Source organism: Streptococcus sp. V919 (assembly GCF_054353475.1).
Genome location: NZ_JBTHHY010000003.1, coordinates 57672 through 113542, shown reverse-complemented (window position 1 = coordinate 113542; position 55871 = coordinate 57672). Strand labels below are relative to the sequence as shown.

Sequence of the window (55871 nt, the reverse complement as noted above, 5' to 3'; positions counted from 1 at the left end):
TTCTAATAGTTCATGAAGGCAAATCATTCCTTCTTGATCCCAATCTTCTCTTTCCCATAGATGTAAATAGTATTCTTTTCGACACTTATGCACGATAGCTTTGACTTCTTCATAATTTTTTTCTATCATCTTTACCCTCCTTTTCTGCATTCAGTATACCAGAGATAGGTTTTATAAAAGCTGTTATTTTTTCTTTTGTCTGTAATCTTGCCTAAGCTTATTCCTCGGATGCCATTCCATATCTTTCAGGTATTTTTTCTGTTACTTCAGGAAACAAAAAATGACAAGAATAGTTCTTGTCATTTAAAAATTATTGGAACAAATCTACTATTGTATCCCAAATTGTTTTTGCTTTTTCTTTAATTTTAGCATCTGAAATTGCTCGTTCTGCTTCATCGATAAGATTCTGAGCTCGTCCTCTAATATCGGTTATAGTATCACTTGATTGCGTTCCACCACTGTCAGTAACATGATTTTGAGCATTTTTAGGTGCTATACCGTTTAGTTCATAAGCATTCTTAACTGTAAAAGTACTTCCCGGCGTATAAGGAAGGATTGTTTCAGCCATGCTTCTAAAAATATGAGCTGCGCCATTTGAAGTCGAGCCTGATAGATAATGATTTTCGTCCGTAGTCGGGAAACCAAGCCAGTGACTGATTACCACATCAGGTGTATAGCCAATAACCCACTGGTCACTTGTATATACTGGGTTAAATGCCGCTTCAGTTGTACCAGTTTTTCCAGCTAAAACATAGCCATTAGGTGAGGAACTTATTCCTGTACCATTTGTAAAGGTTCCAAGCATCATACTTGTCATTTTATCAGCTACCGATTTGTCAACCACTCGTTTTTGAGTGTTTTTGTGAGTAGCAATGACTTCTCCACTTGCATTTTCAATTCGTGTAATAAAATGTGCTTCAGGCATTAAACCTTCATTTGCAAATGCTGCATAAGCCTGGGCCATTTGTAGTGGGTTAGTTTCCACGCCACCACCTAGAGCTACACCTAACACACGATCAACATTCGTTAAATCAAGTCCGAATCTTTCGCCTGATTCAAAAGCTTTATCGATACCAAGCTGTTTGACTGTCGCTACGGCAGGTAGATTTAGAGATTCAGCTAAAGCTTGATACATTGGAACTTCTGGCGACGTTTTGATTCCAGCGTAGTTATCGACCTTGTAGTCTCCATATTCCATAGTATGATTATCCAACTCTTTATTTAGAGCCCATCCTGCTTCGACTGCCGGTGTATAGACTACTAATGGTTTAATCGTTGAACCTGGACTTCTTTTTGATTGGGTTGCATAGTTGAAATTTCGGAAACCTGCTTTATCATCTCCAGCCACACGTCCGACAACTCCACGAACTCCTCCCGTTTTTGGTTCTAAAGCAACACTACCCGACTCAGCATGCGTTCCATCTTCTGCTGTTGGAAAGAGAGCTGTATTTTCATAGATGACCTGCATATTAGCTTGATAATTCTGGTCTAACTCTGTATAGATACGATAGCCGTTGTTCACGATTTCTTCTTCAGTTAGATTATACTTTTCAATCGCTTCATTAACAACTGCATCAAAGTAAGAAGGATAACGGTAGTCTGAAATTTTCCCCTCGTAAGTATCCTGAAGCCGAGAGGCCATATCAACGCTTGCAGCTTCCGCTTCTTTATTTTTATCAATATAACCAGCAGCTACCATATTCTGCAAGACGGTGTCCCTACGATTTGTAGAATCCTCAATCGAATTTAAAGGGTTGTATAATTCTGGTCCCTTCAGCATTCCTGCTAAAGTCGCAGCTTCATCAAGTGTCAATTGAGAGGCTGAAACTCCAAAGTATTTTTTACTCGCATCCTCAACACCCCAAACTCCACTACCGAAATAGGCATTGTTCAAGTACATGGTTAGGATTTCCTTCTTGCTATATTTTTTGGTCAATTCCAAAGCTAAGAAGAATTCTTTGGCTTTTCTCTGCACAGTTTGGTCTTGCGAAAGATAAGCGTTTTTCGCTAACTGTTGGGTAATTGTAGAACCACCACCCGAACGACCAGCTGTTAGGATAGCCAGGAAAAAGCGTCCATAGTTAATTCCACTATTTTTATAGAAACTTCTATCTTCTGTCGCAATAACAGCATTCTGCAAATCTTCACTAATATCCGAAAGTTCGACATAGGTCCCTTTTTGGCCTGATAGAGCACCTGCTTCTTTTTCTTCTCTGTCAAAAATCAGAGTACGTGTTTTTAAAGCGTTTTGTAAGTCTGTAACATTCGTCGATTTTGCTAGCGCAAATAGATAGACCCCAACAAAAAGGCTGGCACTTAGTCCTATAATCAGAAAGATCTTTGTCAGATGATAACGGCGCCAGAATTTTCGAATAGGACCAACTGCCCCAGATTTTTTTCGCCCAGCTCTTGAACGGTGTAAATTACTAGACTCGTTACCTTCATGTTCAACTTCGTTAGTCTCTGTTTCTTCAATTTCAGATTCTTCTTTCTTAAATAAAGAAAGAAATTTTTCAAATAATGTATCTAATTTCATGCGTTTATTTTATCATCTTCCCCATAGGAAGACAAGAATTTAGCTAGTTCCCCTGTCCAAATAAACTAATTTTTGTTACAATATCTGTATGAAATTTACCTTTACTATCCCTGAGTCTCTACCTGAAATGACAGTTAAACTTTTCCTGGAAGAGCAACTGTTAATCCCTAGAAAAATACGTCATTTCTTGAGAGTTAAGAAACATATCCTTATCAACAAAAGAGAAGTTCATTGGCACCAGGCTATCAAAGCAGGAGACGAATGCCAATTAATTTTCGATGAGGAAGATTATCCTACAAAAGAAATTGCTTTTGGAAACCCCAAACTTGTAAAAGAAATCTATCAAGACCAACATTTAATTATCGTCAATAAACCCGAGGGCATGAAAACACATGGGAATCAGCCCGATGAGATTGCTCTTCTCAATCATGTTAGTGCCTATGTTGGTCAAACTTGCTATGTTGTCCATAGACTAGATAAAGAAACTAGTGGTCTCGTACTATTTGCTAAAAATCCGTTTATATTACCTATTCTAAATCGACTATTAGAAAACAAAGAAATTTCCCGAGAATATTGGGCTCTAGTTGACAGAAAAATCGAGGCTAAAGAACTTGTCTTCCGAGATAAAATCGGTCGCAATCGACACGACCGTAGGAAACGGGTAGTGGATCCAAAAAATGGTCAATACGCCGAAACCCAAGTAACTCGTTTGAAACAATTTCAAAACAAAACCAGTCTCGTTCAGTGTAGATTGAAAACAGGACGTACTCATCAGATTCGAGTTCATCTAGCTCACCACGGACATCCAATTCTTGGAGACCCTCTCTATAACCCACATTCAAAAGTTAGCAGACTGATGCTACACGCATTCAAACTATCCTTCGTCCACCCTCTAACTTTAAACAAGTTAAGTTTTACTGCGCTATCAGATACATTTGAAAGAGAATTAAAACAAAATGGATGATAAAACCATCCATTTTTATTATAAGCAAAAAAGCAAGACCAGTTGGTCTTGCTTTTATCGACTCAAAAATTATTTAGCGATTTTAGCGAAGTATTCAAGAGTACGTACAAGTTGTGCAGTGTATGACATTTCATTGTCGTACCATGAAACAACTTTAACCAATTGTTTACCGTCAACATCAAGAACTTTAGTTTGAGTTGCGTCAAACAATGAACCGTAAGACATACCTACGATATCTGAAGATACGATTGGATCTTCTGTGTAACCGTATGATTCGTTTGAAGCTGCTTTCATAGCTGCGTTCACTTCATCAACAGTAACATTCTTTTCAAGAACAGCTACCAATTCAGTAACTGATCCAGTTGGAGTTGGAACGCGTTGTGCAGATCCGTCAAGTTTACCGTTCAATTCTGGGATTACAAGACCGATAGCTTTAGCAGCACCAGTTGAGTTAGGAACGATGTTAGCTGCACCAGCACGAGCACGACGAAGGTCACCACCACGGTGTGGTCCGTCAAGGATCATTTGGTCACCAGTGTAAGCGTGGATAGTAGTCATCAATCCTTCTACAACACCAAAGTTGTCTTGAAGAGCTTTAGCCATAGGAGCCAAACAGTTTGTAGTACATGAAGCACCTGAGATAACTGTTTCAGTACCGTCAAGAACGTCGTGGTTAGTGTTGAATACAACTGTTTTAACGTCGTTTCCACCAGGAGCAGTGATAACAACTTTCTTAGCTCCACCTGGGTGCAAGTGTTTTTCAGCAGCTTCTTTCTTAGCAAAGAAACCAGTTGCTTCAAGAACGATTTCTACACCGTCGTTAGCCCAGTCGATTTGTTCTGGATCACGTTCAGCAGAAACTTTAACGAATTTACCGTTAACTTCGAATCCGCCTTCTTTAACTTCCACAGTTCCGTCGAAACGACCTTGAGTTGTGTCGTATTTCAACAAGTGTGCAAGCATAACTGGATCTGTAAGGTCGTTGATACGAGTAACTTCAACCCCTTCTACGTTTTGGATACGACGGAAAGCAAGACGACCGATACGTCCGAAACCGTTAATACCAACTTTAACTACCATTAGTGATTTCCTCCTTATGAAAATCATGAAAATTTTATTGTGAAAAGAGTAACTTGAATCACTACAAATCACCTTTCAACGTTATTATTATATAACTATTTAAGCTAAATTGCAAGTACTGGCCTTGATTTTCAAACTACTTTCTTTTTAATACCGTGCTCCCCCTATTCATAGCGTAAAGATTCCACTGGATCCATTTTGCTAATCTTACGTGCTGGGAAGAAGGCTGAACCATAGCCAAGAAAGAAAGCAAAAACCAAAGTCCCTAAAATAGAGAGAAGATTTAATTCAAAAACTTTAGAGATTGATGGATAGAAATGGTGAACAATAACATTCGCTAGACTGCCTATCCCTTGAGCAATGATGAAAGCTATAAACAAGGCGATTCCTACAATCCAAAGAGCTTCGTAGATAAAAATTCCTTTCACATCTCCATTTTGATAGCCAACGGCCTTCATGACACCGATTTCCTTAGAACGTTGCATGATATTGATATAAATGATGATGCCTATCATAACTGCTGCCACCACAATCGCTTGTGAAGAAAGCACAATCAGTAATCCCTGGATAACACGAATAAAGGTAATCACAATATCAAGAACAGCCTGTTGAGAAAGAACTGTATACTTCTTATTTTTCTGCAATTCTTCTGTTATTATTTTCGTACGTGATGGGTCTTTAAGTTCTAAAATAAAATAGGATACGGCCTTTGTGAATTCAGCTTCTTTTAAAATCGTTTCCATCTGCTTGGAAGCCATAAAACTATTACTATCTTCTGCATCATCTTCATCATTGATTACACGCACAATATGAGTTTGAAAACCTGCCAATTTGCTACCTTCAGCAGCATTTTCTACAATGGTTGCCGATACTGGTTTTCCAATAACATCACTAGCTGTCAGATTGTTCCCTGTTTGTTCATTCCAATTTTTGAGCAAACTCATCGGAATCGTTAATCCCTGTTCGTTAACATCCGTATAAAGAGAGCCTGCTAGCACTTTTTCTTTTTCATTGCTAGTAACAGAAATACTTGTATCTTCATACAAACTCACGACCTGAGCATAAGAAGGCAGGGCTTGGCTAAAATCCACTTCGTGTCCGTCTATGCTCATCTTTGACATGGTCATACCAAAAGGACTCTCTAGATATTTAATATTTTCTTTCCCAATCGTATCTGTGATATAGTTCTTATCTTCTTGGTTTAGAAAACCTCTTCCAGCAACGCTTGAATTCAGTGCAATCTGAACTTGGGAAGGGAGCTTACCTCCGTTGGTATTTTCATCAATCATCGAAATCAAGGCATTCCCAAGACCAAAAGAAATCAACACGCCTACAAAACCAATCGAGGTCGCTACTGCAATCAACAAGTTACGCCACTTTCTTTCCATAAAATTACTTAAAGAAAGTTTGAATTTATTTTTAAAGGATAATCCTTTATTTTTTGACTTCTTCAACGACTTCACCATCCTTCATTTTGATAATTACATCTGCATATTCAGCTACTTCTGGGTTATGAGTCACAATCAGTACTGTTTTCCCAGATTTGGCCAAACTTTTAAATACTTCTAATACCATTTCTTGAGATTGAGAATCCAGCGATCCTGTTGGTTCATCAGCTACAATCATATCTGGTTGATTTACCAAAGCACGTGCAATTGCTACACGTTGCTTTTGCCCACCAGAAAGCTGTTTAACATTTTTAGCCATAAAAGGTTCCATTCCTAAACTGACTAGTTGCTCTTGAGCTATCCTTGTCATTTCTTTATCGGATAAATCTTTGACATAGAGAGGCAACTTAACATTGTCCAAAACAGACTGGTGAGGAATGAGATTGAAGTTTTGAAATACAAATCCAATATTATCTTTACGGAATTGAGTCAATTCAATCTCTGATAAATCCCTGAGAGGTTCTCCTTTAAAAGCTAAAACTCCCTCATACTCTCTATCAAGACCACTGATAATATTTAATAGACTGGTTTTGCCGCAGCCTGACGGACCATAAATCGCTGTAATTTTCCCATCAGCAATCTGCAGGTTAATATTTCTTAGAGCCTGCTCTTTATGTTTGCCGTCCAAAGCGTAAAATTTTGAAATATTTTTCATGGATAAAATGGACATTATAATCTCCTTTAATCACTTGTGTTATCGTGTATCGATACAAACTATATTTATCTATCAGATTCAAAAGGAATCAAAGAATTCCTCTCTCTTTTTTACGAATTCATTGTAACAAAAAAATGACATTTCCCCAATGACAGAAATGTCACTCCTATAAACCATTTAACGATATCTTTCTAGGTCCTCGGCCCATTCATTATCTAAACTAACGAGTAACTGCTCATTACCAAACATCCTTGCCATCATTTTTGCTTCTTCATACTTTTGTTTGGCTGTATCATAATCCGTCTGAATATAATATTTCCACTCCACCATCAAGACAATCGGTTGTTTTTGAAAATCTCGTGTTTTTTGCCCTATTTTATTTAACGTTTCAACTGCCCTCTTAAAATAATGAAACAGTCCCATAATTTCTATACAAGCTAAAGAAGCTAACAAGGAATCTCTAAGCAAGTCCAAACAATCGAACTCTATCTTATCAACCTGAGAACTTAGTTTGTCATAAAAACAAAGAATGGTTTCATGCTCAGATTCTTTTATCTCACCCACATTTAAACCATCCATTAACTGACAGTTGAAATACAGTCTCAATTTCAAAAGGTCCTCAACTTTATATACATCTCTGGATAGTAAGTCTTGAAGACCGCCCTCAATCACACTGCTTCCGTATAAGGAATTACTAGTCGCTCTCACTTCATCTATAGCTTGAAGACAATCCACTAGTACTTTCTCATCACTTGGCAAATCATCATAAAAACATTCAAAAATCTCATCAAAATATTCTTCCTTCTGTTCCTGTAACTCTTTGTCTCCATAGTCAGGATGATGAAGAAGAAAGTATTTTAATTCTTGGTAACGCTTGGGTAATTCCTTATAGTCTGGCATCAAGACATAAGATGGAATGCCTAGCCTATCCGCAATGTATTCTAGTGTTTTTATCGTAGGACGAAATTCTCCTTTTTCGATGCGGACCAACTGACGAACTGACAGTTCTGACTCATCTCCACAAAAAACTGGACGACTAAGTCCTTTCCCCTCTCTAAGAAGTCTTACCTTTTCCCCTAAATCATTCATCTCTTACATTTCTCTCTCAGCTCGATACAAAAACTTTGATAGTCAAACAAATATATACGCTTATTATAACATTTTTCAATAAAATGTACAAAAAAAGAGACAGGATTACTCCTGTCTCTAGGCTGATAATCTATTATTTACGACGTCCTGGACGTTCTGCATAACCATAGTAAGCATCTGCCATGATTTCTTCCATGTCAGCTACCATTGGTAAGCGTGGGTTTGCAGGTGAACATTGGTCTTCATATGCAAGCAAAGCAATTTCATGCAAGCTATCTTTCCAAGTTTTTTCATCAATTCCTTGATCCTTGAAGTTCATCTTAATACCTACTGCAACACCAAGATCGTAAACTGCTTTGGCATAAGCTTCAACTGCTTCTTCTGGAGTTGAGTGAGGCAAGCCAAGCATTCTAGCAATATCTTGGAATTTTTCGTCAGCTTTCCAGTAGTTGTATTTAGGCCATGTAGTAGTCTTAGATGGGCGAGTACCGTTGTAGCGGATAACGTATGGAAGCAAGATTGCATTTGTACGTCCGTGAACAGTATGGTGAACAGCACCAATCTTGTGGGCCATTGAGTGACTCATACCAAGGAAGGCATTAGCGAAGGCCATACCAGCCATTGTAGATGCATTGTGCATTTTTTCGCGAGCTTCTGGGTCAGCTGTCTTAACTGATTTTTCTAACCATTCAAAGACAAGCTTGATTGTTTGAAGCGCGATACCATCTGTATAATCGTTAGCGAAGTTTGAGGTGTAAGCTTCAGTAGCATGAGTCAACACGTCCATACCTGTATCAGCAGCGATGAAGTCAGGAACTGATTCAACCAAAGCAGGGTCAACAATCGCAATCGTTGGTGTCAATGAGTAGTCAGCCAATGGATATTTACGGTTGTTTTTCTTATCAGAGATAACGGCAAATGGTGTTACTTCTGAACCTGTACCTGAAGTTGTTGGGATACCGATGTACTTCGCTTTCTTACCAAGTGATGGGAAGCGGAAGGCACGTTTACGGATATCCATGAATTTTTGAACCAAGTCACGGAAGTCGATTTGTGGTTGTTCGTAGAAGAGCCACATTACTTTAGCAGCATCCATCGGTGAACCACCACCAAGAGCGATGATTGTGTCTGGTTCAAATGCTCTCATCACTTCAGTACCACGTTCTACAGTTGTGATATCTGGATCTGGTTCAACATCTGAGAAGACTTGGACAGTTACACGGTTGCTACGTTTGTTCAATTGGTCGATAATACGTTGAACGAAACCGAGTTTTTCTATAGATTTGTCTGTAACAATCATAACGCGTTCAATATCTTCACATGTTTGAAGGTATTGGATAGAATTGCGTTCGAAGTAAATTTTTGAAGGAACTTTAAACCATTGCATATTATTTCTACGTTTCCCTACTTTCTTGATGTTTAGAAGGTTGATTGCACTCACGTTATCACCGACTGAGTTGTGTCCATAAGAACCACATCCAAGTGTCAATGATGGAATGAAGGCATTATATACGTCACCGATACCACCGAAAGTAGATGGAGAGTTCCAGATAATACGCATTGCTTTGATTTCTGTACCAAAGCGTTTAGCAAGAGCTTCATCTTTTGTATGGATAGCTGCTGAGTGACCAAGCCCATTGAACTCAACCATTTGACGAGCTTTTTTAAGTCCATCTTCAGTATCTTCAGCTTTCAATACTGCAATGACTGGTGAAAGTTTTTCACGAGTCAAAGGCTCATTTTCTCCAACTTCTGCACATTCTGCAGCAAGGATATTAGTTTCTGCTGGCACTTTGAAACCTGCTTGTTCTGCAATCCATGTTGCTGGTTTACCAACGATGTTTGCGTTTAGTTTAGCACCCGCACAGTTTTTGCTGTTAGCTTTCACACCGAAACAGAATTCTTCAAGAAGAGCTTTTTCTTTCTTGTTTACAAAGTAAGTGTGGTAAGATTTGAATTCTGCAACAAATTCATCATAAACTTCTTTATCAATGATAACTGCTTGCTCAGACGCACAAACCATACCATTGTCAAATGATTTAGACATAACGATGTCATGAGCTGCTTGACGGAGGTCAGCTGATTTTTCGATATAGGCAGGAACGTTTCCAGCACCTACTCCAAGAGCTGGTTTACCACATGAGTAAGCAGCCTTAACCATGGCATTACCACCAGTAGCAAGAATAGTTGCAATACCATCATGATTCATAAGAGCAGCTGTTGCTTCCATAGATGGTTCTGTAATCCATTGTACACAGTTTTCAGGAGCTCCAGCAGCAATCGCAGCATCACGAACAATTTGAGCAGCGTGTGCAGAAGATTCTTGAGCAGATGGGTGGAAAGCAAAGACGATAGGATTACGTGTCTTTAATGAGATCAATGCTTTAAAGATTGCTGTAGAAGTTGGGTTTGTTGTAGGTGTAACTCCACAGATAACCCCAACTGGTTCTGCAATTTTAGTCAAGCCAGTAATTGGATCATCTTCGATAACTCCAACAGTTTTAACACCGCGCATGTTGTTTACAACGTGTTCACAGGCAAACAAGTTCTTTGTAGCTTTATCTTCAAATACACCACGTTCTGTTTCTTCGATTGCATGTTGAGCAAGAATTCCGTGTGCATCAAGTGCTGCAACAGATGCTTTTGCCACGATATAGTCAACTTGTTCTTGGTTCAACTTACGCATTTCTTCAAGTGCAACTAAACCTTTTTGTACCAAACCATCTACGTGCTTCTCTGCAGCAAGTTGTCTTTGTTCAGGTGTTACAGTTTTTTTATCAGCCATATTTTCCTCCATAGCCATCAAGGGTTAAAATCCTTTGTTAAATTTTTCACAAGTTTATTATAACTCTTTTTTTATACTTTGTAAACAGTTTCATAGATATTTCACAAAGAATTTTCATTTTATTGTGAATTTTTTATCAAACTATTGTTTTTATGCACTCTTTTATCAAACTTTGTGAAAATATTATTGAAATTATTTTATTTCACAAACTTTTTTATGGTATTTTAACACAAAAATCAAGGAAGCGCTTTCCTTTCATCCTGATAAAAAACCTCCTTATCAGGAGGTTATTGTGCTTGTTGGAAGAGCCCTTGTTTAAAGTCGCCTTCATAGACAACTTCTTGCTCTGTAGTCAGTTTTCCTTTTCCTTCAGCTTGGCCGTTAACAAAATCACCTTCATAAACCCAGCCATCCTTTGCTTGGTAGGTACCTTTACCGTTAAATGCTCCATTTTTAAATTCACCAGTATAAGTGTCGCCATTTGAGAAGGTCATTGTGCCTTGACCATTCATCTTTCCACGGACGATGCTCCCATCGTATACAATTGAGTCACCATCTAGCTTTAGGACCCCTTGCTTGGGCATATTCCCTACAAATACAAAAATTGCACAAAGAACTATGACTACTACCGTCGCAATTTCTAAACGAGGACGCGTTATATAGACACTGTATTTATCATAGAGTTTTTTTAAATTATCCATTTTTTGCCTCATTTTCTAAACGTGATAGCCATGCTTGGCAACCAGCTAAAACTCGATCATAAGTTTCATTGAAATCACCTGTATACCATGGATCTGGAACACTTTCAGAAGCGAACGCTTCTATCTTGTGCTGTTGTTTTTGAGGACACATTCGAGTCAAGTCAAGGAGATTCGATTCGTCCATACCAATGATATAATCAAAATATTCAAAATCATCCTTAGAGATTTGTTGTGATGTTTTTGATGAATCATAAGGAATACCGTGAGTTTTAAAGATTTTCTGAGTTCCTTTGTGAATTGGGTTGCCGTGTTCCCAAGAAGAAGTTGCTCTACTCTCAATCTCATATTCATCGGTTAAAGATTTCATCACAAATTCTGCCATAGGACTCCGGCAAATATTACCAAGGCAAACAAAAACAACTTTTTTCATCATTGTCCCTCATCTTCATAGAAAAAGGGGTATAAGATCAACCCCGTTTTATTCTTCAATCGCACTTTCACCGTCGATGACTGTACCTTCTGATGTAACAGCTTCTTTCAATGGCAAGACTGATTTGATTGCTCCGAGTTCAAAAGTCAAGTAAACTCCGTCTACATCAAGTACGATCGTTCTGTTTTCGGTATCAACTTCATCTACTGTACCGTATAAACCACCGATAGTAATGACTTCATAACCTTTTTGAAGTTTATTGAGACTCTCCATGCGTTTTTCAGCTTGTTTCTTTTGAGAACGTTGCATGAAGAACATCAAGCCGAACATCAAAACAAGCATAATCAAGAATGTTAAATTCCCACCCATTATTTTTTACTCCTTTGTAATTCAGATAAAACTACTATATCAAATTTCACTTGTTTTTACAAGATTATACCCTGGTTTTGGGACAATAAAAAACCAGAGCAAAGCTCTGATTTTTCTTACTTCAAGTTGTTTACAATTTCAACTAAGTTTTCAACTGTAAATCCATATTCTGCTAAAACTTTTGAAGCTGGAGCAGACGCACCAAAGGTATCAATACCGAGAACCGCTCCATCAAGACCGACGTATTTATACCAGTTTTGGGTTGCTCCCATTTCGACTGCTACACGGCGACGAACTGCATTTGGTAAGATTTCTTCTTTGTAAGCTGCATCTTGTGCATCAAATACATCTGTAGATGGCATGCTGACTACGCGAACTTTTCCACCTTGGCTTGCCAATTCTTTAGCAGCTGCAACAGCTAGATTCACTTCTGAACCTGTTGCAATCAAGATAGTGTCAAAGTCTGCTGCATTTTCATAGACAACGTAAGCACCTTTTGCAACCTTCTCGAAGTCTGTTCCTTCCTCAACAGTCAAGTTTTGGCGAGTCAAGACAAGGGCAGTTGGTGTTTTCTCACTCTTCACTGCGAGATACCAAGCTGCTTGAGTTTCACGCGCATCTGCTGGACGGAAAACGTTGAGGTTTGGAATCGCACGAAGGCCTGCCAAGTGCTCAATCGGTTCATGAGTTGGCCCATCTTCACCAACTGCGATTGAATCGTGAGTAAAGACATAGGTTACAGGAAGACCTTGTAGGGCTGACAAACGAACTGCCGCTTTAAGGTAATCTGAGAATACGAAGAATGTTCCGCCATAAACACGAAGTCCACCATGAAGAGCCATTCCGTTCAAAACAGCTCCCATTGCAAATTCACGAACACCAAATTGGATATTACGGTTCAAGCGATTTGCATCGTCCTGAAGTCCGTCAGTTTTGATGTAAGTCATATTTGAATGAGCAAGGTCAGCTGATCCACCAAGGAAGGTTGGCAATTTAGCAGCTACTACATTCAAGGCATCCTGGCTTGAGTTACGAGTCGCTTGAGAGAAACCATTTTCTAAAGCTGGGAAGTCTTCTGGAGTCAATTCAACTGGATCGAGTCCTTCGATGATGGCTTCCACTTCTGCAGCCAATTCTGGGTGAGCTTCTTTATAGTCTGCAACTAGTTTTGTCCATGCTTCATATGCTGATGCACCACGGTCCGCAACATTTTGTTTGAAATCAGCATAAACTTCTGCTGGAATTTCAAATGGTTCGTAGTTCCAACCAAGTGCTTGGCGAGTTGCTGCAGTTTCATCCGCTCCAAGAGGAGCGCCGTGTACAGCATTAGTCCCTTGTTTGTTTGGAGAACCATAACCAATAACTGTTTTCACTTCGATTAAAGATGGTTTTCCTGAAGCCTTAGCTTCTCCAATAGCAGCATGAATAGCTTCTAAGTCTGTCCCATCTTCTACCAATGCTGTATGCCAACCGTAGGCATTGTAACGGTCACGAACACTTTCTGTGAAGGAATCTTTTGTCTCACCATCCAAGTTGATATCATTTGAGTCATAAAGAACAACCAACTTGTCAAGTTTTTGCAAACCTGCATAAGATGCAGCTTCACTTGAGACACCTTCCATCAAGTCACCATCTCCACAAATAACATATGTGTAGTGGTCAAAGATGTTATAACCTTCGCGGTTGTACTTAGCTGCAAGGAAACGTTCTGCTTGTGCAAAACCTGTCGCAGTCGCAATCCCTTGTCCTAGAGGACCTGTTGTTGCATCAACTCCTGCTGTATGACCAAATTCTGGGTGACCTGGTGTTTTAGAACCCCATTGACGGAAGCTCTTCACTTCATCCATGCTCACATCTTCAAATCCAGAGAGATGAAGAAGGGCGTAGAGGAGCATTGACCCGTGACCAGCTGAAAGAATAAAACGGTCGCGGTTAATCCAGTTTGGTTGAGCTGGATTGATACGAAGTTCTTTAGTGAATAGGCTGTAAGCCATCGGTGCAGCTCCCATAACCACCCCTGGGTGACCTGAGTTCGCCTTATTGATAGCGTCAATACCTAGAAAACGAATCGCATTAACAGATAGATTTGACATAGAATTTCCTTTCTCTTTGAGGTGATAAGTATACCACTTATCCTATTTTACTATTATATGAAAAAATACCTAGAATAGCAATAAAACAATTTACTATAAAATGACTCAGCCGATTAGATTAATTTCTGGTCGCTTGATAGTAAGGCAAGAATTTTTCAAAAGCCCTATCCAGTTCATCTAAAATCTTATCTAGAGTTTCTTCATCAGTCACTGGAACATCAGCTTTTATTAATACTTTGCGAATCTCTTGGTTAGATAACTGTTGTCTCAAAAGTTGTCTATTCTCCTCAGTAGCCTGCACTCTATAACTCTCATCGTTTTTCTGAACCCAATAATAGATTCCCTCAACCACTGGCACATCCAAAACTTTAGCCTGTTTTGATAAGGTAGCTTCATCTTTCTTTCTCTCTATAAAACTAACTTCTAAAGAGATTCCCCAATTATTCTGACTTCCATACAAGCGAAGAGCCATCATAGGTTCCGCAACTGATCCTTCTGCCTGTAAATAAGCCCAAAAATGAGGGCGAAGACGTTGAGCTTGATTCATCCATTGACTGGTTGGGTGTAATTTCCAATCGGAATGCCTAGCTTGAAAACATTCAGCTAGGTGAGTAAATGACTTTCGTGCTCCCTGCCCTTTGCTACGCATTGATAACATTTTATCTCTTTCAACTCCTGCTTTGTCAGGGTTCCGGTACTGTTCTCCTTGATAAGCAAGATAATCTTTGATTTCTTTCATTTGATTCCTTCTTTAGTTAGAAAAAAATCAGGAAAACCTGATTTTTCATTTATCTTATTCAGTATCTACGACAACATAACGATTTGGTTCGTCACCTTCAGAGTAGCTCGTTACACCTTCCATTCGCGAAATGATACGATGGATAATTTTACGCTCGCTACTTGACATTGGATCTGTCATCTGACTACGACCTTCTTCCAAGACACGTGTAGCCAATTTCTGTGCGTAACTCTGCAAAACTTCTGCACGATGTTCCACATAGTCATTCACATTGATCGTGATGTAGAAAGTTTTTGAATAACGATTGTAAAGGTAATTTTGCGCTAGAAGTTGGAGAGATTTCAAAACCTTACCGTGGTAACCGATAATACGACCCGGCTCATTTGTATCGATTTGCATGTTGATAGAACGACGGTTAGAAGTACTAGAAATAGTTCCCTCAACATCCATATCATCAATGATTGCTTGAACATAGTCCGTCACTTCTTCAACAACCTTTTCTGTGTCGTAAGTCGGCTCAACTTTCAAACCAAGGTTTTCTAAATCACTACCTTGCTCTTCGTCACCATTTTCTTGAATTTCTTCAGGTTGCAATTCTTTTAAAACAGCAATGTGCCCTGTTTCCTCTAAAATAGTGCTTGCTTCCTTATCATTTTTCAGAATTTCAGCCTTGACTTCTTCAGAAATTTCTTGGCCTTCTTCTTCAATCTTCTTGATAGCTGCAACTACATGTCCCAAATCGACTGTTGCTTCACTGACTGTTTTAACTGGATCGTTTTGATCATTAATTTCTTTTGGAACACCTTTGATAGCCTGTTGATTTGCTTTTACAACAGTTGTCTCACTAATTGCTTCGATATCAACTTGAGCTGGTTTCTTTCCGAAAAGTCCAAAAAATCCTTTTTTCTCTTTCGAAATAACCTTGATATGAGCTTTCATTCTCGGAATATTTAATTCATTCAATCCTTTTTGGATTGCTTCTTCAACAGTTGAACCTGTAAATAATACCATTATCAGATTTCTCCTTACTTTTTCTTTTTCTGTGCTTTCTTCAGAGCTTTTCTTTTCTTAGCTTCTAGATCTCTCTTAGCCTTCACATCCGCTTCACGCTCTTCAATGATTTTGAAAGGATTGTTCAGTAGGTAAGTTTGCAATACTTGATAAGCGTTTGAAACCGTCCAATAAAGAGCAACACCGCTTGGTGCAGACATTGCAAAAAAGAAGATGATGACAGGCATTCCATACATCATAGCTGTCATTGCACCATTTTTTTCAGGCAAGGCTTTGTTTGAAAGCCAACTACTGAAGAAAGTGAACAGGGCAGCTAAAATTGGCAATACCAAGGTCGTGTCAACTCCACCTAGATTGAACCACAAAAAATGGCCAGTCTTCAAAAAATCAACGTACGATAAGGCTTGGAAAAGAGCCAATAGAATTGGCATTTGAATCAAAAGTGGCCATAATGATGCAGACTGCTTAATCCCTAATTCTTTAAATAATTTACGTGTTTCCTGATCTAGTTTAGTACGACTTTCCATATCGCGACCAGGATAACGTTCGCGCAATTCCTTTATTAGCGGTTGCGCTTCTTGCATTTTTCTGGATGCCACCATTTGCGTTTGAAAGACCGGTAATAAGATTGTTCGAATCAAGACTGTGAAAATAATGATCCCTAAACCAATACTTACATTAAAGGACAAAAAACGAATGGTTTCAGCAAAAAAATAAACAAGTTTACTCCAAACATCTGACGAATCAGCAGAGACTTCACTAGTTGCACAAGCAGTCATTACCAACAAGGACAAACCTAACAAACTAGTCAATTGTAATTTCTTCTTCACTCCTATTTCCTTCCTGGTATATCTTTGCTAATTTCAAAACATGAAGTAAGTTTTTTTCGATTTCTGCATATTCTAAAGTTTCAACGCCTTTTCGAGCAATAACAACAAAGTCTACATTATCAACTATCTGGTTACTATTTTCAATCAAAACATGACGAATTCTTCTCTTGATTTGATTTCTTGTTACAGCATTTCCTAACTTCTTGCTAACTGATAACCCTACTCGAAAATGTTGTTGCTGATTCTCTAACCGATAAATAACAAATTTTCGATTAGCTACACTTTTCCCCTCTTTAAATATGGCGTCAAAATCTTTCTCTTTTTTTACACGAAAGCTTTTTCTCAAAAATCATACTCCATCTAATAAAACTATTACTATTATACCATAAAATTTCAAAAAGCCAATCATGGCAAGGTTTCGGGCTATTTGTGCCATAAAAAATGGCCATTTAAAAAATGAATGACCAGAATTCAGCGAAAATTTACTACTGTTTTCAAAATCAAAAACAAAAGTCACTCTTACGAGTGACTTTTGTCGGAGATTATTATGAAAAAGTTTAGGATTCTATTAAATAAAGTTAGGAGGTCTTTATTTAATGATTGTAGTATATACCGTTTTCCTTAAATTGAACTTAAAGCTTCACTTTTTTCTCTAATTTTTAAAGCTATGGATTGGAGCAGGAATCTGACCCCCACGAGAAATAAAATCAACAGATGATGCTTTGTTTACTTTCATAACTGGAGCAGTTCCTAAAAGACCACCAAACTCGATCATATCCCCTTCTTTACCTTTAGGAATAATGCGAACTGCAGTTGTTTTCATATTGATAACCCCGATAGCAGCTTCATCGGCAATCATAGCCGCAATGGTTTCAGCAGGAGTATCCTCAGGGATAGCAATCATATCTAAACCAACCGAACAAATAGCTGTCATGGCTTCTAATTTTTCAAGATTAAGAGAACCATTTTGCACAGCAGCAATCATACCCTCGTCCTCAGATACTGGGATAAAGGCACCGGATAAGCCACCAACTTGGTTACAAGCCATAACTCCACCCTTTTTAACCTGATCATTCAACAGAGCTAAGGCTGCAGTCGTCCCATGAGTCCCAACAGTTTCCAGCCCCATTTCCTCGAGAACTCGAGCTACAGAATCACCTACTGCTGGAGTTGGCGCCAAGCTTAAATCTACAATTCCGAAGTCAACTCCAAGACGCTCGCTAGCCATTTGTCCAACTAGTTGACCGATACGGGTAATCTTGAAAGCTGTCTTTTTAACAGTTTCAGCAACTACATCAAAACTTTCCCCACGAACCTTTTCCAAGGCACGTTTAACAACACCCGGACCAGAAACACCTACATTGATGATAACATCTGCTTCACCAACACCATGGAAGGCACCCGCCATAAAAGGATTATCTTCGACTGCATTGGCAAAAACTACTAGCTTCGCAGCTCCCATTTCTGAAAGTTCACCTGTTTCCTTGATAATTCGTCCCATATCAGCTACAGCAGTCATGTTAATTCCTGACTTGGTTGAACCGATATTGACAGAGGAGCAGACCTTATCCGTTTCAGCCAAAGCACGAGGGATAGAATTTATGAGAATTTCATCACCTTTTTGGTAACCTTTTTGTACCAAGGCAGAAAATCCCCCAATAAAATCAACACCTATTTTTTTAGCAGCTCTATCCAAAGCTTTTGCTAACACTACATAATCTGTCGCATCTGTTGCTGCTCCAACCAAAGAAATAGGAGTTACCGATACGCGTTTGTTAACGATTGGAATCCCAAGTTCAGCTGCAATTTCATCCCCGACAGCAACTAAATTTGCGGCCTTGCTAGTTATCTTATCATAAATTTTATCTGCAGCCTTATTAATATCTGGATCTATACAATCTAGAAGTGAAATTCCCATGGTAATTGTTCTGATATCAAAATTCTGCTCTTCAATCATTGAGATTGTTTCAGTGACTTGTCTAATATCCATACACGCCTCCTAGATATTATACATAGCATCAAAAATCGCAGCACTCTGAATATTGATTTTGACATTCAAAGTCTGACCAAAAGCCTCAAACTCATTTCTCAAATGAGTAAAATCTTGTTTTTCTTCACTAGATACCACAGCCATCATTGTGAAGAACTCGTCCAAGACAGTTTGTGAAATATCATCAATATTTAATCCTAATTCAGCAATCTTAGTCGCAACACCTGCAACAATCCCACCTTTATCTTTTCCAACTACAGTTATGATAGCTTTCATATCGATCCTCCATTTTTAAACTATAGAAAATCTAATTTTGTGATTTTCTTTTTTCTCAGTATAGCACATTTACAACAAAAAAACTAAAAAACGCCTGCTTACGAAATTGTTCTTAAAAGAAAAACAATTTCGTAAACAAGCGTCTACCGACCATCTTATGATGAGTGTTCCCGCTAGGACAAAAGTCCTAGCGGTAGACCAGAGCTAGACTAAGAGCACAGGGCTCCATCATCATAACACTCAACAAAATTGATGATTTTATACTAATTCAATGATCGCCATTGGCGCTGCATCACCACGACGTGGTTCAGTTTTAAGGATACGAGTGTATCCACCGTTACGGTCTGCGTAACGAGGTGCGATTTCTGAGAACAATTTTTGAAGAGCTGTAGTAGAAGTGTACTTGTCAGTTGCTTCATCATAGTTTTCAGATGCGATTTCATTACGTACGAAAGCAGCAGCTTGACGACGTGCATGCAAATCACCACGTTTACCTAGAGTAATCATTTTTTCAACAGTTTTACGGATTTCTTTAGCACGAGCTTCAGTTGTCACGATTGATTCGTTGATCAAAAGGTCAGTTGTCAAATCGCGAAGCATTGCTTTACGTTGTGAGCTAGTGCGTCCTAGTTTACGGTAAGCCATGTATTCCTCCTTTATTTATCTTTTAATCCAAGACCCAAATCAATGAGTTTGAGTTTCACTTCTTCCAAACTCTTGCGTCCAAGATTTCTTACTTTCATCATCTCTGCTTCAGATTTTTCTGTCAAATCGTGCACAGTATTGATACCAGCACGTTTCAAACAGTTATACGAGCGTACAGACAAGTCAAGTTCCTCAATCGTACGTTCCAAAATACGGTCGTCCGATTCAGTATCAGCTTCTTTCATCACTTCTGCAGATTTAGCAATCTCTGTAAGATTTGTAAACAAATCAAGATGTTCTGTCAAAATGCGTGCTGAAAGCCCTAAAGCATCTTCTGGAATAATAGTTCCATTTGTCAAGATTTCAAGGGTTAATTTGTCGAAACCATCATTGCTTCCTACACGAGCAGGTTCAACTTGATAGTTAACTTTTGTTACTGGTGTATAAATAGAATCTACAGCAAGTGTTCCAACAGGTGCATTATCTTTTTTATTTTCATCTGCAGGTACATATCCACGACCACTGTTTACAGTCATAGTCGCTTTAAATGAAGCACCTTCTCCGATTGTGAAAAGATAATGATCTGGATTTACGATTTCGATATCACTATCAGTCAAAATGTCTCCAGCTGTAACTTCAGCAGGTCCTTCAACATCAAGTTCAATAGTCTTTTCGTCTTTTACATATGATTTAACTGCAATCCCTTTAATGTTCAGAATGATTTGCATCACGTCTTCGCGAACACCTGGAATTGTATCAAACTCATGTAATACTCCATCGATATCGATAGATGTAACAGCTGCTCCTGGAAGAGAAGCAAGAAGTACACGACGAAGAGAGTTACCAAGTGTTGTACCGTATCCACGTTCTAGTGGTTCGATTACAAACTTGCCATAATCTTTATTTTCATCAATTTTTGTTATATTTGGTTTTTCAAACTCGATCATTTAGTTACTCCCTCTTAAACGAAAAGCAGTGTAAAGGTAATGATTATACACGGCGACGTTTTGGAGGACGAGCACCATTGTGTGGCACTGGAGTCACATCACGAATTGCTGTTACTTCAAGACCAGCGGCAGCAAGAGCACGAATAGCTGACTCACGACCAGAACCTGGACCTTTTACAGTAACTTCAACTGATTTAAGACCGTGTTCTTGTGCAGATTTAGCAGCAGCTTCTGAAGCCATTTGAGCAGCAAATGGTGTAGATTTACGAGAACCTTTGAAACCAAGAGCACCAGCTGATGACCAAGCGATTGCATTACCATGCACATCAGTAATCATAACAATAGTGTTATTAAATGTAGCGTGAATATGCGCAATACCAGATTCGATATTCTTTTTCACACGACGTTTACGTGTTGGTTTAGCCAAGACTTTTACCTCCTATATTATTTTTTCTTACCAGCAATCGCAACAGCTTTACCTTTACGAGTGCGAGCGTTGTTTTTAGTGTTTTGTCCACGGACAGGAAGTCCACGACGGTGACGGATACCACGGTATGAACCGATTTCCATCAAACGTTTGATGTTCAAGTTTACTTCACGACGAAGGTCACCTTCAACTTTAATTGCATCAACTTCACGACGGATAGCATCTTCTTGATCAGATGTAAGATCGCGAACACGAATATCTTCTGAAATTCCAGCAGCTGCTAAGATTTTCTTAGATGTTGCAAGTCCGATACCATAGACATAAGTCAATGAGATAACTACACGTTTGTCATTTGGAATGTCAACTCCAGCAATACGAGCCATGTTTTCTCCTTTCTATCTTATCCTTGACGTTGTTTGTGTTTTGGATTTGCTGGGCAAATTACCATAACACGGCCATTACGACGAATTACTTTACAGTATTCGCAAATTGGTTTGACCGATGGTCTTACTTTCATTTCTTATCCCTCCAAGTTTTTCGATTATTTAAAGCGGTAAGTGATACGTCCACGTGTCAAGTCATATGGACTCATTTCAACAGTAACACGATCTCCCGCTAAAATACGAATATAGTTTTTACGAATTTTACCAGAAACTGTTGCTAAAATCTGATGTCCATTTTCAAGTTCAACCGTAAACATTGCATTCGGCATCGTATCGACTACTTTGCCTTCAACTTCAATCACATCGTCTTTTGCCACGCAAAAGTACCTCCCTAAATTTCGATTTGATGCCTCTAGACACAGAGACAACAATTATAAGTCAGACTAACTCAGTATAACATTTGTCAAGACATTTTGCAAGTCTGAAAAACGCTTTTATTTCAAATTTGTCAATACCTTTTCGATATCTTTAAAGACATCATCGATATCTTGGTTACCTTCGATATCATGTACAAGACCTTTAGCGCGATAGTGAGCAATGATTGGTTCACCTTGAGCAATATTAACATCCAAACGACGTTTTACTGTCTCAGGTTTATCATCTTCACGTTGGTAGTAATCTTCCTCTTTGTAATCAACTGGTGGATTGAATACTTTATGGAAAGTCTCTCCAGTTTGACGATGAATGATACGTCCGCTCAAACGCTCTAAAAGACTGTCTGGATTTACTTCGATGTTGATAACACCTTCAAGCTCAATACCAAGTTCAGCCAATGTTTTATCTAAAGCATGCGCTTGTTCAATAGTACGTGGATATCCGTCTAATAAGAAACCAGTTTCTTTAATATCATCTTGAGAAAGACGTTCTTTAACAATTCCATTTGTTACTTCATCTGGAACCAACTCGCCTTTGTCAATATATGATTTAGCTAGCACACCCATTTCAGTTTGGTTAGCCATTGCCGCACGGAACATATCACCTGTTGAGATGTGGGCAACGTGAAATTGTTCAACGATTTTCGCCGCTTGTGTCCCCTTACCTGCACCAGGTAAACCCATAATCAAAAGATTCATGATTCATACTCCTTTTTTATTTTTAAATAGAAGCAAAAATTCATTTCAACTCCTATTTAAAAACAAAATAGAAGAGAGGAGATAAAAATCTGACAATGTCTTTGATTTTTACACTCCACTCTCTGAGCAATAGTGAATTTTATTTTCTATTACAATTATTCTGTTGTATCTAAGAAACCAACATATTTACGTTTCAATAGATATCCTTCCAATTGTTTAATTCCTTCAATGCCTGTAGAGATAATGATTAGCAAACTTGTTCCCCCGAAAGCAACAACTTCTGAAAGACCAAATAAATCTTTAGCTACGATAGGTAAGATAGAAATAACACCTAGGAAGAGAGATCCGACAGTAGCGAGACGACGAAGAAGTTTTGACATGTACTCTTCTGTCCCTTTACCTGGACGGACACCATGGATATAAGCTCCACTCTTTTGTAAATTCTCTGCAGCTTTCTCTGGATTAATCTGTACAAATGTATAGAAGAATGTAAAGAGAATAATCAACAGAGCATACAAAGCAACACCTGAAGGAGTTGATGTAGATACCAACTCTTGAGCTGTTTTTACCCACTCCCAGTTAAGACCAGATGCACTTACGAATTGTAAGATTGCTGCCGGCGCTGCTGTAATTGAGCTGGCAAAGATAACAGGGATAACCCCAGCAGGGTTAATCTTCAAAGGAAGATAGGAACTTGATGGTGCACCTTGAGCTACCTTTGTATACTGAATTGGTATCTTGTACTTAGCTTGTTCAACGTAAGTTGTAAAGTAAACAATCAACAAAACAGCAACGATTAAGATGGCAACGAAAATAAGAGACGATGTCAAACGACTGCTTGGTACATTGACAAAGTAATCCACATAGATGCCTTTAATCATATCAGGAATTGAAGCAACAATCCCTGCAAAGATGATCATTGAAACACCATTCCCATATCCTTTATCTGTAATTTGTTCTCCCAACCAGGTTACAATCATACTTCCCGCTGTTAAGATGACTCCAATCACAAGGAAAATCTGTGGCGTAAGTGGTACAGTTAAAAGTTTAGCTCCAGATAGAGCATTAAAACCAGCAGTAATCCCGACTGATTGGACAAATGCAAGCACTAGTGCAATGTATCGAGTCGCTTGGTTTAACTTTCTACGACCAACTTCCCCTTGTTTCCCCCACTCTACAAACTTGGGTAATAAATCCATTTGCAAGAGTTGGACGACGATTGAGGCTGTAATGTAAGGACTAACTCCAAGAGCAAAAACTGAAAAGTTTTTCATGGCATTTCCTGACACCAAGCTCAACATATTTAAAAAGGATAGCCCACTCAAAGCGTTCAAGCTATTTGCGTTTACCCACGGTACAGTGATACTAGTACCTATACGAAAAACAAATACGATAAAAATTGTGAATAAAATTTTTGATCGAACTTGCTTAACTTTGAGTGCTTCTCTCAATAATTTAAAAAACATAGGTCACCTCACTTAGATGACTTCAACTGAACCACCTTTAGCAGTGATAGCTTCTTCAGCTGATTTAGAGAATTTAGCAGCTTTAACAGTCAACTTCTTAGTCAACTCTCCGTTACCAAGAATCTTGATACCTGATTTTTCAGCTTTAACAATTCCTGCTTCGATAAGCACAACTGGAGTTACTTCTGCACCATCTTCAAAGATGTTCAATTGGTCAAGGTTAACAATTGCATATTCTTTAGCGTTGATGTTAGTAAATCCACGTTTTGGAAGACGACGGAACAATGGAGTTTGTCCACCTTCAAAACCAAGGCGTACTCCGCCACCGCTACGAGCTTTTTGACCTTTTTGACCGCGACCAGATGTTTTACCGTTACCTGATGAAGTACCACGACCAACACGGTTACGAGTTTTACGAGAACCTTCTGCAGGTTTCAATTCATGAAGTTTCATTATATATTTTCTCCTCTTTTGTAAAATGCTAGCGCCGATAAGAGAGAAAAGGTTGTCTCTCCTATCAACTCGCCTATACAAAGTCATCTAAGATGACTATATCTAGTTTTAGGGGATGGTCTATTGCACATCCCCTAAAATTTTATTAGTTTACTTCTTCAACTGTTACCAAGTGAGATACTGCAGTGATCATACCACGGATTGCAGCGTTATCTTCTTTAATAACAGAGCTGTTCAATTTGCCAAGTCCAAGTGCTACAACAGTTTTACGTTGTGATGGAATACGTCCGATTGGAGACTTAGTCAAAGTAATTTTAATTTGAGCCATTTTATCCCCTTTCTTATACCAAATCAGAAACTGAAATACCACGAAGAGCAGCAACTTCTTCAGCGCGTTTCAATTGTTTCAAACCTTCAACAGTTGCGCGAACAATGTTGATTGGAGTGTTAGAACCAAGTGATTTAGATGTAATATCTGCCACACCTGCCAATTCCACAACGGCACGAACTGCACCACCTGCGGCAACTCCAGAACCTTCTACAGCAGGTTTCAACAATACTTTAGCTCCACCGAATTCTGAAAGAACTTCATGTGGAATTGTTGTTCCGACCATAGGAACTTCGATCAAGTTTTTCTTAGCATCTTCTACTGCTTTGCGGATTGCTTCTGGAACTTCTTGAGCTTTACCAGTACCAAATCCTACACGACCATTGCGGTCACCAACTACTACAAGAGCTGCGAAACGAAGACGACGTCCACCTTTAACAACTTTTGTAACACGGTTAACAGCAACTACGCGTTCTTCAAGTTCTACTGCATTGTCTTTAAATGCCATTTTCTAGTGTCCTCCTATTAGAATTTCAATCCGTTTTCACGAGCTGCATCAGCCAAAGCTTTCACACGTCCGTGATATAGATATCCACCGCGGTCGAACACCACTTCTGAAATACCTTTAGCACTTGCACGTTCTGCAACGAGTTTACCGACAGCAACGGCTTGTTCAGTTTTAGTTCCTTTTGAAACTTCTTTGTCAAGAGTTGAAGCACTTGCGAGCGTTACACCCGCTACGTCATCAATCACTTGAGCGTAGATGCCTGTATTAGAACGGAATACGTTCAAACGTGGGCGATCAGCAGTTCCAGAGAGTTTTCCGCGTACGCGACGGTGGCGTTTTTGGCGGAGTTTGTTTTTATCTGGTTTAGAAATCACAGTTTTCACCTCTTTAATTTTAAATCGTGTGCTATGCACAAAGTTGGTAATGAGGTTGGTGGTTGATAATCAACCACTCAACATTATTTACCAGTTTTACCTTCTTTAAGACGAACATATTCGCCAACGTAACGGATACCTTTACCTTTGTAAGGTTCTGGTGAACGAAGGCTACGTACGTAAGCAGCTGTTTGACCAACTACTTCTTTTGAAATTCCGCTAACAACGATTGTTGTTGGGTTTGGAAGTTCAAAACTAATTCCTTCCGGAGCTTCAACTTCGTCTGGGTGAGATTTACCTACAGCCAAAATAAGTTTTGATCCTTGAAGTTGTGCACGGTAACCAACCCCACGCATTTCAAGTTCTTTCTTGAATCCTTCTGAAACACCAATAACCATGTTGTTCAAAAGCGCACGAGTAGTTCCGTGGATAGTTTTCATTTCTTTTGAATCGTTTGGACGGTGAAGAGTTACTTCAGTACCTTCCACACGGATTTCAATATCTTTCGAGAACTCACGAGTAAGTTCTCCTTTAGGGCCTTTTACAGTTACAACGTTGTCATTGTTAGTGATTTCAACACCAGCAGGCAACACGATAACTTTATTACCAATACGTGACATGTTTTTATTCTCCTGTTAAATTGTCAGGCCTTTGAAGGCCAGTTTTCACGGGGTTAAGATACTTATTTAGTTCAAAGAGCTAAACTGAACACGCTCTAAGAACTTTGTATCTTGATTTGAGTTCGAGCTAAGAATTTGGCGAAAAAGATAAGTTTGTCTTGGAGCATCGCTCCTGCTACAAACTTCCTATTTTCACTGCATTCTTTTAACGCTCTCACATCATCAATTACCAAACGTAAGCGATAACTTCTCCACCAACGTTCTTTTGGCGTGCTTCTTTATCAGTAAGCAAACCTTCAGAAGTTGAAAGAATAGCAATTCCAAGTCCGTTAAGTACTTTCGGAAGATCTTCACGTTTTTTGTAAACACGAAGTCCTGGTTTAGAAACGCGTTTTAAGTTAGTGATAACTCGTTCACCGTTAGTTCCGTATTTCAAGAATACACGGATGATACCTTGTTTGTCATCTTCGATGATTTCTACGTTCTTAACAAAACCTTCGCGTTTAAGGATTTCAGCAATCCCTTTTTTGATGTTTGATGCAGGTACTTCAAGTACTTCGTGTTTTGCTTGGTTAGCGTTACGAATACGAGTTAGGAAGTCTGCAATTGGGTCAGTCATAACCATTTTATTTTTCTCCTCTTACTAGTAGTTTGCAAGTTGCACTTGCTAGTTAATGATTGAGCTAGGCTCAGATAGTATTGACACATTCAAACAAGATAACTCTCATTTGAACACGAGCTACAACCTGGGCAAAAAAGATAGACTTGTCTTGGAGCATCGCTCCTACACCAAATCTCCTATTTTTGCTGTGGTTGTTACGCTCTTTGTATCATGCTATTACCAAGATGCTTTTGTTACACCAGGGATTTGACCTTTATATGCCAATTCACGGAAGCAAACACGGCAAAGTTTAAACTTGCGGTAAACTGAGTGTGGACGTCCACAACGTTCACAGCGAGTGTATGCTTGAGTAGAGAACTTCGCTGGGCGTTTGTTCTTAGCAATCATAGATTTTTTAGCCATTAGTTATACCTCCTATATTATTTTGCAAAAGGCATTCCAAGGCCTGTAAGCAATGCACGTGACTCTTCGTCAGTGTTAGCAGTAGTTACGATAACGATGTCAAGACCACGAGTTTTGTCAACGTCATCAAAGTTGATTTCTGGGAAGATCAATTGTTCTTTCACACCAAGTGTGTAGTTTCCGCGTCCATCAAATGATTTTGTTGGAACACCGTGGAAGTCACGCACACGTGGAAGTGATACTGAAACCAATTTATCCAAGAATTCGTACATACGTTCACCACGAAGGGTAACTTTTGCACCAATCGCTACACCTTCACGAAGACGGAAGCCGGCGATTGATTTTTTAGCTTTAGTGATAAGTGGTTTTTGACCTGAGATAAGTGCCAATTCTTCAGCAGCTTTTTCAAGGCTTTTAGCGTTTGATACAGCTTCACCAACACCCATGTTCAAAACGATCTTATCTACTTTAGGCACAGCCATCACTGATGAGTAGTTGAATTGTTCTGTCAAAGCAGGAACTACTTCATTAAGATATTTTTCTTTTAAACGATTTGCCATTATACTTCTCCTTTCCTTCGTGATTAATCAAGCACTTCGCCTGATTTTTTGTTGTAGCGAACTTTTTTACCGTCTACAAATTTGTAACCAACACGACCAGCTACACCATTTTTGTCCAAAACTTGAACGTTTGATACGTGAATAGCTGCTTCCTTCTCGATGATACCACCTTGAGGAAGTTCGTTAGTTGGACGTTGGTGTTTCTTAATGATGTTAACACCTTCAACGATAACTTTGTTTACTTTTGGAAGGGCAGTAAGGACAACAGCTTCTGTTCCCTTATCTTTACCAGCGATTACGCGAACTTTGTCGCCTTTTTTTACAAACATTTTTTTCTCCTTTTATTCTTACGCCCAATGGGCACCCTGGCTAGGCCAGGGGACTGTGTTTGTTTTTATTGATTAAAGTACTTCTGGAGCAAGTGACACGATCTTCATGAAGCCACCTTCACGCAATTCACGTGCAACTGGGCCAAAGATACGTGTTCCGCGAGGAGTTTTGTCGTCACGGATGATAACTGCTGCGTTTTCGTCAAATTTGATGTATGAACCATCAGCACGACGAGCACCTGATTTAGTACGAACGATAACTGCTTTAACAACGTCACCTTTTTTAACCGCACCACCAGGAGTAGCTTGTTTTACAGATGCCACAATAACATCACCGATGTTCGCAAATTTACGTTTAGAACCACCAAGAACTTTGATAGTCAAGATTTCGCGTGCACCGCTGTTGTCTGCGACTTTCAAACGAGTTTCTGTTTGAATCATTTCAGTTTTCTCCTTTCAGGCTTGATTAGATGATAACCGCTTCTTCAACAACTTCTACAAGACGGAAACGTTTTGTAGCTGAAAGCGGGCGAGTTTCCATGATACGTACGATATCGCCTTCTTTGGCAACATTGTTTTCATCATGTGCTTTGTATTTTTTAGAGTAGTTAATACGTTTACCATAGACTGGGTGGTTACGTTTTGTTTCAACTACAACTGTGATTGTCTTGTCCATTTTGTCAGATACAACACGTCCAACAAGAACTTTACGATTATTGCGTTCCATTGAAATTTCTCCTTCCCTAGTCTATTATTTCGCTTCAGATTGAACTGTTTTGATACGAGCGATTTGTTTTTTAACTTCTTTCAAGCGAGCTGTTTGTTCTAATTGACCAGTAGCAGCTTGGAAACGAAGTTCAAACAATTCTTTTTTCAATTCGTTTTCGCGCTTCGCGAGTTCTTCTTGAGAAAGACCACGAAGTTCTTTAACAAATTCTTTTACTTCATTAAGTTTCATGCCTTCTCCTTATTCTGCTTCACGTTTTACGAATTTACATTTAACTGGCAATTTGTGGCTTGCAAGACGAAGCGCTTCGCGAGCGATCTCTTCAGATACACCAGCAACTTCGAACATTACTTTACCACGTTTAACTGGTGCTACCCAACCTTCAGGTGCCCCTTTACCAGATCCCATACGAACCCCGATAGCTTTAGCTGTGTATGATTTGTGTGGGAAGATTTTAATCCAAACTTTACCACCACGTTTCATGTAACGAGTCATGGCGATACGAGCAGCTTCGATTTGGCGGTTAGTGATCCAGTGGCTAGTTGTAGCTTGAAGACCGTATTCACCGAATGCTACTTCTTTTCCACCTTTAGCTTCACCGCGCATTTTACCACGGAATTCACGACGGTGTTTAACACGTTTAGGTACTAACATTGGTTATTTACCTCCTTTAGTGTTTTTACGAGCTGGAAGAACTTCACCACGGTAGATCCATACTTTAACACCAAGTTTACCGTATGTAGTATCTGCTTCTTCCCAAGCGTAATCGATATCTGCGCGAAGTGTGTGAAGTGGAACTGTACCTTCAGAGTATCCTTCTGCACGGGCGATATCTGCACCGTTCAAACGACCTGATACTTGAGTTTTAATTCCTTTAGCTCCAGCACGCATAGCACGTTGGATTGCTTGTTTTTGTGCACGACGGAAAGCAACACGTTGCTCCAATTGACGAGCAATTCCTTCACCAACAAGGTGAGCATCCAAATCAGGTTGTTTGATTTCGATGATGTTGATGTGTACTTGTTTTCCAGTCAATTTGTTAAGTTTAGCACGAAGTGCATCAACGTTAGCACCACCTTTACCGATAACCATACCTGGTTTAGCAGTGTGAAGTGAAACGTTAACTTTGTTTACTGCGCGTTCGATTTCAATAGTTGAAACTGCTGCGTCAGCAAGTTCTTTTTGAACGAATTTACGGATTGCAAGATCTTCATGAAGGTAATCCGCGTATTCTTTTTCAGCATACCATTTGGCATCCCAATCACGGATGATGCCGACACGCATACCAATTGGATGTACTTTTTGACCCACGATTTTACCTCCTTATTTTTCTGCAACAGCTACAGTGATGTGAGCTGTACGTTTGTTGATTGGTGAAGCTGAACCTTTCGCACGTGGACGGAAACGTTTCATAGTTGGTCCTTCGTTTGCGAATGCTTCAGATACTACCAAGTTAGCTTTATCCAAACCAAAGTTGTTTTCAGCGTTAGCTACAGCTGAGTTCAAAACTTTCAAGATGATTTCAGCAGCTTTGTTTGGAGTGAATGTCAAAATTGCGATTGCATCGGCTACGCTTTTACCACGGATGTTGTCAAGAACAAGACGTGATTTACGAGGTGAAACACGTACTGTGCGAGCCATTGCTTTAGCTGAAGTAATTTCTGCCATTTATGTTCTCCTTATTTTCTACGTGTCTTCTTGTCGTCTGCGGCGTGACCTTTGTAAGTACGAGTTGGTGCAAATTCACCAAGCTTGTGACCTACCATGTCTTCTTGGATGTAAACAGGTACGTGTTTACGTCCATCATAAACTGCGATAGTGTAACCAATGAAACTTGGGAAAATCGTTGAACGACGTGACCAAGTTTTGATAACTTTTTTCTTTTCGTCGTTAGCCTGAGCTTCAACTTTTTTCATCAAATGCTCATCGACGAAAGGTCCTTTTTTAAGACTGCGTCCCATTTTAATATTTTCTCCTTTAAATATAGTACCACAGCGGCTTGCGCTCACGAGGAGCGCTACCGAGCTGGCGGATTATCTAGCACTTAAGCGACTAGTTTAAAATTATTTCTCGTTGCGACGACGAACGATAAGTTTGTCAGATTTCGCTTTCTTGTTACGAGTTTTAAGACCAAGAGCAGGTTTGCCCCATGGAGTTGATGGCGCTTTACGACCAACTGGTGCTTTACCTTCACCACCACCGTGTGGGTGATCGTTAGGGTTCATTACAGAACCACGAACTGTTGGGCGGATACCTTTCCAACGGCTACGTCCTGCTTTACCAAGGTTTACAAGCCCATGTTGTTCGTTTCCGACAACACCAACTGTTGCACGACAAGTTCCAAGAATCATACGAACTTCACCTGATTGAAGACGAACAAGAACGTATTTACCTTCTTGACCCAAAACTTGAGCAGAAGCTCCAGCAGCACGTACCAATTCTCCACCACGACCTGGTTTCAATTCGATGTTGTGGATTAAAGTACCAACTGGGATGTTAGCAAGCGGAAGAGCGTTTCCGACTTTGATATCTGCTTCAGGACCTGAAACGATACGTTGACCAACTTCAAGACCTTTTGGAGCGATGATGTAAGCTTTCACACCGTCAGTGTAGTGTACAAGAGCAATGTTTGCAGAACGGTTTGGATCGTACTCGATAGTTTTAACAACTGCTTCAACGTTGTCTTTGTTACGTTTGAAGTCAACCAAACGGTAGAAACGTTTGTGTCCACCACCTTGGTGACGAACAGTGATACGACCGTTGTTGTTACGACCAGCCTTATTCTTCAAAGCAACAAGCAAAGTTTTTTCTGGTGTGCTTGTTGTGATTTCAGCGAAATCCAAAGAAGTCATATTACGGCGACCGTTTGTTGTTGGTTTATAAACACGAATTCCCACGATATTTCCTCCTTAGATTATTCAGCTTCAGCAGCAAACAACTCGATTGCTTTTGAATCAGCTGTAAGAGTGATGATAGCTTTTTTAGTTTTGTTAGTAAAACCAGTGTAACGTCCAACACGTTTAGCTTTAGGTTTTACGTTGATTGTGTTAACATTTGCAACTTTAACACCTTCAAAAGCAGCTTCAACAGCTTGCTTGATCAAAAGTTTGTGTGCACGAGTGTCAACTTCAAATACATATTTTCCTGCTTCAAGTTGAGCCATTGAGCTTTCAGTGATAACAGGTTTTTTGATAACATCATACAAATTCATTATGCAAGAACCTCCTCGATTTTAGAGATAGCTGCTTGAGTAACAAGAAGTTTGTCACTATTTGCGATGTCAAGAACACTTGCAGTTGTAGCAGTCGCAACTTTCACGTTTGGAAGGTTACGAGCTGAGAGAGCTGCGAATTCGTTTCCTTCTTCAAGAATAACAAGGACTTTAGAATCGATGCTCAAAGCTGCAAGAACTTTTGCAAATTCAGCAGTTTTTGGAGCTGTAAATTCAAGAGAATCAACGGCTACAAATTTGTTTTCAGCAACTTTTTCTGAGTAAACAGATTTAAGCGCAAGGCGACGAACTTTTTGAGGAAGTTTGTACGCATAGCTACGTGGAGTTGGTCCGAAGACGATTCCACCACCACGCCATTGTGGAGAGCGGATAGAACCTTGACGAGCACGTCCAGTTCCTTTTTGACGCCATGGTTTGCGTCCGCCACCTGAAACAGCTGAGCGGTTTTTAACTGCGTGAGTTCCTTGACGAAGGCTAGCGCGTTGGCTGATGATCACATCAAACACAACAGATTGGTTTGGTTCGATACCAAAGATTGCATCGTTAAGAACAACTTCGCCCGCTTGTTTACCAGTTTGGTCGAATAATGTTACATTTGCCATTTTGACTGTATTCCCCTTTCCTTATTATTTACCAGCTTTAACTGCTGACTTGATAGTGATAAGAGATTTCTTAGCACCTGGTACGTTACCTTTGATAAGGATAACGTTCTTTTCTGGAACAACTTGTACAACTTCAAGATTTTGAATTGTTACACGGTCGCCACCCATACGTCCTGCAAGGTTTTTACCTTTGAATACGCGGTTAGGTGCAACAGGTCCCATAGAACCTGGACGACGGTGGTAACGAGAACCGTGAGCCATAGGTCCACGTGATTGTCCGTGGCGTTTGATAACACCTTGGAAACCTTTACCTTTAGATGTACCAGTTACATCAACAATGTCTCCAGCTGCGAAAGTTTCAACTGTGATTTCAGCACCAACTTCCAAGCCTTCAACGTTTTTGAATTCACGAATGAAGCGCTTAGGAGCCGTGTTAGCTTTTGCTACATGTCCTTTAGCAGGTTTGTTGCTCAATACTTCGCGTTTGTCATCGAAACCAACTTGGATAGCGTTGTAACCATCTGTTTCAACAGTTTTAACTTGAAGAACAACGTTTGGAGTTGCTTCGATAACTGTTACAGGGATCAATTCGCCAGCTTCAGTGAAGATTTGAGTCATTCCCACTTTTTTCCCTAAGATTCCTTTTGTCATGAGAAAATAGTTCCTTTTCTATATTTTTTATTCAAAAAGTTTTTAACGAGCGTTTTTTATGCTCAAGGTATCAAGCTTTAAATTAAAGTTTGATTTCTACGTTTACACCACTTGGAAGATCCAATTTCATCAAAGCGTCAACTGTTTTTTGAGTTGGGTTGATGATGTCGATCAAACGTTTGTGTGTACGCATTTCGAATTGTTCGCGAGAATCTTTATATTTGTGAGTCGCACGAATGATTGTGTAGAGGCTACGCTCAGTTGGAAGTGGGATTGGACCCGCAACTTGTGCACCTGTACGAGTAGCTGATTCTACGATTTTTGCAGCCGCTGTGTCAAGCGTACGGTGTTCGTAAGCTTTCAAACGGATACGGATTTTTTTGTTTGCCATCTTTTTCTCCTTTTCGTCTATTTAAGATAATAGGCTAGCTCCACAAGAAAACCGACGCGCGTTGCGTGGCAATGCAACCGAGCGTGTCGCAACCTCTTGCATCAAAGCTAAGGCTGTAATTTACAGCACCATAATAGAATAACACAAAGCCCCTGCGATTGCAAGGGATTTGACAGGATTTTTTAAATTTTTTAGATGAAACTGTTTTCGTACATTTCTGAAACAAAAAAGACAATCTATTCTCAATTTATATATATCTTTTCCTATTTAAATAGTTCTTTAATAGTCATTTTCTATTTGAAACTGATTTTGAGATTGGTTAATTAACACATCCGCCTCTTTTTCTGTTTCTTGATAATAACGGCGATATTGTCCGCGTCTGATTTGATGAGTCTCACGAACAAACGAGGCTTCGCTTTTCCTCACAGTCGTATCTCGAGCTAGACGTCTCTTTAATTCGGTCTCCTCATCTGTGTAGAAACAAATGGTTTTGTCAAAAAGTTCCTTGGGTAAAAAACCAACAGACATCCCTTCGACAATCAAAATCGTTTTTTCTCCAGATAAAATCTCACTAGCCTTCCAGGGTTCCTCAATTGTTAAGATGTCCATACCCGCTTGCAGAGCAAGAATATCTCTTTGTAAACTTGCCAGCTCATGCGCTACCGGTAAACATGCTGTCACTTTTTGGTCTGGTGTCTCTTTAGGTACCACTAAATGTCGTCCCGAAGTAATGTAGGGATCTGTCTCTAGTAAATTTACCTTTTGGGAATCAAGTTCTTGGTACAATTCTTGAGCAAAAGTTGATTTTCCTGAAGCTCCATGGCCGTAGATACCTAGCGTTTTTACTTTTCCAGTTTCTATCTCTGAGACTAGTTGTTCTATTAAGTCTTTTTTCTTCATTCTCTCTTCACCTGTTCATAGCTTTCTTTTCCATCGTTAAGCTTGTCCCAAATGACTACCTTTCCACTTTGAAGAGACTTTTGTACATCGATGATTCGTTGGTTAGAAGAGCCACGGAACTGCAACATAAGGTTGCGTTTGCTCTTATCATAGCGGCCATCGACGAGGATATCAATCAGGGATAAAAGTTCTAATTTATCAGGCGTCTCTAACATCATTTCTTCCCAGGTGTAGCCTGTCCAAGACCAGATGTCTTTTTCTGGCAATTCTTTCCGAATGCGTTTAACGAGAGGCAAAAGAATTCCAGTATTCAGGAATGGCTCTCCACCGAGTAGGGTCAAACCTTGGACATAAGGCCGGGCAAGATCTGCCATAATCTGTTCTTCCAACTCTGGTGTATAAGGAATCCCGGCATTAAATGACCAGGTCGCTACATTGTAGCAACCTTCACAGTGAAACATACATCCTGCTACATAAAGCGAATTGCGCACCCCTTCGCCATCCACAAAGTTAAAAGCCTTATAATCAATAATACGTCCCTGACTAAGCTCCTCACTCTTCCACTCGCCTGGTTTTGGTGTATTCCATGTCATACTTTCTACTCCAACTCTATCCAATAGCGCTCCGTCCCATTTCGAACATCCTCTAACTTCCCACCATTAGCTAAGATAACAGCTCGGCTGGCAGGATTTTCTGTGCTACAAGTCACCAAAGCACGATGAATGTTTTTCTCCTTAGCTACTTGAAGACCTTGATGGAGAGCTTCCTTAGCATAACCTTTTCCCCTTTCAGAAGGGCGGATGGAATAGCCGATATGGCCAGCATAATTCAGCAATCCCTCATTTAGTCTCAACCGTAAATTTAAAAAACCTAAAGCATGATCTGATTCATCAAACAATACGAACTGAATTGATGGAACGCGATTTTCAGGCAAGTTTATTCCCATTTCTTTATTAAGGTTAGTTTCTAGCCAATTCTCATAATCAAAGTTCTCAGCATCCCAAAATCCACCATCGTGGGCTGATTGAGTCTGTTCAAACTCTGCCATCATGTTTAGAATGGTTCCTTTATCTGCCAATGTTGGTCTGCGTAATCCCATGTACTCCTCCCGCTATGAGAAAAGTGAGAGGGGACTCTCACTTTTTCTTGTTCTTATTTAAAAATTGTTCTCTAAGGCTGGCTACTCGATCTTTTTTATTGACTCCACCCTTTGAATGCTTTTCGTGGAATCGTTGAACCAAGGCCTTACCCTTATCGTCTAATTGATATTTTCCCATGCTATCTCTTTCTAATTTGTTACTTCATGCCCTGCTGTTTTAATAGTAGAACCGTTCATGTGTTTAACACGCGCAGCAATTTCCTTGTGACGTCCATTCACCATCGGACGCGCTTGCGGATTTCCAAGATAGCCACAAGTCCGTTTAACAACATCGACTGTTTTAGGATCACTATTGCCACAGTTAGGACAGGCAAAACCTCTCTCGGTTGGATTAAAGTCTCCTTCAAAATCGCACTTGTAGCAACGATCAATCGGAGTATTAGTCCCTAGATAACCTACACGATCATAAGCATAATCCCAAACAGCTTCCAAGGCCTTTGGATTTTGTTGAAGAACTGGGTACTCACAGTAGTGGATAAATCCACCTGATGCACCCGCTTCTGGATAAACCTTCTCGAAGTCCAATTTTTCAAAAGGAGTTGGATTTTTTCGGACATCATAATGGAAGGAATTTGTGTAGTATTCTTTATCAGTAATGTCTGGAATAGAACCAAATTTCTCTGTATCCAGGCGACAGAAGCGGTCTGTTAAACTTTCAGATGGAGTTGAGTAGATTGAGAAGTGATAGCCATATTGGTCTGACCATTCTTCTACTCGATGTTTCATGTCTCTAATGATATCAAGGGTGAATTCTTTGGCTTCTGGATTGGTTTCCCAATTGTTGCCAAAGAATACTGTCGCTACTTCATAGAGTCCAATGTAGCCAAGCGAAACAGTAGCACGGCGATTCTTAAAGAGTTCGTCAACACTTTCTTCCTTACCAAGGCGGCGTCCAAAAGCTCCGTATTGATAAAGGATAGGAGCATTAGCTGGAGTTGCTTCCTTGGTCCGCTCTACACGATAGACCAGTGCATCTTCTGCGATATTCATCCGCTCATTGAAGATTTCCCAGAACTTATTCATGTCGCCTTCAGATTCAAGGGCAATCCGAGGAAGATTGACCGTTACCACACCTAGGTTCATACGACCTGAGTTGACTTCTACTCCATTTTCATCCTTCCAACCTTGGAGGAAAGAACGACATCCCATCGGAACCTTGAAAGAACCTGTCAACTCGACAATCTTATCGTAAGACAAGACATCTGGGTACATGCGCTTGGTTGCACACTCGAGAGCCAATTGTTTAATGTCGTAGTTAGGAGAGCCTGCCTCTAAGTTAAGTCCTCTTTTAAGAGTAAAGATAAGTTTCGGGAAGATGGCTGTACGGTGTTCTGAACCAAGCCCCTTGATCCGAATGTTCAAGATTGCCTTTTGAATTTCACGTTCAAAACGATTGGTTCCTAGACCGAAACCAAGAGAAGTAAAGGGTGTTTGACCATTTGAAGTGAAGAGAGTATTGATTTCATACTCTAGAGATTGCATGGCATCATAGATGTCTTTTTGAGTTTTCTTCCATGCGTATTCTTCGCGCTTATCAGGTAGGACCCACTCCTCTGCATCTTTAAGTTGTTTTTGATAATTTTTCTCTGCATAAGGAGCCAAAACTTCATCAATACGGTCTGCTGAACATCCCCCATACTGACTAGATGCGACGTTTGCGATGATTTGTGAAATTTGCGCCGTCGCAGTTTGGATAGATTTCGGACTTTCTACCTCAGCATTCCCAATCTTAAAACCATTTTCCAACATACCCTTAAAATCAATCAAACAACAGTTGGTCATAGGAGTGTAGGGGCTGTAGTCCAAATCGTGATAGTGGATATCCCCTTTTTGGTGGGCATTTGCCACATGCTTAGGAAGCATTTGAAGTCCGATGGATTTTCCAACAATCCCTGCCGTCAAATCACGCTGGGTGTTAAAGACATCACTGTCTTTATTGGCATTTTCATTGACAACTGCCTGATCTTTGTTGAGAAGTTTATGAATGCTAAAGTTGATGTCTGTCGCTTTTGAGCGCTCAAAATCCCTTTGTGTTCGATAGGTAATATACTCCTCGGCCAAGGCATATTCTTTAGCTTCCAACAACTCGTGTTCTACGATGTTTTGAATTTCATAGATTTTTACACCTTGTGGGAAACGGCTATGAATCTCGTCAACGATACGTTCAACGAGGGTACTAAGTCGCTTTTCGACCAAAGGAGTTACATCCATAACCTTTTCCGCAGCCTTATGAAGCGCTTTGTCAATCTTATCTACATCAAAAATGACACGTCTACCGTCACGCTTTTCAACGAATAAAGTTGGATCAGGGACAGTCTTCTCTTCCAATACAATCATATCCATACCCTTTTCTTAAATATAATATTGATTCTAAAAAGTATTATATCACTAAAAAAATAAAAATCAATATCTTGTGTAAAAAAATAAAATTTTTTTAAAATAACACAAGATATTGATAATTTTTATTTTAATTTGTATAGTTTGAAATCTTTGTATTCACTTGGAACGGCTTGATAATTTTCAGCTAAAAGCTGCTCAACTTCTGTCCAAAGAGATGTTTTTGTATTCACTACAATCATCTTTGGTTGATTATCTCGAAGATCATTTACAAGCTTAGTACGATTTGCATCAAGTCCTGTATGCAATCTAGGAGATAGCAACTGACTTGCTGCTAAACGCTCACTAGCCTTATAACTACTTGTCAGATTATCCCATACATAGATACGATCTGTAGCCTTTGTTTCACTTTTAATCTTAGCTTCAATACTAGTGCGCTCTTTATATTGTTCTGCATGAAGCACATATCGTGAAACTACAGGAGCTAAAAATAGATAAACGAGAGCTAAAATTGGCAGATAGGCATTTCCTTTTACAAAAGTACCCCATGGTGACGTTTCTTCTCTGCGTCTTCTACGACGGCTGGCTCCCTCTAATTCCCACGTGCGAATTCGAGTTAACAATAGAATAGACAAGAAAGGTAACAATTCAACCATACGACTACCATTGATAAGATCTGTAGAGAAAATTTCTAAAACTAATACCAAAATAACAGCTATTGCAGCAGAGATTGATAAGACTGATTGTTTCAATAGTTTAGATTGGAAGAGACCTGCGAATGCCAACGTCAATGCTCCAAGAGCAATTGCTAACAATCCGTAGAAAAGAAGATTGTCTAACAAACTTGGATTAGACGTAAAGCTCAAACTATCTACTGGATAGAGGATTTGGCTAATCGCATTTCCGAAGCTACCTTTATAAGCTGTATAGTAGCCGATTGGATAAAAGAAGATTGAAAAACCAAGGCCCGCTGCAAAAAATTGATAGAGACCATGATTCAAGTTATTGCGACCAACATTAAAAGCTATTACAGCAAAAAACAAGAAAAATCCATACAAAGCTGTGACCAAGGGCGCAAAGAAAAATGCTAGAGCTAGGCTAATCCCAATACGGATGAAACCTCTGTCATGACTTGGTTCTGACAAATAAGCTGTTACTAAACTCAAGGCATAGAACAAGAATGGGAGGGCAAGAATAGTTGCATATCCCCCACCAAAACTAAAAGCACTAGCCAGGACATAAAAGACCGTCAACACTTGTTGCGATTGCTTGTTTTTTTCAGTTAGGTTATAAGCTGAATGAAAAAGAAAAAAGCCAGCACCCACTAAGGCCAACCAATTAAAGACTGCAAACAAAATACTGCCCTTGGTTAAAAACTGTAAAAAGTAATAGAGGAGACCACTAGTCCCAAAATAATCTGAATAGATATCCCCACTCTGATGCATAGCCCATCCATTATAGAAATCCTGAGCCTGTTCTGGACTTAGCAGTCCAAATAAATAGGGTAGAATCACAGACACAAGTACTACTAAGGTACTCAAAATTAGGATATTAAAAAAGGGTAAGCGGGCAGGTTCGCGGGTTTCAACCTCGAGTTGCTCCTCATTTTCTACCAGAGCATCCTGACTTCCCATCCAAGTTGGAGTTGGTTCGTCTTCTAATCTGCCATATACGTTCATTCGCTCTCTCCTATATTTTAATTTGTTCTAGTATATCAAAAAGTCTAGTTCTTGTCAGCTTTTGGCGGACGTTCGCTCAATTTTTCAGACAAGGTAACAAAGCGTTCAATCTCATAAAAACGATGGTATGAAGCCTTTTTAAAAGTGTCTAAAAAATTTTTTTCTTCTATCGTTAACATCCCTTCTCCCCCTTTTCTCTCTATTCGAAAAACAAGGAAAATTCTATCAAAAAAACTGAATTCCCAAAGAGATTTCAGTCTTTTTGTAATTAGTCAGCTTTCTTTTCTAAGTTTTTAGAAATGCTTCGATTTTTACCTTCTAGATACACCATAAGAATGGAAATATCCGCTGGGTTTACACCTGAAATACGACTTGCTTGGCCGATGGTTTCTGGATTGATGAGTTTGAACTTCTGGCGAGCTTCTGTCGCAATGGAATCAATGTCATCCCAGTCGATGTTGGCTGGAATCCGTTTTTCTTCCATGCGTTTCATCTTGGCAACCTGATCCATGGCTTTTGAAATGTAGCCTTCGTACTTGATTTCTGTTTCAATCAATTCGATAATCTTGTCATTTAACTCTTCAGCAGCAGGTCCGATGAAGGCTACCACATCTTGGTAAGAGACTTCAGGACGACGAAGGAATTCCTTGGCTGTTACTGCATCAGTCAATGGTTTGAAGCCCATCGCTTCGACCTTGGCGTTAGTTTCCTTGACCGGCTTGAGTTTGATGCTGTCTAGGCGCTTCATCTCATTGTCAAATTGATTTTTCTTGATTTCAAAGCGTGCCCAACGTTCATCATCAACAAGCCCAATCTCGCGTCCCATCTCAGTCAAGCGCATATCGGCATTGTCATGACGGAGAATGAGGCGGTATTCAGCACGACTGGTCAAGAGACGGTAGGGTTCAATAGTTCCCTTTGTCACCAAATCGTCAATCATCACCCCGATATAACCGTCACTTCTTTTCAAAATCAACTCAGGCTTACCTTGGATTTTCAGAGCCGCATTGATACCAGCAATAATCCCTTGACCAGCAGCTTCTTCGTAACCTGACGTTCCATTTGTCTGACCAGCTGTGAAAAGTCCTGAAATTTTCTTGGTTTCAAGCGTTGCACGCAATTGGTGAGGCAAGACCATGTCATACTCGATAGCATAACCAGTTCGCATCATCTCTGCATTTTCCAAACCTTTGATGGAATGTACCAAGTCACGTTGCACATCCTCAGGAAGACTGGTTGAAAGCCCTTGAACATATACTTCTTCTGTATTGCGTCCTTCTGGCTCAAGGAAAAGCTGGTGACGTTCCTTGTCCGCAAAACGCACAATCTTGTCCTCAATCGACGGACAGTAACGAGGTCCCACTCCCTTAACCACACCTGTAAACATAGGCGCACGGTGGAGGTTATTCTGAATAATCTCATGGCTGGTACCATTGGTATAGGTCAACCAGCACGGAACTTGGTCTTTAACATAATCCTCATCACGTGAAGTGTAAGAGAAGTGATTTGGTGCCTCGTCCCCTGGCTGAATCTCTGTCACATCATAGTTGATAGAGGAAGCCTTGACACGTGGAGGCGTTCCTGTCTTGAAACGACCGATTTCAAGTCCCAGTTCCTTGAGATTATCAGCAAGGTTAATCGAAGCTAGGCTGTGGTTAGGACCTGACGAGTACTTGAGGTCTCCGATGATGATTTCCCCACGAAGGGCTGTCCCTGTAGTCACGATAACAGCCTTGGCAGCATATTCCTGATGGGTAGCTGTACGAACACCGACAACCTTGCCTTCTTCCACCAAAATCTCATCAATCATGGTTTGACGAAGGGTAAGATTCTCTTGGTTTTCAACGGTTTTGCGCATCTCTTTAGAGTAAAGCTCCTTATCAGCCTGCGCACGAAGGGCACGGACAGCTGGTCCCTTCCCAGTGTTGAGCATCTTCATCTGGATGTAACTCTTGTCAATGGTCTTAGCCATTTCGCCACCAAGGGCATCCACTTCACGCACGACAATCCCCTTGGCAGAACCACCAATAGACGGATTACATGGCATGAAAGCCAACATTTCAATGTTGATGGTCGCAAGCAAGACCTTGCAACCCATACGGCTCGCAGCTAGAGAAGCTTCAACTCCCGCATGTCCCGCACCGATTACAATAATATCGTATTCTTCCGTAAAATTATAAGTCATTTTATCTCCTATTCCTCAAAATGAATGTGTCTTAGTTGGCCGTTCCAAGCTGGCAGGGCTGTTTTTAAAAAGGCTGGAACTAGTTGGAAATCCTCAAGCCTGTCCAAGTCAATCCACTCACAAAGTTGCCTTTTCTCATCTTCCTGCATGGTCAATGGGGCATCCTCAAGTAAGTCCACCAGATAATGAAACTCGATATTGTGATAGAAAACACCTTCCTGTTCAAAACGATTTTCAACCACGAAAGCTAGTTGTCCAGCTTGAGCTTTAACACCCAGTTCTTCCCTCACTTCGCGGACTAGGGCATCTTCCGTTCTTTCATTGACTTGAATAGCACCGCCGATGGTGTAATACTGGTCCTTATCTTTAGTGACTAGGAGCTTATGATTTTGGAGAATCAAGGCTGTTGCACGAACACCAAAAACAGTGTTTCCCACCTTTGTCCGAAAGTCTTGTTGAGTCATTTTTTCCCTTTCCTTTAAACGACACAAAAACAGTCAAAACTCGTAAGAAGTGCAGAACAAAAAGCCTACAACATCCATGAGCTTTGACCATCATGACTATTGTTAAAGTTATTTTATCAAATCAAATCGTTTTGTCAATGCAAATCATTGTTTGAGCAAGGTCTGCACACTGACGATAATCATCTGTATTCCTATCGAGAATAGTAAAAGTCCCATCATTTTCGTTATAATTTTCATCAAATTTTCTCCCAAGAAGCCTGCAATTTGTTTTGCACTTCTTAACAGGAGATAAGTGATGACACATAGTAGAGCAAAAGCAACTACGGTTATCAGTTGATTCTGCAAATCTCCATTAGCCAGACTTAAAGCAGTTGTAATTGTACCTGGTCCCGCAAAAAGTGGCATTGCAAGAGGAGAAATAGCAATAGACATTGGATCTGAATTTACTGCTTGCTGCTCCATTCCTTTATAGCTGGGTGAATGATTACCATTAATCATATGATAACCGATAACGGCCACTAATATTCCACCAGCAATTCTGAAAGAAACAATTGTAATTCCAAATACTTTAAAAATGAAATCTCCTGAAAAGATAAAAACAGTTACAATAACAAAGGCAATCAAAAGACTCCTAAAAGCAATTTTTCGTGAAATTTTTTGACTATCATCTGCAACTAAAGCCATGTAAGCAGGAAGATTTGAAATTGGGTTCATTATAGCGAAAAATGCCATAAATGCATAAAAAAATTGAGAACTCATCGTTTTTACTTAACTCCAGTTAGACATACTGACAAACCTTGCCATCACGGTAGGCATTGTCAATTAAACCGCCACCTAAACACTCTTCGCCATCATAAAAGACAACTGCCTGTCCTGGTGTAATGGCGCGTTGCGGTTCCGCGAAAACGACCTCTGCCTTATCCCCTTTGACATGCACAGTCACTTTAGAGTCAGGCTGACGATAGCGGAATTTAGCCGTACATTCGAGCGTAAATTCCTCTGGCATCTCACGAGTAAAGTGGACTTGACTAGCCTCTAAGCTAGTTGACATAAGCGAATCATGGTAGAAGCCTTGACCTACATAGAGAATGTTCTGGCTCAGGTCTTTTCCAACAACAAACCAAGGGGCATTATCACCGCCGTGTTGCCCACCGATACCGAGTCCGCCACGCTGACCGATTGTATAGTACATCAAACCGGCATGCTCACCCATATCGCGACCATCCACAGTCATCATTCGACCAGGCTGAGCTGGTAAGTAGTTGCTGAGAAATTCTTTAAAGTTCTTTTCTCCAATAAAGCAAATCCCTGTCGAATCTTTCTTCTTAGCAGTCGCAAGGCCTGCTTCTTCTGCTAGTCTGCGAACTTCAGGCTTTTCCAAATGTCCCAATGGGAACATAGTCTTTTGTAATTGTTCTTGTGAAAGTTGGCTGAGGAAATAGGTCTGATCCTTGCCATTGTCCACGCCACGAAGCATGTGAACGATGCCATCCTCATCACGCGACACTCGGGCATAGTGCCCAGTTGCCACATAGTCTGCACCCAAGGTCATAGCATAGTCCAAAAAGGCCTTAAACTTGATTTCCTTGTTACACATAACATCTGGATTTGGCGTGCGTCCTGCACGGTATTCCGCTAGGAAATACTCAAAAACGCGGTCCCAGTACTCTTTTTCAAAATTTACAGAGTAGTAAGGAATGCCAAGTTGGTCTGCTACCGCAGCCACATCCTTGTAATCTTCGGTCGCCGTACAGACGCCGTTTTCATCTGTGTCGTCCCAGTTCTTCATGAAGATACCGATCACATCGTAGCCCTGCTCCTTGAGCAAAAGAGCCGTCACCGACGAATCAACACCACCACTCATCCCCACGACAACACGTGTTTTAGAGTTATCACTCATGGTAGTTCTCCCATCTATTCGTTTATTCACGATTGAAGGTCGTGTTTGCTATCACGATTGAAGGTCGTTTGAGCAGTTTTCATTATAACATGCTTGGTTATAGAAGACAAGGAAGATGCTGACAATCTATCAACCTCTTCTGTCAATACATGAAAATCAGGATACAAAAGAAATCAATTCATTCCTAAATCTCTATTCTCTTTAAAAACTTATTTTTAAAATCAACTAAAAATGATATACTTTAATAAGGAGGAATGCGCACATGATTCCATATATACACCATCATCCATGTGCGTAGGACTAATGTGAACAACTACAAAGATATTCTAAAATCAAAAAATACTATTTTTATTATTACACTTATTGCAGGTATTGGACTTTTGACAGGCTTAGTCCTCCATCAAGAAAAAATCCAAGCAGAGAGAGGGAACGTTGCTCTCATCAAACAACAAAAAAATCAACAAGATGTCGAACAAGTAAAAAACGCTATTAAAGACTTCAATATTGATTCTGAAACCATTATAGAAGATTGGAAAAAAATTCAAGAATTAAAACCAACTACTGATGAAGGCAAAAAGACATTAGCAGACTTTCTCGCTTCTACTGCCGATAAAGTCACAAATCATTATAGTGAAAAAGCTTTGAAATTAGATATAAAGGATTCTGATAGCCAGTTTCAAGATAAACAAAAACTTGAGACAGCCATCACTTCCTTGCAAAAAATAATAGACATCATTAAAAACATTAATTCTGCCAGCGACCAAGCTGCTCTTGAAGAAAAGATAAAACCAATTCAAGAACTAATCTCTAAATTCCAAAAACAAGTTGAAGTCTTGACCAAAAAAGAAGAAGAAAAAACTACCCAAACAGAAACGACTACTAGAGATGCCGGAATAGAAGCCAGCCGTTCAGAAGATAGTAGCTATATTCAAAGCTATCCAGAAACAAATGGAAGCATATCTAATTCCCAAGCACCTGCAACGGACCAATACTCAACTGATAGTGCTAGCAGGGGAGGAGATAATGGCGTTGATACACGAGATCAATCTTCTAATTCTTCCGGTTCTCAGACAGAGGCTAATAGACATAATAATTAAACTAAAATTCGCGACTTAAACAGTTTAACTTACTAATTCGGGTGGAAAAATTCTGTAAAATCATCAACCTGAACAAATCTTCCGTCACTATTACTTAAAAATTGTCTCTCATTAAAAGGTACACAAAAAGAGCCATTCAAGGCTCTTTTTTTATTTTTTTAGTACCAACCGTTATTAAGCCAGAAGTTCTTAGCTTCAGTCCATGAACCATAGCGTCCTGCTACATAAGCGTCAGCTACACGTTCTTGGTTTTCTGCTGAATAGTCACCGTTCAAGTATGAATCTGTCAATTGGTAACGTCCGATGTAACGTCCGTTTGTAGCTGTATAGCTACCGCCTGATTCTTTTTGGGCGATCCATTCTTTAGCTTCTGCTTCTGAACCACTTACAGTTGAAGCTGGAGCTGAATAGCTTTCTTCAACTACAGGCGCTACAGGTTTGTAAGTAGCCTCATATGTAGTTTCTTCTACAACAGTCTCAGAAACTGCTGAAGTTTCTTTGACTTCTGCTACAGGAGCTTCTGTTGTAGTTGAAGCGGCTGGAGCTTCACCGTCGATAACCAATACTTGGTCAACATAGATAAGGTGAATGTTTTTAATGTTGTTCAATTTAGCCAATTTTTCAACTGTTGTGTTGTGAGTTTCAGCAATTTCTGAGAGAGTATCTCCAGCTTTGACTGTGTAAGTTTTTGATTCTTGTGCAAAAGTTAATGATGGTGCTAGGAAAGCAAGTACTACTGCTAATCCCGCAAATTTAGTTTTAATGTTTGATTTCATTTAAAAAAGTTTCTCCTTCTTTCTTATACTACCATGATACCCTTCTATTATTACTATTTGTTAACGATTTTGTGTAGAAATGTTACAGAACTGTGATTTATTTACCTAGAAATAGCCTTTTTTGTTACAAAAGCCTCGTTATTAAAGGCTTTTTGGCATTTTTTTAGATTTCAGAACGGAATTAAGCACTTGAAACCAATCTTTGATATAATAGAAGTAAGAATCTTTTTAAGGGGAAACAGATGCAATCACTTCGTTTTCAATCTGTCTTTGATATCATTGGTCCAGTTATGATTGGTCCATCTAGTAGTCATACAGCAGGAGCTGTTCGTATCGGAAAAATCGTTTCATCAATCTTTGACGACACTCCTACTGAAGTCGAGTTCCAACTTTTCAATTCTTTTGCCAAAACCTATCGCGGACATGGGACCGATCTTGCCCTCGTCGCTGGAATCTTAGGAATGGATACAGATGACCCTGAAATTCCTAACAGTCTGGAAATTGCCCACAAACGTGGTATCAAAATCGTATGGACCATCCAAAAGGATAGTAATGCTCCCCACCCAAACACCACGAAAATCACTGTGAAGAATGATCGTAAGACTATCAGTGTAACAGGAATCTCAATCGGTGGTGGTAACATCCAGGTGACAGAACTAAATGGCTTTGCCGTATCTCTCAACATGAACACCCCTACCATTATCATCGTTCATCAGGATGTCCCTGGTATGATCGCTCATGTGACAGAGGCCTTATCGCGCTTTAATATTAACATCGCTCAAATGAATGTAACTCGAGAAAAAGCTGGTGAGAAAGCCATTATGATTATCGAAGTTGATAGCCGCAACTGTGAAGAATCTATCGAAGAAATTCGTAAAATTCCTCATTTGCATAATGTCAATTTCTTTCAATAGGAGAAAATATGTTTTACTCTATCAAAGAATTAGTCGAACAAGCCGACTTAGACTTTCAAGGAAATGTTGCTGAACTCATGATTTCGACTGAGTTTGAGCTAACTGGGCGTGAACGTGAAGAAGTTCTTCTACTCATGGAACGTAATCTTGAAGTCATGAAGGCTTCTGTTGAACTCGGTCTCAGCGAAAAGAAATCTCGTAGTGGTTTAACTGGTGGAGATGCAGCCAAACTCGATCACTACATCAAAAAAGGAAAAACACTATCAGACTTCACTGTCCTATCTGCAGCCCGTAACGCTATCGCCGTTAATGAACACAATGCCAAGATGGGATTGGTCTGTGCAACTCCTACTGCTGGTAGTGCCGGTTGTCTTCCCGCAGTCCTCACAGCTGCTATTCAAAAGTTGGGTCTAACTCATGAACAACAACTAGACTTCTTATTTGCTGCGGGCGCTTTTGGTCTCGTCATTGCGAACAACGCTTCTATCTCTGGAGCCGAAGGAGGCTGCCAAGCCGAAGTTGGTTCAGCTTCAGCCATGAGCGCTGCTGCCCTAACCCTAGCTGCAGGCGGAACGCCTTATCAAGCGAGCCAGGCCATCGCCTTCGTTATCAAAAATATGCTCGGTCTTATCTGCGATCCCGTTGCAGGTTTGGTTGAAGTTCCTTGTGTTAAGCGAAATGCTATGGGAGCCAGCTTTGCCTTCATCGCAGCTGATATGGCTTTAGCTGGTATCGAATCAAAAATCCCAGTTGATGAAGTGATCGATGCCATGTACCAAGTGGGCTCTAGTCTCCCAACTGCCTTTCGTGAAACCGCCGAGGGTGGTCTCGCAGCCACTCCAACAGGCCGTCGCCTTCAAAAAAAAATCTTCGGTGAATAATTTCAAATTACTAGGAGAATCAATGTCATCTCTATCAGCCATCTTTTTTGATCTAGATGGAACCCTTGTAGATAGCTCAATCGGTATTCACAATGGGTTCACCTATACTTTTGACCAACTGGGAGTCCCTAGTCCAGATGCAAAAACCATCCGTGGCTTTATGGGGCCACCATTGGAAACAAGTTTCACTAGTTGCCTCCCAGCAGATCAAGTTGAAAGAGCTATCCAGCTTTATCGTTCCTACTATAAAGAAAAGGGAGTTTACGAAGCTCAGCTCTTTCCACAAATCAAAAACCTGCTAACTGAACTAGCTCAACAATATCCACTCTATATCACTACTACGAAGAATACACCAACTGCAATTGATATGACAAGCAACTTTGAGATCAATCAATTCTTTGATGGAATCTATGGTTCAAGTCCTCAAGCCCTGCACAAGGCAGATGTTATCCGTCAAGTATTGACAACTCATAATCTAGACCCAGAAACAGTGGTTATTATCGGAGACACTAAGTTTGATATGATTGGTGCCCAAGAAACAGGCATTCGAAAACTGGCGGTTACTTGGGGATTTGGCGATGATAAAGAACTCATGACCTATCAACCTGACTGGGTTGCTCATCAACCAACAGATATTTTAGTTCAACTACAATAGAAGATCTAAAGAAAAGCACTCCAATTAAATTGGAGTGCTTTTTAACTTGTTGGTAACAAAATACAAGAAGTTCAAAAAAGATACAAATGTAAAACTAAAATCTTTTAGTTCTTATCAGAATCTTCAAATGGTGTCACCTCGATGACTTCTTCAACATTAACTGCTTGAGGTTCACTATAGTTTACTACCTTAATCTCTTTTGTTGGCATAGCGTGTAAGATCAAAAGGGCAATCCCTCCCATTGGGACGAAACGAAGGAAGATAAAGGCCCAGTGGAATCCAGCATCACGCAAACGACGAACTGACAAAGCTAGTGTTGGCACTAAGATTGCTAGGAAGAAAACTGCATAAATAATAACAACTAAGCCCAACACCATAAAAGTAGCTTCGCTCACTGAATCGTCTATCGAATCCATCACGGCACTAAGAAATATAGTGTATAAATAGATAATCGAGAAAGGAATAGAAAGGATAAAGTTTCCTAACCAAACCCACCAGTAATCTGAGCGCGTTGAACGTCCAGCGAACTCTGCATACCCCTTAAAAAAATTCTTATATGCGTTAATCATGAGATACTCCCATTTTTTATTTTACTAGTAGATACTGTACAGTTATAGAACACTCCCAAATCTAGTAAAAGACCTGGGAGTGTTAGCAAATTATTCGACAAGACTGAAAATTCTTCGTCCTTGTAGCATTCTTCAGATAGTTGAACTTATAGTGTTTCCTTTGTCGGCATAGCTAGAAGTACCAAAAGAGCGATACTTCCAACCATTGGAATAAAGGCAACGAAGATGAGCGCCCAGTGGAAACCAGCATCACGAAGGCGACGGACCATCAAAGCAAGTGACGGCAAGAAAAGTGCTAGGCCAAAAATAAAATAGATAATAGCGATAAAGCCCAAAGTTATAAGAGCACCCTCGTTTCGCAAGTTAGCCAGAGCATTCCCGTATGCTAAGTAGAAAGGAATACAAAGAATCATATTTCCAAGAAAAACCCACCAATAGTCGGAACGTGTTGAACGGCCTGCAAAATCAACATAGCCTTTAAAGAAATTTTTATAAGCGTTAATCATAATAGACTCCCTATATATTTTTTATTTAATATCAGTTTATCACACATATTCATTATTGACAAGTCTCTCCATAATTGAGAATCAATAAAGCGACTACATAGGATAATACTCACATAAAAACTGCACTCTTTAAAAGAGTGCAGTTCATGTTAGTCAACATGTGTCGTTTCGTTAGCAAAGCTAATAATAGCTCTCTTCAATTCAGCACCCTGCATAGTACGGAACTCTTCAATCTTCTGATTGATCATTTCAAGAGGCATTACATTTACCTTACCAACAAAGATCTTGTCCATTACTTGATTGTCCACTAATTCAGTTGATACAAGTAATTCTTCATATAGTTTTTCACCTGGGCGAATTCCTACTTCTACGATTGGAATTTCATTTTCAGTATGACCACTGAGTAGAACCATTTTCTTAGCCAAGTCGTAAATGCGTACAGGTTTGCCCATATCAAGGATAAAGACTTCCCCATCTTTGGCATAAGCACCCGCATGAATCACCAAACGACTAGCTTCTGGAATGGTCATGAAGTAACGAGTCATTCGGAAATCTGTCACCGTTACAGGACCACCTTCAGCAATCTGACGTTCAAAGACAGGAATCACACTACCACGACTACCAAGTACATTACCGAAACGAACCGCACAGTAGGTTGATTGGCTACGTTGATTAAATCCAGTCACAATCAACTCAGCAACACGTTTTGTTGCTCCCATTACGTTTGGTGGATTAACGGCCTTATCTGTCGAAATCATAACCATTTTTGGAACTCTAGCAGCGTCAACTGCTCTGGCAACATTATAGGTTCCAAGGATATTGTTCTTGAAGGCTTCTTTGGGATTGCGTTCCATCATCGGAACGTGCTTATGAGCTGCAGCATGGTAAACAATAGCTGGTTCATATTGTTCGAAAACTTGAAGCAGACGCTCGTAATCTTGAATATCGGCAATGACAGGAACAAAGTCAATTTCTTGGTACTTACGAATCAATTCATGGTAAATCAGGTAAATCGAATTTTCTCCATGTCCTAACAAAATGACACGTTCAGGATTGAAACGACTAACCTGACGACAAATTTCTGATCCAATCGAACCTCCGGCACCAGTCACCAGAATTGTTTTACCAGTAATTTCAGAACCCAGACGTGATTCGTCTAGTCGAATCTCTTTACGTCCCAAAAGGTCTGTGATATCAATCTTCTGGAAACCACCAATTGGAGGCTGAATACCTTGCACAACTGACTCAATCATAGGCATCTTATAGCATTTCAAGCCGATATGGTTACACATTTGCAGAATGCGTTCATACTCAGATGGATCTAGAGACGGAATCGCAACAATCACTTTTTCAACTCTGTAGCGTTTTGCCAATTCTGGCAGGTCATCATAAGAACCCAAGACTGGGATTTTTCCAAGCTTTTGACCTTTTTTCTTTTCGTCATTATCCAGAATCCCGACCAATTCAAGGTCACTGGTAGGATGCTGGTAACTGTTCATAAAGAGCGCACCACCATCTCCGGCACCAATCAAGAAGGTACGGCGGTGTTCTCCTTCTCCATTTCCCTTTTTACGTCTTGAGTAAATCAACTGCCAAGTAATACGAGGAAGTAGAATCAAGAAGGTTGTTAATAGGATAAAGAGTACGATAAAGCGGACAGAAAAGAGTGGTAAGAAAGCATAGCAAATAATATAAGATAAAATACTACTGATGGTTACTCCGAAGAAAATCTTCATGAAATCTGTAATCTTGCTGTATCGACTAATACTAGCATTAAGACCCCAGAATCCAATCATCAGTTGGTAGAAAAGGAAGGTTAGACCTGTGTAAATGACATAGTCTACCGGGGCTGGATTGATTAATCCATAAAATAGAATATAGGAAACAATAATTGATAAGACCATACTGGCAATATCAAAAAATCCCCAAAAAATTTGTTTCTGTTGTTTATTTAATACTTCAACCAGATCAATTACATAATCTGTCATTTTTTTATTCATGTGAATGGTATCCTCCTACACAGAGAAATTTTTGGTATGAGAGTATTCTCAACTTAAATATTGAATGTCGTAGCTGTAACTTTTTTTCCATTTGAAACCTTTGATTAACCCAACCAATGTTCCTATCCCATAGGCAAAATGGATTGAAAATAACATAGCAGGCATTAACAATAATACTTCGTTTTTATGTTTCAATAAAGCAAGTATCGTCAAAGATGTTACAAGTAGACTATATACTGCAAAAAGAAGCACTAAAAACAATGGTGAAAAAGGTAGTAACATAGCACCTACAAAAATGCTTAACACAAAAGCAAAGGGAACATAATGAAAGATTGATAGGCATCTTGGTTTAACATGAGTTGTCAATCCAATCCATAGACCATTTGAATACTTTTGGTGGAGCATCTTTTTAAATGTTGGGCGAATATATTGATAAGATAAAACATTGGGACTAAATCTTATCTTATATCCGTGTTTTCTGATACGATAATGAAGCTCATTATCTTCCGTTCTTCCGAGTTGTTCATCGACTAAACCAGCTTGCTCAAAAACTCCTCGACGGTACATACCATGAAAAATAGAAGAAACATATCTGTCTTGAGAGCTGTTTCGATAATCTGCGATGCTGCTTCCAAACATATTTTCTTCAACAATATGTAAAGCTTCTGACCATTTACCCTCATCTTCAACAATCGTTGGTCTAGGCCCCCCACAGACATATTCCCCTTGATTGATGAGTTCAACATTATTCTTCACAAAATCCTCTGTGACTTTGGAATGCGCATCAATCTTCAAAACAACGTCTCCATTAGAGTTCTTAATCCCTAAATTAAAACCACTTGCTTGATTCTTTTTAGGGTTATCATACAATCTAATTGACCTAAATTCAGTATCCTCAGAGATGAATCTCTGAATAATATCGGTTGTCTTATCAGTAGACATTGCATTAATAAATAGAATTTCAATATTTTCTTTACTGTATGTCTGTCTTTTTAAATCTTCAATTAAGCCTGGTAAGTACTTCTCTTCATTATAAGCACTAATCACAATAGAGACGATTAAATTATCGATTTGTTGAATCACTTATAGTCTCCTAAATATTTTCTTTCACTATTTTATCACAAATTCCCAGACTTTCCTATTTTTATTTGAATTGCAGAAAAAAACTAGTAAATCTATCTATCTTTCTTTTTTCAATGATTTCAATTCTCTAAGTAGTGGATTTCCTCACTCTATCTTGACATCTATAGGAAAAAGCCTTAAAATAAGCTGTTATCAAAATCAGTTTGTTGAGGTTCACATGAAAAAACGATCACTCTTTTTTATTCTAGGAATCATCTTAATTGGGGCAGTCTTAAGAGCTCCTTTTACTGCCTTACCAACTATTTTAGGAGATATCGCCCAAGGTTTAGGAGTTGAGGTCAGCTCGCTTGGTATTTTGACGAGTCTTCCTCTCTTGATGTTCGCCCTCTTCTCCTCTTTTGCTAGCCGCTTGGCTCAAAAGATTGGACTCGAGCATCTTTTCACCTATAGTCTTATCGTCTTGACCGTCGGTTCAGTGATTCGTATCTTCAATCTCCCTCTGCTTTATCTGGGAACCTTACTTATCGGAGCAAGTATCGCTATTTTCAACGTGCTTCTTCCTAGTGTCATTCAGGCAAACTACCCACAAAAGATTAGCTTCCTGACAACGATTTATGTGACGACTATGGGAATTGCCACTGCTCTTGCTTCCTATCTCTCAGTCCCCATTACTCAGGCAACATCCTGGAAAGGCTTGATTTTCTGCTTATCCTTGGTCTGTCTACTAACCTTATTGGTCTGGTTCCCCAACCATGGTCACAATCATTTCTTAGAAGGACATGAGAAAAAACAAGAGAAAGAAAATATCTTAAAAAACAAGCAAGTTTGGGCTATTATTGTATTTGGGGGGCTTCAGTCCTTACTCTTCTATACCTGCATGACCTGGTTACCAACCATGACAATCAGTGCCGGACTGTCTCATACAGATGCTGGTCTACTGGCTTCAATCTTCTCACTAATTAGCATTCCCTTCTCGATGACCATTCCAAGTTTAACGACGCGTCTGTCTAATCGTCACCGTCAAATCATGTTAACAGTCATCTCTCTGGCTGGTATGTTAGGAATCGCCATGCTTTTATACCCAAGCAACAGTTTCTTATACTGGCTGGTGGCGCAACTTTTGATTGGTACAGCCTGCAGTGCTCTTTTTCCTTATCTCATGGTCTGTTTCTCCATCAAAACCAGTTCTCCTGAAAAGACAGCTCAATTATCTGGACTTGCCCAGACCGGTGGCTACATTCTAGCCGCCTTTGGGCCAACTCTGTTTGGTTACAGTTTTGACATGTTCCATTCTTGGGTTCCAGCGGTATTGGCTCTTCTAGTTATTGATATCATCATGACAACTGCCCTCTTTATGGTGGATCGAGCGGATAAAATCCTCTAATCTTCTAGTTTTTGCTGGAAGATTTTTTATATGTAAAATTTTTATACATATTTCTTGACAGCGTTTCCATTTAGATGTATGATGTATGTGTAGAATAATTATATATAAAATTTTTATATACTAAAAAGGAGGTGCCCCATGTATTTCCCAACATCATCGGCCTTGATTGAATTTCTCATCTTGGCCATTCTAGAACAAGGGGATTCCTATGGTTATGAAATTAGCCAAACCATTAAACTCATTGCCAAAATTAAGGAATCTACTCTCTACCCCATCCTGAAAAAACTGGATACTAATCGCTATCTGACTACATACTCTCGCGAATATCAAGGTCGGATGCGCAAGTACTACTCCTTGACAAAAATTGGCGAGGAGCAACTGTTTGTCCTTCGAGAAGAATGGGCACTCTACACTGACACTATCAACGGCATTATAGAGGGGAGCATTCGCCATGACAAGAACTGAATATTTGAATCAGCTTGAAGCCTATCTGATGCAGCTTCCTCAAGCTGATCGTATCGAAGCCATGGACTACTTCAAAGAACTCTTTGATGATGCTGGTCCAGAAGGTGAGGAAGAACTCATAGCTAGTCTCGGTAGTCCAAAAGAGGCTGCCCATGATATTTTGACAACACTTCTCGATAAAAAAATCAACGAAGAAAATTCAAGTAAGAATAACCGTCAAGTGATACAAATCGCTATCCTAGCACTTCTTGCGGCTCCTATCGGCATCCCTGTAGCAATTAGTTTCCTCATGGTTATCATCTGTATTTTTATCGCTGCGATTAGTATACTTTTAACCTTCTTTGCTGTATCGGCAGCTGGAATGGTGCTCGGAGCTGTCCTCCTATTTGAAAGCTTCTACGTTCTGGCTGAATCTACATCTGCCTTTATGCTGATTTTTGGTGGAGGTTTACTGGCAATCGGAGCTTCGTCCCTCGTTTTGCTAGCAACTTCCTATGTGACCCGTTTCTTTGGAATACTAGTCCTTCGACTCATTCAGTGGATTCTTAATAGAGGAAAGAGAGGTGAAAGTCATGCGTAAATTAACAAAAGGATTTCTTATCTTTGGTATTGTCACCAGTATCATCGGTTTTTCCATGATGATCATCGGTATCCAAACCGATGGTGTCAGAAGCCTCCTTGCAATGTCTCAAAATCCAGTCTTTGAGAGCCGAATGGAAGAACTCACATTTGATCAAGATATCGAAAATCTTAACATCTCACTAACACAACATTCGCTAGTCATCACGGAGTCTAACGATGATAAGATTCGCATCCAGTATCATCCAACCATCTCTGAAAAAGAGAACCTTCAACACTCTATCAAAGAGAAAAGTCTTGAAATAACTGATACAAAATCAACTACACGTCGCTCTATAGGTTCTAGTATCGAGGGTATTCTCTTTATCGCAAGCGGAATCTCTAGCCGCAATGATGAAGTTGTTCTCTCATTACCAAGAGGAAAGGACTTAAAAAATCTTACAGCTCAGGTCGACCATCGCATCCTTTCGATTGCTAATGCAAAACTCAGCAATGCTAAGATTCAGTCAAATGGCTATCTTCTTCGGATCACTGATAGCGAG

Annotated in this window: 71 protein-coding genes (2 of these 71 cut by a window edge); 9 read left to right on the top strand and 62 right to left on the bottom strand. The window is 39.7% G+C overall.

All coding sequences use genetic code 11. From position 1 onward, the window contains the following. Both ACXYSK_RS08485 and pbp2a read right to left on the bottom strand, forming a co-directional pair. Positions 1–129, bottom strand: partial view of a sigma-70 RNA polymerase sigma factor region 4 domain-containing protein gene (locus tag ACXYSK_RS08485; protein ID WP_254727325.1) — the 5' end (the start) only. 348 nt of this gene lie to the left of the window's left edge; only the first 129 of its 477 coding nucleotides appear in the window; the start codon lies at positions 127–129; its stop codon lies beyond the left edge, outside the window. Positions 130–310: 181 nt separating this feature from the next. Beyond that, the gene (gene pbp2a, locus ACXYSK_RS08480) at positions 311–2536 is read right to left on the bottom strand and encodes a penicillin-binding protein PBP2A (RefSeq protein ID WP_458625688.1); all 2226 of its coding nucleotides are present in this window, start codon (positions 2534–2536) and stop codon (positions 311–313) included. 88 nt (positions 2537–2624) lie between these two features. Between pbp2a and ACXYSK_RS08475 the strand changes: the two genes are divergently transcribed. Then, positions 2625–3500 (top strand): RluA family pseudouridine synthase, encoded by an 876-nt coding sequence (locus ACXYSK_RS08475; protein ID WP_458625687.1) that lies wholly within the window; start codon positions 2625–2627, stop codon positions 3498–3500. 69 nt (positions 3501–3569) lie between these two features. Here the strand turns inward: ACXYSK_RS08475 and gap are convergent, their stop codons facing one another. The 55 genes from gap to mnmA all read right to left on the bottom strand — a co-directional run bounded on the left by gap (position 3570) and on the right by mnmA (position 44420). Then, entirely contained in the window at positions 3570–4580 is a 1011-nt protein-coding gene (gene gap / locus ACXYSK_RS08470; protein ID WP_006151032.1) for a type I glyceraldehyde-3-phosphate dehydrogenase, read from the bottom strand. 164 nt (positions 4581–4744) lie between these two features. Continuing rightward, positions 4745–6046: an ABC transporter permease gene (locus ACXYSK_RS08465; RefSeq protein ID WP_458625686.1), complete on the bottom strand. Its 1302-nt coding sequence runs from the start codon at positions 6044–6046 to the stop codon at positions 4745–4747. After that, positions 6015–6698, bottom strand: coding sequence for an ABC transporter ATP-binding protein (locus ACXYSK_RS08460; RefSeq protein WP_458625685.1), 684 nt, complete (start codon positions 6696–6698; stop codon positions 6015–6017). The genes ACXYSK_RS08465 and ACXYSK_RS08460 overlap by 32 nt, the downstream gene beginning before the upstream one ends. Positions 6699–6860: 162 nt before the next feature. Beyond that, entirely contained in the window at positions 6861–7772 is a 912-nt protein-coding gene (locus tag ACXYSK_RS08455; RefSeq protein WP_458625684.1) for a helix-turn-helix domain-containing protein, read from the bottom strand. 133 nt (positions 7773–7905) lie between these two features. Continuing rightward, entirely contained in the window at positions 7906–10557 is a 2652-nt protein-coding gene (adhE, locus tag ACXYSK_RS08450) for a bifunctional acetaldehyde-CoA/alcohol dehydrogenase (RefSeq protein ID WP_458625683.1), read from the bottom strand. 287 nt (positions 10558–10844) lie between these two features. Next, entirely contained in the window at positions 10845–11258 is a 414-nt protein-coding gene (locus ACXYSK_RS08445; protein WP_458625682.1) for an MORN repeat-containing protein, read from the bottom strand. Further along, the gene (locus ACXYSK_RS08440; RefSeq protein ID WP_254727308.1) at positions 11251–11688 is read right to left on the bottom strand and encodes a low molecular weight protein-tyrosine-phosphatase; all 438 of its coding nucleotides are present in this window, start codon (positions 11686–11688) and stop codon (positions 11251–11253) included. The genes ACXYSK_RS08445 and ACXYSK_RS08440 overlap by 8 nt, the downstream gene beginning before the upstream one ends. Positions 11689–11736: 48 nt before the next feature. Next, positions 11737–12057: a preprotein translocase subunit YajC gene (yajC, locus tag ACXYSK_RS08435; protein WP_006151030.1), complete on the bottom strand. Its 321-nt coding sequence runs from the start codon at positions 12055–12057 to the stop codon at positions 11737–11739. 116 nt (positions 12058–12173) lie between these two features. Further along, positions 12174–14150, bottom strand: a complete 1977-nt coding sequence (tkt, locus tag ACXYSK_RS08430) for a transketolase (protein ID WP_458625681.1) — start codon at positions 14148–14150, stop codon at positions 12174–12176. A gap of 118 nt (positions 14151–14268) precedes the next feature. Continuing rightward, positions 14269–14889 (bottom strand): hypothetical protein, encoded by a 621-nt coding sequence (locus ACXYSK_RS08425; protein WP_006151061.1) that lies wholly within the window; start codon positions 14887–14889, stop codon positions 14269–14271. Positions 14890–14943: 54 nt separating this feature from the next. Then, positions 14944–15900, bottom strand: coding sequence for an RNA-binding cell elongation regulator Jag/EloR (jag, locus tag ACXYSK_RS08420; RefSeq protein ID WP_458625680.1), 957 nt, complete (start codon positions 15898–15900; stop codon positions 14944–14946). 14 nt (positions 15901–15914) lie between these two features. Next, the gene (locus tag ACXYSK_RS08415) at positions 15915–16730 is read right to left on the bottom strand and encodes a YidC/Oxa1 family membrane protein insertase (protein ID WP_006151040.1); all 816 of its coding nucleotides are present in this window, start codon (positions 16728–16730) and stop codon (positions 15915–15917) included. After that, positions 16705–17076, bottom strand: coding sequence for a ribonuclease P protein component (gene rnpA, locus ACXYSK_RS08410; RefSeq protein ID WP_025170053.1), 372 nt, complete (start codon positions 17074–17076; stop codon positions 16705–16707). Before rnpA ends, ACXYSK_RS08415 begins: the two co-directional genes overlap by 26 nt. Positions 17077–17382: 306 nt before the next feature. Next, the gene (locus ACXYSK_RS08405; protein ID WP_458625679.1) at positions 17383–18720 is read right to left on the bottom strand and encodes a PFL family protein; all 1338 of its coding nucleotides are present in this window, start codon (positions 18718–18720) and stop codon (positions 17383–17385) included. A gap of 9 nt (positions 18721–18729) precedes the next feature. Beyond that, positions 18730–18996 (bottom strand): ACT domain-containing protein, encoded by a 267-nt coding sequence (locus tag ACXYSK_RS08400; RefSeq protein WP_006151049.1) that lies wholly within the window; start codon positions 18994–18996, stop codon positions 18730–18732. Positions 18997–19254: 258 nt separating this feature from the next. Continuing rightward, positions 19255–19641 carry a 50S ribosomal protein L17 gene (gene rplQ, locus ACXYSK_RS08395; protein WP_004251124.1) on the bottom strand — a complete coding sequence of 129 codons (387 nt, stop codon included), beginning with the start codon at positions 19639–19641 and terminating at the stop codon, positions 19255–19257. Positions 19642–19652: 11 nt separating this feature from the next. Beyond that, positions 19653–20588 carry a DNA-directed RNA polymerase subunit alpha gene (locus ACXYSK_RS08390; protein WP_006151057.1) on the bottom strand — a complete coding sequence of 312 codons (936 nt, stop codon included), beginning with the start codon at positions 20586–20588 and terminating at the stop codon, positions 19653–19655. 43 nt (positions 20589–20631) lie between these two features. Next, positions 20632–21015, bottom strand: coding sequence for a 30S ribosomal protein S11 (gene rpsK / locus ACXYSK_RS08385; protein WP_001118385.1), 384 nt, complete (start codon positions 21013–21015; stop codon positions 20632–20634). A 17-nt stretch (positions 21016–21032) separates the two neighbouring features. Then, positions 21033–21398, bottom strand: a complete 366-nt coding sequence (gene rpsM / locus ACXYSK_RS08380) for a 30S ribosomal protein S13 (protein ID WP_006151054.1) — start codon at positions 21396–21398, stop codon at positions 21033–21035. 17 nt (positions 21399–21415) lie between these two features. Then, on the bottom strand, positions 21416–21532 hold the full coding sequence (gene rpmJ / locus ACXYSK_RS08375; RefSeq protein WP_001808836.1) for a 50S ribosomal protein L36: 117 nt from the start codon (positions 21530–21532) through the stop codon (positions 21416–21418). Between the two features lie 24 nt (positions 21533–21556). Beyond that, a complete protein-coding gene (gene infA, locus ACXYSK_RS08370; protein ID WP_001029883.1) occupies positions 21557–21775 on the bottom strand; it encodes a translation initiation factor IF-1 in 219 nt (72 codons plus the stop codon). Positions 21776–21892: 117 nt separating this feature from the next. After that, positions 21893–22531 (bottom strand): adenylate kinase, encoded by a 639-nt coding sequence (locus ACXYSK_RS08365; protein ID WP_045613186.1) that lies wholly within the window; start codon positions 22529–22531, stop codon positions 21893–21895. Positions 22532–22686: 155 nt separating this feature from the next. Beyond that, the gene (secY, locus tag ACXYSK_RS08360) at positions 22687–23997 is read right to left on the bottom strand and encodes a preprotein translocase subunit SecY (RefSeq protein ID WP_458625678.1); all 1311 of its coding nucleotides are present in this window, start codon (positions 23995–23997) and stop codon (positions 22687–22689) included. Between the two features lie 12 nt (positions 23998–24009). Then, positions 24010–24450, bottom strand: coding sequence for a 50S ribosomal protein L15 (gene rplO, locus ACXYSK_RS08355; protein ID WP_195183501.1), 441 nt, complete (start codon positions 24448–24450; stop codon positions 24010–24012). A gap of 145 nt (positions 24451–24595) precedes the next feature. Continuing rightward, a complete protein-coding gene (rpmD, locus tag ACXYSK_RS08350; protein ID WP_000057241.1) occupies positions 24596–24778 on the bottom strand; it encodes a 50S ribosomal protein L30 in 183 nt (60 codons plus the stop codon). A 13-nt stretch (positions 24779–24791) separates the two neighbouring features. Then, positions 24792–25286 (bottom strand): 30S ribosomal protein S5, encoded by a 495-nt coding sequence (rpsE, locus tag ACXYSK_RS08345; protein WP_195183502.1) that lies wholly within the window; start codon positions 25284–25286, stop codon positions 24792–24794. Positions 25287–25303: 17 nt separating this feature from the next. Continuing rightward, positions 25304–25660: a 50S ribosomal protein L18 gene (rplR, locus tag ACXYSK_RS08340; protein ID WP_004251098.1), complete on the bottom strand. Its 357-nt coding sequence runs from the start codon at positions 25658–25660 to the stop codon at positions 25304–25306. 83 nt (positions 25661–25743) lie between these two features. Further along, positions 25744–26280, bottom strand: coding sequence for a 50S ribosomal protein L6 (gene rplF, locus ACXYSK_RS08335; RefSeq protein ID WP_458625677.1), 537 nt, complete (start codon positions 26278–26280; stop codon positions 25744–25746). Positions 26281–26506: 226 nt separating this feature from the next. Continuing rightward, complete coding sequence (gene rpsH, locus ACXYSK_RS08330) at positions 26507–26905, bottom strand: 30S ribosomal protein S8 (protein ID WP_006144711.1); 399 nt, start codon at positions 26903–26905, stop codon at positions 26507–26509. A gap of 213 nt (positions 26906–27118) precedes the next feature. Further along, positions 27119–27304: a type Z 30S ribosomal protein S14 gene (locus ACXYSK_RS08325; RefSeq protein ID WP_001085699.1), complete on the bottom strand. Its 186-nt coding sequence runs from the start codon at positions 27302–27304 to the stop codon at positions 27119–27121. 17 nt (positions 27305–27321) lie between these two features. After that, positions 27322–27864: a 50S ribosomal protein L5 gene (gene rplE, locus ACXYSK_RS08320; RefSeq protein WP_000013542.1), complete on the bottom strand. Its 543-nt coding sequence runs from the start codon at positions 27862–27864 to the stop codon at positions 27322–27324. A 23-nt stretch (positions 27865–27887) separates the two neighbouring features. Then, the gene (rplX, locus tag ACXYSK_RS08315) at positions 27888–28193 is read right to left on the bottom strand and encodes a 50S ribosomal protein L24 (RefSeq protein ID WP_235083649.1); all 306 of its coding nucleotides are present in this window, start codon (positions 28191–28193) and stop codon (positions 27888–27890) included. Positions 28194–28265: 72 nt separating this feature from the next. Continuing rightward, entirely contained in the window at positions 28266–28634 is a 369-nt protein-coding gene (gene rplN, locus ACXYSK_RS08310; protein ID WP_000616547.1) for a 50S ribosomal protein L14, read from the bottom strand. A 25-nt stretch (positions 28635–28659) separates the two neighbouring features. After that, the gene (gene rpsQ, locus ACXYSK_RS08305) at positions 28660–28920 is read right to left on the bottom strand and encodes a 30S ribosomal protein S17 (protein ID WP_000440801.1); all 261 of its coding nucleotides are present in this window, start codon (positions 28918–28920) and stop codon (positions 28660–28662) included. Positions 28921–28944: 24 nt separating this feature from the next. Beyond that, complete coding sequence (gene rpmC, locus ACXYSK_RS08300) at positions 28945–29151, bottom strand: 50S ribosomal protein L29 (protein ID WP_000772918.1); 207 nt, start codon at positions 29149–29151, stop codon at positions 28945–28947. Positions 29152–29160: 9 nt separating this feature from the next. Continuing rightward, on the bottom strand, positions 29161–29574 hold the full coding sequence (gene rplP / locus ACXYSK_RS08295) for a 50S ribosomal protein L16 (protein WP_000960948.1): 414 nt from the start codon (positions 29572–29574) through the stop codon (positions 29161–29163). A gap of 3 nt (positions 29575–29577) precedes the next feature. Next, complete coding sequence (gene rpsC / locus ACXYSK_RS08290) at positions 29578–30231, bottom strand: 30S ribosomal protein S3 (protein ID WP_000529936.1); 654 nt, start codon at positions 30229–30231, stop codon at positions 29578–29580. A 12-nt stretch (positions 30232–30243) separates the two neighbouring features. Continuing rightward, complete coding sequence (rplV, locus tag ACXYSK_RS08285) at positions 30244–30588, bottom strand: 50S ribosomal protein L22 (RefSeq protein ID WP_000818137.1); 345 nt, start codon at positions 30586–30588, stop codon at positions 30244–30246. Between the two features lie 11 nt (positions 30589–30599). Further along, positions 30600–30881: a 30S ribosomal protein S19 gene (gene rpsS, locus ACXYSK_RS08280; RefSeq protein ID WP_000533766.1), complete on the bottom strand. Its 282-nt coding sequence runs from the start codon at positions 30879–30881 to the stop codon at positions 30600–30602. Between the two features lie 102 nt (positions 30882–30983). Next, complete coding sequence (gene rplB / locus ACXYSK_RS08275; protein WP_006144707.1) at positions 30984–31817, bottom strand: 50S ribosomal protein L2; 834 nt, start codon at positions 31815–31817, stop codon at positions 30984–30986. A 17-nt stretch (positions 31818–31834) separates the two neighbouring features. Further along, the gene (locus ACXYSK_RS08270) at positions 31835–32131 is read right to left on the bottom strand and encodes a 50S ribosomal protein L23 (protein WP_001055347.1); all 297 of its coding nucleotides are present in this window, start codon (positions 32129–32131) and stop codon (positions 31835–31837) included. Then, on the bottom strand, positions 32131–32754 hold the full coding sequence (gene rplD / locus ACXYSK_RS08265) for a 50S ribosomal protein L4 (protein WP_000024549.1): 624 nt from the start codon (positions 32752–32754) through the stop codon (positions 32131–32133). The genes ACXYSK_RS08270 and rplD overlap by 1 nt, the downstream gene beginning before the upstream one ends. 24 nt (positions 32755–32778) lie before the next feature. Then, a complete protein-coding gene (gene rplC, locus ACXYSK_RS08260; protein WP_004251088.1) occupies positions 32779–33405 on the bottom strand; it encodes a 50S ribosomal protein L3 in 627 nt (208 codons plus the stop codon). 82 nt (positions 33406–33487) lie between these two features. After that, positions 33488–33796: a 30S ribosomal protein S10 gene (rpsJ, locus tag ACXYSK_RS08255; protein ID WP_003009585.1), complete on the bottom strand. Its 309-nt coding sequence runs from the start codon at positions 33794–33796 to the stop codon at positions 33488–33490. A 279-nt stretch (positions 33797–34075) separates the two neighbouring features. After that, positions 34076–34696, bottom strand: coding sequence for a uridine kinase family protein (locus ACXYSK_RS08250; protein ID WP_458625676.1), 621 nt, complete (start codon positions 34694–34696; stop codon positions 34076–34078). Continuing rightward, positions 34693–35289 carry an anaerobic ribonucleoside-triphosphate reductase activating protein gene (gene nrdG, locus ACXYSK_RS08245; RefSeq protein ID WP_458625675.1) on the bottom strand — a complete coding sequence of 199 codons (597 nt, stop codon included), beginning with the start codon at positions 35287–35289 and terminating at the stop codon, positions 34693–34695. The genes ACXYSK_RS08250 and nrdG overlap by 4 nt, the downstream gene beginning before the upstream one ends. Before the next feature lie 5 nt (positions 35290–35294). After that, positions 35295–35795, bottom strand: coding sequence for a GNAT family N-acetyltransferase (locus ACXYSK_RS08240; RefSeq protein ID WP_235083646.1), 501 nt, complete (start codon positions 35793–35795; stop codon positions 35295–35297). 37 nt (positions 35796–35832) lie between these two features. Then, complete coding sequence (locus ACXYSK_RS08235) at positions 35833–35973, bottom strand: hypothetical protein (RefSeq protein ID WP_000521611.1); 141 nt, start codon at positions 35971–35973, stop codon at positions 35833–35835. Between the two features lie 11 nt (positions 35974–35984). Next, the gene (nrdD, locus tag ACXYSK_RS08230) at positions 35985–38192 is read right to left on the bottom strand and encodes an anaerobic ribonucleoside-triphosphate reductase (protein ID WP_458625690.1); all 2208 of its coding nucleotides are present in this window, start codon (positions 38190–38192) and stop codon (positions 35985–35987) included. A 125-nt stretch (positions 38193–38317) separates the two neighbouring features. Continuing rightward, the gene (locus ACXYSK_RS08225; protein WP_458625674.1) at positions 38318–39871 is read right to left on the bottom strand and encodes a damage-inducible protein CinA; all 1554 of its coding nucleotides are present in this window, start codon (positions 39869–39871) and stop codon (positions 38318–38320) included. Positions 39872–39915: 44 nt separating this feature from the next. Further along, the gene (locus ACXYSK_RS08220; protein WP_458625673.1) at positions 39916–40050 is read right to left on the bottom strand and encodes a hypothetical protein; all 135 of its coding nucleotides are present in this window, start codon (positions 40048–40050) and stop codon (positions 39916–39918) included. A gap of 89 nt (positions 40051–40139) precedes the next feature. Then, positions 40140–42056, bottom strand: coding sequence for a tRNA uridine-5-carboxymethylaminomethyl(34) synthesis enzyme MnmG (mnmG, locus tag ACXYSK_RS08215; RefSeq protein WP_458625672.1), 1917 nt, complete (start codon positions 42054–42056; stop codon positions 40140–40142). Positions 42057–42064: 8 nt separating this feature from the next. Then, on the bottom strand, positions 42065–42520 hold the full coding sequence (locus ACXYSK_RS08210; RefSeq protein WP_458625671.1) for an NUDIX hydrolase: 456 nt from the start codon (positions 42518–42520) through the stop codon (positions 42065–42067). A 144-nt stretch (positions 42521–42664) separates the two neighbouring features. Next, complete coding sequence (locus ACXYSK_RS08205) at positions 42665–43279, bottom strand: MarC family protein (protein WP_006154752.1); 615 nt, start codon at positions 43277–43279, stop codon at positions 42665–42667. A 19-nt stretch (positions 43280–43298) separates the two neighbouring features. Next, positions 43299–44420, bottom strand: coding sequence for a tRNA 2-thiouridine(34) synthase MnmA (mnmA, locus tag ACXYSK_RS08200; protein WP_006154784.1), 1122 nt, complete (start codon positions 44418–44420; stop codon positions 43299–43301). A 305-nt stretch (positions 44421–44725) separates the two neighbouring features. Here mnmA and ACXYSK_RS08195 point away from each other — a divergent pair, with 305 nt between their 5' ends. Beyond that, positions 44726–45517, top strand: coding sequence for a hypothetical protein (locus tag ACXYSK_RS08195; protein WP_458625670.1), 792 nt, complete (start codon positions 44726–44728; stop codon positions 45515–45517). A gap of 158 nt (positions 45518–45675) precedes the next feature. On the opposite strand, the gene apf is transcribed toward ACXYSK_RS08195, so the two are convergent. Beyond that, the gene (apf, locus tag ACXYSK_RS08190; protein ID WP_458625669.1) at positions 45676–46293 is read right to left on the bottom strand and encodes an aggregation-promoting factor; all 618 of its coding nucleotides are present in this window, start codon (positions 46291–46293) and stop codon (positions 45676–45678) included. 242 nt (positions 46294–46535) lie between these two features. Between apf and sdaAB the strand changes: the two genes are divergently transcribed. The 3 genes from sdaAB to ACXYSK_RS08175 are packed head-to-tail and all read left to right on the top strand — an operon-like array spanning position 46536 to position 48743. Then, positions 46536–47207: an L-serine ammonia-lyase, iron-sulfur-dependent subunit beta gene (gene sdaAB, locus ACXYSK_RS08185; RefSeq protein ID WP_049526542.1), complete on the top strand. Its 672-nt coding sequence runs from the start codon at positions 46536–46538 to the stop codon at positions 47205–47207. 8 nt (positions 47208–47215) lie between these two features. Next, positions 47216–48088 carry an L-serine ammonia-lyase, iron-sulfur-dependent, subunit alpha gene (gene sdaAA, locus ACXYSK_RS08180; RefSeq protein WP_458625668.1) on the top strand — a complete coding sequence of 291 codons (873 nt, stop codon included), beginning with the start codon at positions 47216–47218 and terminating at the stop codon, positions 48086–48088. Positions 48089–48110: 22 nt separating this feature from the next. Continuing rightward, entirely contained in the window at positions 48111–48743 is a 633-nt protein-coding gene (locus tag ACXYSK_RS08175; RefSeq protein ID WP_458625667.1) for an HAD hydrolase-like protein, read from the top strand. 104 nt (positions 48744–48847) lie between these two features. On the opposite strand, the gene ACXYSK_RS08170 is transcribed toward ACXYSK_RS08175, so the two are convergent. From ACXYSK_RS08170 to ACXYSK_RS08155, 4 genes are all read right to left on the bottom strand, one after another. Continuing rightward, entirely contained in the window at positions 48848–49312 is a 465-nt protein-coding gene (locus ACXYSK_RS08170; RefSeq protein ID WP_458625666.1) for a DUF805 domain-containing protein, read from the bottom strand. Between the two features lie 146 nt (positions 49313–49458). After that, entirely contained in the window at positions 49459–49818 is a 360-nt protein-coding gene (locus ACXYSK_RS08165; RefSeq protein ID WP_458625665.1) for a DUF805 domain-containing protein, read from the bottom strand. A gap of 149 nt (positions 49819–49967) precedes the next feature. Continuing rightward, positions 49968–51818, bottom strand: coding sequence for a polysaccharide biosynthesis protein (locus tag ACXYSK_RS08160; protein ID WP_458625664.1), 1851 nt, complete (start codon positions 51816–51818; stop codon positions 49968–49970). 48 nt (positions 51819–51866) lie between these two features. Next, positions 51867–52901 carry a glycosyltransferase family 2 protein gene (locus ACXYSK_RS08155; protein WP_458625663.1) on the bottom strand — a complete coding sequence of 345 codons (1035 nt, stop codon included), beginning with the start codon at positions 52899–52901 and terminating at the stop codon, positions 51867–51869. Between the two features lie 217 nt (positions 52902–53118). Between ACXYSK_RS08155 and ACXYSK_RS08150 the strand changes: the two genes are divergently transcribed. The 4 genes from ACXYSK_RS08150 to ACXYSK_RS08135 all read left to right on the top strand — a co-directional run. Continuing rightward, complete coding sequence (locus ACXYSK_RS08150; protein WP_458625662.1) at positions 53119–54285, top strand: CynX/NimT family MFS transporter; 1167 nt, start codon at positions 53119–53121, stop codon at positions 54283–54285. Between the two features lie 138 nt (positions 54286–54423). Next, positions 54424–54750, top strand: a complete 327-nt coding sequence (locus ACXYSK_RS08145) for a PadR family transcriptional regulator (protein ID WP_458625661.1) — start codon at positions 54424–54426, stop codon at positions 54748–54750. After that, positions 54737–55330: a DUF1700 domain-containing protein gene (locus ACXYSK_RS08140; RefSeq protein WP_458625660.1), complete on the top strand. Its 594-nt coding sequence runs from the start codon at positions 54737–54739 to the stop codon at positions 55328–55330. Before ACXYSK_RS08145 ends, ACXYSK_RS08140 begins: the two co-directional genes overlap by 14 nt. Further along, positions 55323–55871, top strand: the 5' portion of a protein-coding gene (locus ACXYSK_RS08135) for a DUF4097 family beta strand repeat-containing protein (RefSeq protein WP_458625659.1). It continues 399 nt past the right edge of the window; the window shows 549 of its 948 coding nt (coding positions 1–549); it begins with the start codon at positions 55323–55325; its stop codon lies beyond the right edge, outside the window. Before ACXYSK_RS08140 ends, ACXYSK_RS08135 begins: the two co-directional genes overlap by 8 nt.

Bases quoted from the DNA above. Each gene is read 5' to 3' on its own strand.
- pbp2a (WP_458625688.1), bottom strand. From the start codon at position 2,536: ATGAAATTAGATACATTATTTGAAAAATTTCTTTCTTTATTTAAGAAA.
- ACXYSK_RS08475 (WP_458625687.1), top strand. From the start codon at position 2,625: ATGAAATTTACCTTTACTATCCCTGAGTCTCTACCTGAAATGACAGTT.
- gap (WP_006151032.1), bottom strand. From the start codon at position 4,580: ATGGTAGTTAAAGTTGGTATTAACGGTTTCGGACGTATCGGTCGTCTT.
- ACXYSK_RS08465 (WP_458625686.1), bottom strand. From the start codon at position 6,046: ATGGTGAAGTCGTTGAAGAAGTCAAAAAATAAAGGATTATCCTTTAAA.
- ACXYSK_RS08460 (WP_458625685.1), bottom strand. From the start codon at position 6,698: ATGTCCATTTTATCCATGAAAAATATTTCAAAATTTTACGCTTTGGAC.
- ACXYSK_RS08455 (WP_458625684.1), bottom strand. From the start codon at position 7,772: ATGAATGATTTAGGGGAAAAGGTAAGACTTCTTAGAGAGGGGAAAGGA.
- adhE (WP_458625683.1), bottom strand. From the start codon at position 10,557: ATGGCTGATAAAAAAACTGTAACACCTGAACAAAGACAACTTGCTGCA.
- ACXYSK_RS08445 (WP_458625682.1), bottom strand. From the start codon at position 11,258: ATGGATAATTTAAAAAAACTCTATGATAAATACAGTGTCTATATAACG.
- ACXYSK_RS08440 (WP_254727308.1), bottom strand. From the start codon at position 11,688: ATGAAAAAAGTTGTTTTTGTTTGCCTTGGTAATATTTGCCGGAGTCCT.
- yajC (WP_006151030.1), bottom strand. From the start codon at position 12,057: ATGGGTGGGAATTTAACATTCTTGATTATGCTTGTTTTGATGTTCGGC.
- tkt (WP_458625681.1), bottom strand. From the start codon at position 14,150: ATGTCAAATCTATCTGTTAATGCGATTCGTTTTCTAGGTATTGACGCT.
- ACXYSK_RS08425 (WP_006151061.1), bottom strand. From the start codon at position 14,889: ATGAAAGAAATCAAAGATTATCTTGCTTATCAAGGAGAACAGTACCGG.
- jag (WP_458625680.1), bottom strand. From the start codon at position 15,900: ATGGTATTATTTACAGGTTCAACTGTTGAAGAAGCAATCCAAAAAGGA.
- ACXYSK_RS08405 (WP_458625679.1), bottom strand. From the start codon at position 18,720: ATGGATATTAGACAAGTCACTGAAACAATCTCAATGATTGAAGAGCAG.
- ACXYSK_RS08400 (WP_006151049.1), bottom strand. From the start codon at position 18,996: ATGAAAGCTATCATAACTGTAGTTGGAAAAGATAAAGGTGGGATTGTT.
- rplQ (WP_004251124.1), bottom strand. From the start codon at position 19,641: ATGGCTTACCGTAAACTAGGACGCACTAGCTCACAACGTAAAGCAATG.
- ACXYSK_RS08390 (WP_006151057.1), bottom strand. From the start codon at position 20,588: ATGATCGAGTTTGAAAAACCAAATATAACAAAAATTGATGAAAATAAA.
- rpsM (WP_006151054.1), bottom strand. From the start codon at position 21,398: ATGGCTCGTATTGCTGGAGTTGACATTCCAAATGACAAACGTGTAGTT.
- rpmJ (WP_001808836.1), bottom strand. From the start codon at position 21,532: ATGAAAGTAAGACCATCGGTCAAACCAATTTGCGAATACTGTAAAGTA.
- ACXYSK_RS08365 (WP_045613186.1), bottom strand. From the start codon at position 22,531: ATGAATCTTTTGATTATGGGTTTACCTGGTGCAGGTAAGGGGACACAA.
- secY (WP_458625678.1), bottom strand. From the start codon at position 23,997: ATGTTTTTTAAATTATTGAGAGAAGCACTCAAAGTTAAGCAAGTTCGA.
- rplO (WP_195183501.1), bottom strand. From the start codon at position 24,450: ATGAAACTTCATGAATTGAAACCTGCAGAAGGTTCTCGTAAAACTCGT.
- rpmD (WP_000057241.1), bottom strand. From the start codon at position 24,778: ATGGCTCAAATTAAAATTACTTTGACTAAGTCTCCAATCGGACGTATT.
- rpsE (WP_195183502.1), bottom strand. From the start codon at position 25,286: ATGGCATTTAAAGACAATGCAGTAGAACTTGAAGAACGCGTAGTTGCT.
- rplF (WP_458625677.1), bottom strand. From the start codon at position 26,280: ATGTCACGTATTGGTAATAAAGTTATCGTGTTGCCTGCTGGTGTTGAA.
- rpsH (WP_006144711.1), bottom strand. From the start codon at position 26,905: ATGGTTATGACTGACCCAATTGCAGACTTCCTAACTCGTATTCGTAAC.
- ACXYSK_RS08325 (WP_001085699.1), bottom strand. From the start codon at position 27,304: ATGGCTAAAAAATCTATGATTGCTAAGAACAAACGCCCAGCGAAGTTC.
- rplE (WP_000013542.1), bottom strand. From the start codon at position 27,864: ATGGCAAATCGTTTAAAAGAAAAATATCTTAATGAAGTAGTTCCTGCT.
- rplX (WP_235083649.1), bottom strand. From the start codon at position 28,193: ATGTTTGTAAAAAAAGGCGACAAAGTTCGCGTAATCGCTGGTAAAGAT.
- rplN (WP_000616547.1), bottom strand. From the start codon at position 28,634: ATGATTCAAACAGAAACTCGTTTGAAAGTCGCAGACAACAGCGGTGCA.
- rpsQ (WP_000440801.1), bottom strand. From the start codon at position 28,920: ATGGAACGCAATAATCGTAAAGTTCTTGTTGGACGTGTTGTATCTGAC.
- rpmC (WP_000772918.1), bottom strand. From the start codon at position 29,151: ATGAAACTTAATGAAGTAAAAGAATTTGTTAAAGAACTTCGTGGTCTT.
- rplP (WP_000960948.1), bottom strand. From the start codon at position 29,574: ATGTTAGTACCTAAACGTGTTAAACACCGTCGTGAATTCCGTGGTAAA.
- rplV (WP_000818137.1), bottom strand. From the start codon at position 30,588: ATGGCAGAAATTACTTCAGCTAAAGCAATGGCTCGCACAGTACGTGTT.
- rpsS (WP_000533766.1), bottom strand. From the start codon at position 30,881: ATGGGACGCAGTCTTAAAAAAGGACCTTTCGTCGATGAGCATTTGATG.
- ACXYSK_RS08270 (WP_001055347.1), bottom strand. From the start codon at position 32,131: ATGAATTTGTATGATGTTATCAAAAAACCTGTTATCACTGAAAGCTCA.
- rplD (WP_000024549.1), bottom strand. From the start codon at position 32,754: ATGGCAAATGTAACATTATTCGACCAAACTGGTAAACAAGCGGGCGAA.
- rplC (WP_004251088.1), bottom strand. From the start codon at position 33,405: ATGACAAAAGGAATCTTAGGGAAAAAAGTGGGAATGACTCAAATCTTC.
- rpsJ (WP_003009585.1), bottom strand. From the start codon at position 33,796: ATGGCAAACAAAAAAATCCGTATCCGTTTGAAAGCTTACGAACACCGT.
- ACXYSK_RS08250 (WP_458625676.1), bottom strand. From the start codon at position 34,696: ATGAAGAAAAAAGACTTAATAGAACAACTAGTCTCAGAGATAGAAACT.
- nrdG (WP_458625675.1), bottom strand. From the start codon at position 35,289: ATGACATGGAATACACCAAAACCAGGCGAGTGGAAGAGTGAGGAGCTT.
- ACXYSK_RS08240 (WP_235083646.1), bottom strand. From the start codon at position 35,795: ATGGGATTACGCAGACCAACATTGGCAGATAAAGGAACCATTCTAAAC.
- ACXYSK_RS08235 (WP_000521611.1), bottom strand. From the start codon at position 35,973: ATGGGAAAATATCAATTAGACGATAAGGGTAAGGCCTTGGTTCAACGA.
- nrdD (WP_458625690.1), bottom strand. From the start codon at position 38,192: ATGATTGTATTGGAAGAGAAGACTGTCCCTGATCCAACTTTATTCGTT.
- ACXYSK_RS08225 (WP_458625674.1), bottom strand. From the start codon at position 39,871: ATGAACGTATATGGCAGATTAGAAGACGAACCAACTCCAACTTGGATG.
- ACXYSK_RS08220 (WP_458625673.1), bottom strand. From the start codon at position 40,050: ATGTTAACGATAGAAGAAAAAAATTTTTTAGACACTTTTAAAAAGGCT.
- mnmG (WP_458625672.1), bottom strand. From the start codon at position 42,056: ATGACTTATAATTTTACGGAAGAATACGATATTATTGTAATCGGTGCG.
- ACXYSK_RS08210 (WP_458625671.1), bottom strand. From the start codon at position 42,520: ATGACTCAACAAGACTTTCGGACAAAGGTGGGAAACACTGTTTTTGGT.
- ACXYSK_RS08205 (WP_006154752.1), bottom strand. From the start codon at position 43,279: ATGAGTTCTCAATTTTTTTATGCATTTATGGCATTTTTCGCTATAATG.
- mnmA (WP_006154784.1), bottom strand. From the start codon at position 44,420: ATGAGTGATAACTCTAAAACACGTGTTGTCGTGGGGATGAGTGGTGGT.
- apf (WP_458625669.1), bottom strand. From the start codon at position 46,293: ATGAAATCAAACATTAAAACTAAATTTGCGGGATTAGCAGTAGTACTT.
- sdaAB (WP_049526542.1), top strand. From the start codon at position 46,536: ATGCAATCACTTCGTTTTCAATCTGTCTTTGATATCATTGGTCCAGTT.
- sdaAA (WP_458625668.1), top strand. From the start codon at position 47,216: ATGTTTTACTCTATCAAAGAATTAGTCGAACAAGCCGACTTAGACTTT.
- ACXYSK_RS08175 (WP_458625667.1), top strand. From the start codon at position 48,111: ATGTCATCTCTATCAGCCATCTTTTTTGATCTAGATGGAACCCTTGTA.
- ACXYSK_RS08170 (WP_458625666.1), bottom strand. From the start codon at position 49,312: ATGATTAACGCATATAAGAATTTTTTTAAGGGGTATGCAGAGTTCGCT.
- ACXYSK_RS08165 (WP_458625665.1), bottom strand. From the start codon at position 49,818: ATGATTAACGCTTATAAAAATTTCTTTAAAGGCTATGTTGATTTTGCA.
- ACXYSK_RS08160 (WP_458625664.1), bottom strand. From the start codon at position 51,818: ATGAATAAAAAAATGACAGATTATGTAATTGATCTGGTTGAAGTATTA.
- ACXYSK_RS08150 (WP_458625662.1), top strand. From the start codon at position 53,119: ATGAAAAAACGATCACTCTTTTTTATTCTAGGAATCATCTTAATTGGG.
- ACXYSK_RS08145 (WP_458625661.1), top strand. From the start codon at position 54,424: ATGTATTTCCCAACATCATCGGCCTTGATTGAATTTCTCATCTTGGCC.
- ACXYSK_RS08140 (WP_458625660.1), top strand. From the start codon at position 54,737: ATGACAAGAACTGAATATTTGAATCAGCTTGAAGCCTATCTGATGCAG.